This is a genomic window from Flavobacterium esculini (assembly GCF_048284325.1).
In the GTDB taxonomy this organism is placed as follows: Bacteria; Bacteroidota; Bacteroidia; order Flavobacteriales; family Flavobacteriaceae; genus Flavobacterium.
Map to the genome: position 1 here is coordinate 1 of NZ_JBLVPI010000001.1, position 57,671 is coordinate 57,671.

51 protein-coding genes, 2 tRNA genes and 3 pseudogenes (1 of these 56 running past the window's edge) are annotated in these 57,671 nt (G+C 35.9%); 23 read left to right on the forward strand and 33 right to left on the reverse strand.

Annotation, left to right across the window (positions count from 1 at the left end; genetic code table 11):
• A pseudogene (locus tag ACNQGG_RS17285) lies at nucleotides 1–122 on the forward strand (IS91 family transposase); the annotation flags it as partial.
• 225 nt (nucleotides 123–347) lie between these two features.
• On the opposite strand, the gene ACNQGG_RS00005 reads toward ACNQGG_RS17285, so the two are convergent.
• Complete coding sequence (locus ACNQGG_RS00005) at nucleotides 348–1,496, reverse strand: hypothetical protein (protein ID WP_417960340.1); 1,149 nt, start codon at nucleotides 1,494–1,496, stop codon at nucleotides 348–350.
• A gap of 394 nt (nucleotides 1,497–1,890) precedes the next feature.
• Nucleotides 1,891–3,261 (reverse strand): saccharopine dehydrogenase family protein, encoded by a 1,371-nt coding sequence (locus ACNQGG_RS00010; protein WP_417960342.1) that lies wholly within the window; start codon nucleotides 3,259–3,261, stop codon nucleotides 1,891–1,893.
• 208 nt (nucleotides 3,262–3,469) lie between these two features.
• Here ACNQGG_RS00010 and ACNQGG_RS00015 point away from each other — a divergent pair, with 208 nt between their 5' ends.
• The 3 genes from ACNQGG_RS00015 to ACNQGG_RS00025 all read left to right on the forward strand — a co-directional run bounded on the left by ACNQGG_RS00015 (nucleotide 3,470) and on the right by ACNQGG_RS00025 (nucleotide 6,791).
• A complete protein-coding gene (locus ACNQGG_RS00015) occupies nucleotides 3,470–3,856 on the forward strand; it encodes a DUF423 domain-containing protein (protein ID WP_417960344.1) in 387 nt (128 codons plus the stop codon).
• 81 nt (nucleotides 3,857–3,937) lie between these two features.
• Nucleotides 3,938–5,539 carry a phosphoenolpyruvate carboxykinase (ATP) gene (pckA, locus tag ACNQGG_RS00020; protein ID WP_417960346.1) on the forward strand — a complete coding sequence of 534 codons (1,602 nt, stop codon included), beginning with the start codon at nucleotides 3,938–3,940 and terminating at the stop codon, nucleotides 5,537–5,539.
• Between the two features lie 151 nt (nucleotides 5,540–5,690).
• Nucleotides 5,691–6,791, forward strand: coding sequence for a DUF4407 domain-containing protein (locus ACNQGG_RS00025; protein ID WP_417960348.1), 1,101 nt, complete (start codon nucleotides 5,691–5,693; stop codon nucleotides 6,789–6,791).
• A 74-nt stretch (nucleotides 6,792–6,865) separates the two neighbouring features.
• Here ACNQGG_RS00025 and ACNQGG_RS00030 read toward each other — a convergent pair whose 3' ends face one another.
• The 7 genes from ACNQGG_RS00030 to ruvC form a co-directional block, all read right to left on the reverse strand.
• Nucleotides 6,866–7,576, reverse strand: a complete 711-nt coding sequence (locus tag ACNQGG_RS00030; protein WP_417960350.1) for a PH domain-containing protein — start codon at nucleotides 7,574–7,576, stop codon at nucleotides 6,866–6,868.
• 68 nt (nucleotides 7,577–7,644) lie between these two features.
• Nucleotides 7,645–8,016: an MmcQ/YjbR family DNA-binding protein gene (locus tag ACNQGG_RS00035; RefSeq protein WP_417960352.1), complete on the reverse strand. Its 372-nt coding sequence runs from the start codon at nucleotides 8,014–8,016 to the stop codon at nucleotides 7,645–7,647.
• 20 nt (nucleotides 8,017–8,036) lie between these two features.
• Nucleotides 8,037–8,468 carry a GNAT family N-acetyltransferase gene (locus ACNQGG_RS00040; protein ID WP_417960354.1) on the reverse strand — a complete coding sequence of 144 codons (432 nt, stop codon included), beginning with the start codon at nucleotides 8,466–8,468 and terminating at the stop codon, nucleotides 8,037–8,039.
• Nucleotides 8,465–9,232, reverse strand: coding sequence for a cyclase family protein (locus ACNQGG_RS00045; RefSeq protein WP_417960356.1), 768 nt, complete (start codon nucleotides 9,230–9,232; stop codon nucleotides 8,465–8,467). Before ACNQGG_RS00045 ends, ACNQGG_RS00040 begins: the two co-directional genes overlap by 4 nt.
• A 39-nt stretch (nucleotides 9,233–9,271) precedes the next feature.
• A complete protein-coding gene (locus ACNQGG_RS00050) occupies nucleotides 9,272–9,520 on the reverse strand; it encodes a GIY-YIG nuclease family protein (RefSeq protein WP_417960358.1) in 249 nt (82 codons plus the stop codon).
• A gap of 71 nt (nucleotides 9,521–9,591) precedes the next feature.
• Entirely contained in the window at nucleotides 9,592–10,719 is a 1,128-nt protein-coding gene (gene hemW / locus ACNQGG_RS00055) for a radical SAM family heme chaperone HemW (protein WP_417960360.1), read from the reverse strand.
• A gap of 63 nt (nucleotides 10,720–10,782) precedes the next feature.
• A complete protein-coding gene (ruvC, locus tag ACNQGG_RS00060; RefSeq protein WP_416837275.1) occupies nucleotides 10,783–11,337 on the reverse strand; it encodes a crossover junction endodeoxyribonuclease RuvC in 555 nt (184 codons plus the stop codon).
• A 23-nt stretch (nucleotides 11,338–11,360) separates the two neighbouring features.
• Here ruvC and ACNQGG_RS00065 point away from each other — a divergent pair, with 23 nt between their 5' ends.
• Together ACNQGG_RS00065 and ACNQGG_RS00070 are read left to right on the forward strand one after the other, a co-directional pair.
• On the forward strand, nucleotides 11,361–12,305 hold the full coding sequence (locus ACNQGG_RS00065; RefSeq protein ID WP_417960362.1) for a hypothetical protein: 945 nt from the start codon (nucleotides 11,361–11,363) through the stop codon (nucleotides 12,303–12,305).
• A complete protein-coding gene (locus tag ACNQGG_RS00070) occupies nucleotides 12,302–13,408 on the forward strand; it encodes a glycosyltransferase family 2 protein (protein ID WP_417960364.1) in 1,107 nt (368 codons plus the stop codon). The genes ACNQGG_RS00065 and ACNQGG_RS00070 overlap by 4 nt, the downstream gene beginning before the upstream one ends.
• A gap of 165 nt (nucleotides 13,409–13,573) precedes the next feature.
• Here the strand turns inward: ACNQGG_RS00070 and ACNQGG_RS00075 are convergent, their stop codons facing one another.
• Both ACNQGG_RS00075 and ACNQGG_RS00080 read right to left on the reverse strand, forming a co-directional pair.
• The gene (locus ACNQGG_RS00075) at nucleotides 13,574–14,050 is read right to left on the reverse strand and encodes a hypothetical protein (protein ID WP_417960933.1); all 477 of its coding nucleotides are present in this window, start codon (nucleotides 14,048–14,050) and stop codon (nucleotides 13,574–13,576) included.
• Nucleotides 14,051–14,092: 42 nt separating this feature from the next.
• Nucleotides 14,093–14,476 carry a hypothetical protein gene (locus ACNQGG_RS00080; RefSeq protein ID WP_417960366.1) on the reverse strand — a complete coding sequence of 128 codons (384 nt, stop codon included), beginning with the start codon at nucleotides 14,474–14,476 and terminating at the stop codon, nucleotides 14,093–14,095.
• Between the two features lie 56 nt (nucleotides 14,477–14,532).
• Between ACNQGG_RS00080 and ACNQGG_RS00085 the strand changes: the two genes are divergently transcribed.
• Nucleotides 14,533–15,033 (forward strand): DUF456 domain-containing protein, encoded by a 501-nt coding sequence (locus ACNQGG_RS00085; protein ID WP_417960368.1) that lies wholly within the window; start codon nucleotides 14,533–14,535, stop codon nucleotides 15,031–15,033.
• 60 nt (nucleotides 15,034–15,093) lie between these two features.
• Here the strand turns inward: ACNQGG_RS00085 and ACNQGG_RS00090 are convergent.
• From ACNQGG_RS00090 to dnaE, 5 genes and pseudogenes are all read right to left on the reverse strand, one after another.
• Nucleotides 15,094–15,167: transfer RNA gene (locus tag ACNQGG_RS00090), tRNA-Asp, on the reverse strand.
• A 170-nt stretch (nucleotides 15,168–15,337) separates the two neighbouring features.
• Nucleotides 15,338–15,411: transfer RNA gene (locus tag ACNQGG_RS00095), tRNA-Asp, on the reverse strand.
• Between the two features lie 87 nt (nucleotides 15,412–15,498).
• The gene (locus ACNQGG_RS00100) at nucleotides 15,499–16,437 is read right to left on the reverse strand and encodes a DUF58 domain-containing protein (RefSeq protein ID WP_417960370.1); all 939 of its coding nucleotides are present in this window, start codon (nucleotides 16,435–16,437) and stop codon (nucleotides 15,499–15,501) included.
• 136 nt (nucleotides 16,438–16,573) lie between these two features.
• Nucleotides 16,574–16,894 (reverse strand): annotated as a pseudogene (trxA, locus tag ACNQGG_RS00105) (thioredoxin); the annotation flags it as partial.
• A gap of 219 nt (nucleotides 16,895–17,113) precedes the next feature.
• Entirely contained in the window at nucleotides 17,114–21,658 is a 4,545-nt protein-coding gene (dnaE, locus tag ACNQGG_RS00110; protein ID WP_417960372.1) for a DNA polymerase III subunit alpha, read from the reverse strand.
• A 665-nt stretch (nucleotides 21,659–22,323) separates the two neighbouring features.
• Between dnaE and leuC the strand changes: the two genes are divergently transcribed.
• The 4 genes from leuC to leuB all read left to right on the forward strand — a co-directional run bounded on the left by leuC (nucleotide 22,324) and on the right by leuB (nucleotide 27,208).
• Nucleotides 22,324–23,718, forward strand: a complete 1,395-nt coding sequence (leuC, locus tag ACNQGG_RS00115; protein ID WP_417960374.1) for a 3-isopropylmalate dehydratase large subunit — start codon at nucleotides 22,324–22,326, stop codon at nucleotides 23,716–23,718.
• A 129-nt stretch (nucleotides 23,719–23,847) separates the two neighbouring features.
• Nucleotides 23,848–24,444, forward strand: a complete 597-nt coding sequence (gene leuD, locus ACNQGG_RS00120) for a 3-isopropylmalate dehydratase small subunit (RefSeq protein WP_416841991.1) — start codon at nucleotides 23,848–23,850, stop codon at nucleotides 24,442–24,444.
• Nucleotides 24,445–24,581: 137 nt separating this feature from the next.
• Entirely contained in the window at nucleotides 24,582–26,108 is a 1,527-nt protein-coding gene (locus tag ACNQGG_RS00125) for an alpha-isopropylmalate synthase regulatory domain-containing protein (RefSeq protein WP_417960376.1), read from the forward strand.
• 38 nt (nucleotides 26,109–26,146) lie between these two features.
• A complete protein-coding gene (leuB, locus tag ACNQGG_RS00130; protein ID WP_416855563.1) occupies nucleotides 26,147–27,208 on the forward strand; it encodes a 3-isopropylmalate dehydrogenase in 1,062 nt (353 codons plus the stop codon).
• 112 nt (nucleotides 27,209–27,320) lie between these two features.
• On the opposite strand, the gene ACNQGG_RS00135 is transcribed toward leuB, so the two are convergent.
• On the reverse strand, nucleotides 27,321–27,683 hold the full coding sequence (locus ACNQGG_RS00135; protein ID WP_035668600.1) for an RNA recognition motif domain-containing protein: 363 nt from the start codon (nucleotides 27,681–27,683) through the stop codon (nucleotides 27,321–27,323).
• Nucleotides 27,684–27,838: 155 nt separating this feature from the next.
• Nucleotides 27,839–28,321, reverse strand: coding sequence for a DUF6252 domain-containing protein (locus ACNQGG_RS00140; RefSeq protein ID WP_417960378.1), 483 nt, complete (start codon nucleotides 28,319–28,321; stop codon nucleotides 27,839–27,841).
• A gap of 200 nt (nucleotides 28,322–28,521) precedes the next feature.
• Here ACNQGG_RS00140 and ACNQGG_RS00145 point away from each other — a divergent pair, with 200 nt between their 5' ends.
• The 6 genes from ACNQGG_RS00145 (at nucleotide 28,522) to ACNQGG_RS00170 (ending at nucleotide 33,584) form a co-directional block, all read left to right on the forward strand.
• Entirely contained in the window at nucleotides 28,522–29,082 is a 561-nt protein-coding gene (locus ACNQGG_RS00145) for a 30S ribosomal protein S16 (RefSeq protein WP_417960380.1), read from the forward strand.
• A 15-nt stretch (nucleotides 29,083–29,097) separates the two neighbouring features.
• Nucleotides 29,098–29,622, forward strand: coding sequence for a ribosome maturation factor RimM (rimM, locus tag ACNQGG_RS00150; RefSeq protein WP_416855566.1), 525 nt, complete (start codon nucleotides 29,098–29,100; stop codon nucleotides 29,620–29,622).
• A gap of 127 nt (nucleotides 29,623–29,749) precedes the next feature.
• Nucleotides 29,750–30,457 (forward strand): tRNA1(Val) (adenine(37)-N6)-methyltransferase, encoded by a 708-nt coding sequence (locus ACNQGG_RS00155; protein WP_417960383.1) that lies wholly within the window; start codon nucleotides 29,750–29,752, stop codon nucleotides 30,455–30,457.
• A 234-nt stretch (nucleotides 30,458–30,691) separates the two neighbouring features.
• Nucleotides 30,692–31,870, forward strand: a complete 1,179-nt coding sequence (locus ACNQGG_RS00160; RefSeq protein ID WP_417960385.1) for an acyl-CoA dehydrogenase family protein — start codon at nucleotides 30,692–30,694, stop codon at nucleotides 31,868–31,870.
• A gap of 91 nt (nucleotides 31,871–31,961) precedes the next feature.
• On the forward strand, nucleotides 31,962–32,744 hold the full coding sequence (locus tag ACNQGG_RS00165) for a DUF3050 domain-containing protein (protein WP_417960387.1): 783 nt from the start codon (nucleotides 31,962–31,964) through the stop codon (nucleotides 32,742–32,744).
• A 69-nt stretch (nucleotides 32,745–32,813) separates the two neighbouring features.
• Nucleotides 32,814–33,584, forward strand: a complete 771-nt coding sequence (locus ACNQGG_RS00170) for an SGNH/GDSL hydrolase family protein (RefSeq protein WP_417960389.1) — start codon at nucleotides 32,814–32,816, stop codon at nucleotides 33,582–33,584.
• A gap of 33 nt (nucleotides 33,585–33,617) precedes the next feature.
• Here ACNQGG_RS00170 and ACNQGG_RS00175 read toward each other — a convergent pair whose 3' ends face one another.
• The 3 genes from ACNQGG_RS00175 to ACNQGG_RS00185 form a co-directional block, all read right to left on the reverse strand.
• Nucleotides 33,618–33,935, reverse strand: a complete 318-nt coding sequence (locus tag ACNQGG_RS00175) for a 2Fe-2S iron-sulfur cluster-binding family protein (RefSeq protein ID WP_035668621.1) — start codon at nucleotides 33,933–33,935, stop codon at nucleotides 33,618–33,620.
• A 172-nt stretch (nucleotides 33,936–34,107) separates the two neighbouring features.
• A complete protein-coding gene (locus tag ACNQGG_RS00180) occupies nucleotides 34,108–34,347 on the reverse strand; it encodes a NifU family protein (RefSeq protein WP_035668624.1) in 240 nt (79 codons plus the stop codon).
• A gap of 58 nt (nucleotides 34,348–34,405) precedes the next feature.
• Nucleotides 34,406–35,533 carry an Mrp/NBP35 family ATP-binding protein gene (locus ACNQGG_RS00185; RefSeq protein ID WP_417960391.1) on the reverse strand — a complete coding sequence of 376 codons (1,128 nt, stop codon included), beginning with the start codon at nucleotides 35,531–35,533 and terminating at the stop codon, nucleotides 34,406–34,408.
• Between the two features lie 338 nt (nucleotides 35,534–35,871).
• Here ACNQGG_RS00185 and ACNQGG_RS00190 point away from each other — a divergent pair, with 338 nt between their 5' ends.
• A complete protein-coding gene (locus ACNQGG_RS00190; protein WP_417960393.1) occupies nucleotides 35,872–36,402 on the forward strand; it encodes a hypothetical protein in 531 nt (176 codons plus the stop codon).
• Between the two features lie 41 nt (nucleotides 36,403–36,443).
• Here the strand turns inward: ACNQGG_RS00190 and ACNQGG_RS00195 are convergent, their stop codons facing one another.
• From ACNQGG_RS00195 to trmB, 3 genes are read right to left on the reverse strand one after another with little or no spacing between them, the layout of a single operon-like run.
• Nucleotides 36,444–36,773, reverse strand: a complete 330-nt coding sequence (locus ACNQGG_RS00195) for an MGMT family protein (RefSeq protein WP_417960395.1) — start codon at nucleotides 36,771–36,773, stop codon at nucleotides 36,444–36,446.
• A 45-nt stretch (nucleotides 36,774–36,818) separates the two neighbouring features.
• Entirely contained in the window at nucleotides 36,819–37,454 is a 636-nt protein-coding gene (locus ACNQGG_RS00200; protein WP_417960397.1) for a LysE family transporter, read from the reverse strand.
• Nucleotides 37,455–37,508: 54 nt separating this feature from the next.
• Complete coding sequence (gene trmB / locus ACNQGG_RS00205; protein WP_417960935.1) at nucleotides 37,509–38,186, reverse strand: tRNA (guanosine(46)-N7)-methyltransferase TrmB; 678 nt, start codon at nucleotides 38,184–38,186, stop codon at nucleotides 37,509–37,511.
• Between the two features lie 234 nt (nucleotides 38,187–38,420).
• On the opposite strand from trmB, the gene ACNQGG_RS00210 reads away from it, so the two are divergent.
• Entirely contained in the window at nucleotides 38,421–40,031 is a 1,611-nt protein-coding gene (locus tag ACNQGG_RS00210; protein ID WP_417960399.1) for a L,D-transpeptidase family protein, read from the forward strand.
• Nucleotides 40,032–40,051: 20 nt separating this feature from the next.
• Here the strand turns inward: ACNQGG_RS00210 and ACNQGG_RS00215 are convergent, their stop codons facing one another.
• The 3 genes and pseudogenes from ACNQGG_RS00215 to ACNQGG_RS00225 form a co-directional block, all read right to left on the reverse strand.
• On the reverse strand, nucleotides 40,052–42,511 hold the full coding sequence (locus ACNQGG_RS00215) for an AsmA-like C-terminal region-containing protein (protein ID WP_417960401.1): 2,460 nt from the start codon (nucleotides 42,509–42,511) through the stop codon (nucleotides 40,052–40,054).
• Between the two features lie 137 nt (nucleotides 42,512–42,648).
• Nucleotides 42,649–44,076: an ammonium transporter gene (locus ACNQGG_RS00220; protein ID WP_416855579.1), complete on the reverse strand. Its 1,428-nt coding sequence runs from the start codon at nucleotides 44,074–44,076 to the stop codon at nucleotides 42,649–42,651.
• Between the two features lie 224 nt (nucleotides 44,077–44,300).
• Nucleotides 44,301–44,705 (reverse strand): annotated as a pseudogene (locus tag ACNQGG_RS00225) (nuclear transport factor 2 family protein); the annotation flags it as partial.
• A gap of 345 nt (nucleotides 44,706–45,050) precedes the next feature.
• Between ACNQGG_RS00225 and ACNQGG_RS00230 the strand changes: the two are divergent.
• Nucleotides 45,051–46,634, forward strand: coding sequence for a L,D-transpeptidase family protein (locus ACNQGG_RS00230; protein ID WP_417960403.1), 1,584 nt, complete (start codon nucleotides 45,051–45,053; stop codon nucleotides 46,632–46,634).
• 240 nt (nucleotides 46,635–46,874) lie between these two features.
• Here the strand turns inward: ACNQGG_RS00230 and ACNQGG_RS00235 are convergent, their stop codons facing one another.
• Nucleotides 46,875–47,192: an HPF/RaiA family ribosome-associated protein gene (locus ACNQGG_RS00235; RefSeq protein WP_417960405.1), complete on the reverse strand. Its 318-nt coding sequence runs from the start codon at nucleotides 47,190–47,192 to the stop codon at nucleotides 46,875–46,877.
• Between the two features lie 462 nt (nucleotides 47,193–47,654).
• Here ACNQGG_RS00235 and ACNQGG_RS00240 point away from each other — a divergent pair, with 462 nt between their 5' ends.
• The gene (locus tag ACNQGG_RS00240; RefSeq protein WP_417960407.1) at nucleotides 47,655–49,220 is read left to right on the forward strand and encodes a glycerol-3-phosphate dehydrogenase/oxidase; all 1,566 of its coding nucleotides are present in this window, start codon (nucleotides 47,655–47,657) and stop codon (nucleotides 49,218–49,220) included.
• A gap of 27 nt (nucleotides 49,221–49,247) precedes the next feature.
• On the opposite strand, the gene ACNQGG_RS00245 is transcribed toward ACNQGG_RS00240, so the two are convergent.
• The 3 genes from ACNQGG_RS00245 to ACNQGG_RS00255 all read right to left on the reverse strand — a co-directional run bounded on the left by ACNQGG_RS00245 (nucleotide 49,248) and on the right by ACNQGG_RS00255 (nucleotide 50,148).
• Nucleotides 49,248–49,403, reverse strand: coding sequence for a DUF559 domain-containing protein (locus ACNQGG_RS00245; protein ID WP_417960409.1), 156 nt, complete (start codon nucleotides 49,401–49,403; stop codon nucleotides 49,248–49,250).
• Between the two features lie 151 nt (nucleotides 49,404–49,554).
• Complete coding sequence (locus ACNQGG_RS00250; protein WP_417960411.1) at nucleotides 49,555–49,857, reverse strand: hypothetical protein; 303 nt, start codon at nucleotides 49,855–49,857, stop codon at nucleotides 49,555–49,557.
• A gap of 57 nt (nucleotides 49,858–49,914) precedes the next feature.
• The gene (locus ACNQGG_RS00255) at nucleotides 49,915–50,148 is read right to left on the reverse strand and encodes a hypothetical protein (RefSeq protein WP_417960413.1); all 234 of its coding nucleotides are present in this window, start codon (nucleotides 50,146–50,148) and stop codon (nucleotides 49,915–49,917) included.
• A gap of 82 nt (nucleotides 50,149–50,230) precedes the next feature.
• Between ACNQGG_RS00255 and ACNQGG_RS00260 the strand changes: the two genes are divergently transcribed.
• Together ACNQGG_RS00260 and ACNQGG_RS00265 are read left to right on the forward strand one after the other, a co-directional pair.
• Entirely contained in the window at nucleotides 50,231–50,437 is a 207-nt protein-coding gene (locus tag ACNQGG_RS00260; RefSeq protein ID WP_282717628.1) for a helix-turn-helix domain-containing protein, read from the forward strand.
• The gene (locus ACNQGG_RS00265; protein ID WP_417960415.1) at nucleotides 50,430–52,409 is read left to right on the forward strand and encodes a DUF2075 domain-containing protein; all 1,980 of its coding nucleotides are present in this window, start codon (nucleotides 50,430–50,432) and stop codon (nucleotides 52,407–52,409) included. Before ACNQGG_RS00260 ends, ACNQGG_RS00265 begins: the two co-directional genes overlap by 8 nt.
• 558 nt (nucleotides 52,410–52,967) lie before the next feature.
• Here ACNQGG_RS00265 and ACNQGG_RS00270 read toward each other — a convergent pair.
• Together ACNQGG_RS00270 and ACNQGG_RS00275 are read right to left on the reverse strand one after the other, a co-directional pair.
• Nucleotides 52,968–55,079, reverse strand: a complete 2,112-nt coding sequence (locus tag ACNQGG_RS00270) for a prolyl oligopeptidase family serine peptidase (RefSeq protein ID WP_417960417.1) — start codon at nucleotides 55,077–55,079, stop codon at nucleotides 52,968–52,970.
• A gap of 421 nt (nucleotides 55,080–55,500) precedes the next feature.
• Nucleotides 55,501–57,671, reverse strand: partial view of a TonB-dependent receptor gene (locus ACNQGG_RS00275; RefSeq protein WP_417960419.1) — the 3' portion only. It continues 49 nt past the right edge of the window; the window shows 2,171 of its 2,220 coding nt (coding positions 50–2,220); its start codon lies off the right edge, out of view — the gene reads right to left on this strand; it ends in the stop codon at nucleotides 55,501–55,503.

Genomic DNA, 57,671 nt, shown 5'->3' on the forward strand with positions numbered 1-57,671 from the left:
TTATGCCTAAATGTCCGTGTTGCAAAACGGGCAATTTACACCGGATAGCAGTCTTCGATCAGCGTGGCCCGCCTGCTTGGTATCTTGGCGGTAGCCAAATTACGAATTCCTCTAAAAGTTAATTTTATGGGTAAGGGCGCTTGTGCCCAAAAGTGAAGAAAAACACTCAAAAAACTAAATTAAAACTACTGCAAAAAAAAGAGGACACTAAATCCTCTTGATATTCTCTCTCTAGACTTTACGATAACTCCATAGTTCCTGCCAGTGACCGGTTCCGTTCAACACGGTTTTCATTGTTCGTGCTGCGCACGCAACGAAAACCTAGCTGTTGGCAGTAGTGCGTTGTTTTAGTAATATTCGATTTCTCTAACCCATTTAAAAAGATCAACACCATTAACTGTCTTTATAATTTCAACCCAATTTTTGTTATTATCAAATTTGTAAGAATAAGAAATGTTATAATTATCATTTTTTTGACTATTAAATGATTCTTCACTATAATTTAATGTGACAATTTTATCATTTTTGTAAAAGTATTTCTCAATTATTTTAGCTTTGGAAATATCTTCATCACAACAATATTTTTCAGTTAAATTACCTTTTTCATCATATTTATAATGAACATAAGTTAAAGGTTGATAACCTCTAGAACTATTTATTTGAGTCATCAAATTATTACCATCATATTTAAATATAGTTTCGCTAGTTTTCACAGGATTTTTATAATTTTCATCAGAATATAAATCAAATTTTTGAATTTTTATAAGTTTGTTGTTTTTGTCATATTCATTGATTAAACTTTTATAAGTTACTCCAATAGAATCCTGCACACCATATCCCCAACTATTTTCCCCGGACTTTTTCCAACTATTGGGATTTTTAAAAGTTACGTATGATAGTTTTCCGTTATCATTATAATTATTCACGTACTCATATAAAGTTCCTTCATTATCAAAGTTTTTTTGAATTATGATTTTTCTATTTTTATATTTCTTATAGTCGTGACTAAATAAATTGAGTCTTAAATTCTCATAAAGAATACTTTCATCCACATATTCGCCATATTCCTTAAAATAATGATTTTCAATATCTACAGAATATTTTAGAGAATCTATTTTACTTATTAATCTATCTTTTTCATCATATAAATACCTATAAGATTCCATAAAATCATTGTTTTTTCCGTACCATATATCTTTGACAATTTTTCTTTTTGTGTTAAAATGGCGCTCATAATTTAAATAATAACAGAAGTTTGTAGAATACCACGTATCATAAAATCTTTTGATTGTTGATTCGGGTCCCATAAACCCTGAATGTCCATAATCAGCATCATCATAAAATAATTTTGGATTTTCTGTTTTGGTCAAAAAAAGTACTTTTTCTTTTACTTTTTTTACATTTCCGTAAAGAGAATCTTTAGGTAATTCTTGAGAAAAAGCTAAAGAACAAATGGAGAATAATATTAGTATTAAAAATATATTTTTATTTTTCATTTGTTGTGTTAGGTTATTTAATTCTCTTCGGTTTTTTCGCATTACTGCCAACTAGTATATAGGCGAAACAAAACTTCGTATATACACCCAAATCCGGGTAGATTGGCGAAGGTTTCTTTCGTTTTATGTTTATTCAAATATAATTAAATTTTCTTACAATTAACCAAAACGACTTCGAAGCAATTAGATGCTTTGCGTGAGGGATGGCAGCGAAAATCCTTTATGTTTTTCTTTAAAAACATAAAGATTGCAGCGTACAGCCCGACCCGAAGTTTTTACGCAGGGTCACGCCCAAAGAATACGTATTCGATAGATAATATTCATAAAAAAATCCGTAACTCTCTTGATTATCGAGAACTGCGGATTAAACAAATTAAAAAAATCTAAAAAACCACTAATTAAAATCTTTATCAGGGTTATACCCCAAATAAGGCATTGACTGTTCCTTGAAAACAACACCGTATTCTTCCAGCTCTTTCAAAATAGGCAAATACACTTCTTTACGAATAGGAAGCTGCACACCCGGAGTGGTGATTTTACCATTCAGTATTAATAAGGTTGCCATGGCAACTGGCAAACCAACGGTTTTTGCCATTGCGGTATAGGTCTGGTCTTCGCCAATGCAGACCATTTTTGAATCTATTTGTTCTTTTTTGCTCTCTAGTTCATACCCAAATTTATGGTACATGACAATCATATCTTTATCTTTAGGCTGAAGCGTCCAGCTTTCACTTAGTATTTTCTCCAGAATTTGTGCTGGACTGGCATTTTTTAAACCTACTTTTTTATTGCGATTGAACAAATCCAGTTCCAAAAGTTTGTCCCACATGATATCATCTTGGTCGATTTTAAGGATTAGTCGCATTTTGCTTTCGACAGAATCCGTTGGATGATACGGCAGAAAAGAATTCACAAATTCTCTATAACTCATGTTTTCCGAATCTTCCATACTATAACTGTCATCCGTCATGCCCAATTGCACAAACATGTTCCATGCTTTGGAAAATCCTACTTTACGAATGGTTCCTCTGTATAAGGTAAGGACATCATCGAGTCCATAAACACTGCGATACTTCAGCGAATCTCTGTTGGAATAAGCTTCAAATCGACCGTATCCTTCAACTTCCAGAAATTCAGTTCTACGAAATAAATTACAATACGGAATGTATTTATATGTTCCTTCTTGAATAAACTTAGCTGCTCCGCCCTGTCCTGCCAAAACCACATTCCGTGGTGCCCAAGTGAATTTATAATTCCAAAGATTGGTATCGGATTCTGGCGCTACCAGTCCGCCGCAGAAAGATTCAAACAAAAGCATATTGCCTCCTTTATCCTTAATTTCATCTATTACTTTCATGGCGCTCATGTGATCTATTCCCGGATCAAGACCAATTTCGTTCATGAAAATCAAGTTATTTTCTTTTACTAAAGCATCCAATTCCTGCATGGCATCGCTGATATAAGAGGCGGTAACTAAGTGTTTTTTATAAACAACACAATCTCTTGCCACTTCTATATGTAAATGCGCGGGCAACATAGAGATAACAATATTGGCTTTTTGAATGGCTCCTTTTCTTTGATTTTCATCAAAAATATCTAAGGCTATTGGCGTCGCATTAGGGTGATTATTCGTTTTCTTTTGAGCCAAATCCAATGATAAATCTCCAATAATCAGATGAAGTTGCTCTTTCTCTGATTTATTCAATAGATATTGTATCAACGACGATGCTGATCTTCCTGCTCCAATGATTAAAATTATTCTCATAATTACATAAATATAACACAAATATACAATATTGTTGTATTTATAACAAATAGTATTTTACTAAAACATTCAAATATTTTTACAAGGCGCCATAAAAATCGCTAAAACCTACCATTTATAAAAAAACGAACCTCAAAAAAGAATCTTGAGAATTTCTTTTACAGTGTCTCGATAAGAGATACTTTTGTATCGCAAATAAATTAAAAAAATGGACAAGAAAATAATTTCAACAGGAGCAATATTTGGGATGATAGCGATAATTTTAGGAGCTTTTGGCGCACATGCCCTAAAAAAAGTACTGTCTCTGGAACAACTTTCCACTTTTGAAACTGGAGTACGCTACCAAATGTACCATGCAGTCTTTTTATTATTCATTGGAGCATCAAATCACCTGTCTCAAAAAGCAAAAAAAACAATCTATTTTTTAGTTCTTTTTGGGGTACTTTTATTTTCAGGATCCATTTATTTATTGGCAACAAATAATCTCACCTCTTTTGATTTTAAGGCCATCGGATTTGTGACACCTATCGGCGGACTCCTATTAATACTGGCCTGGGGAGCTTTACTACTGAATATTATTAATAAAAAATCATAAAATTAAGATAATCAAATCCTATCTGAAATATAATTTCTACTTTTGCAGTCTATAAAAACAAACACACACAACATCAAATTTATGGACAACAACATCCTTATCTCGCAATCGATTTCGTTAAAAGACTTAGGAATTGAAAATGCAAAAATTAACTACCAATTATCCCCAGATGAATTGCATGAAATTACAATAAAATCTGGTCAAGGAGTGGAGAGCTCTACAGGAGCATTGGCAATTAATACAGGTGAATTTACCGGACGGTCGCCACTAGATCGTTTTATTGTAAAAGACAGCATAACTGAAGACAAAGTTTGGTGGGGAAAAGTAAACATTCCTTTCGAATCAGATGCTTTTGACGCTTTATACAAAAAAGTTACTGCTTATTTATCCCATAAAGAAGTTTTCGTTAGAGATTCCTATGTATGTGCAGATCCTAATTACAGATTAAATGTGAGAGTTGTCACGGAAACGGCTTGGGCAAATTTATTTTGCTACAATATGTTTTTGAGACCCGAAATAGAAGAACTTGCGCACTTTTCTCCGGAATGGACCTTACTTTGTGTACCAAGTTTCCTTGCAGTTCCAGCAGTTGACAGTACACGTCAAAGCAATTTTGCCATATTAGACTTTACCAAAAAAGTAGTTCTAATAGGTGGAACAGGATATACAGGTGAAATGAAAAAAGGAATTTTTTCCGCTTTGAACTTCATTATGCCTGTTTTCAAAAACACGTTACCAATGCATTGCAGCGCTAATGTGGGTGATGAAGGAGATACAGCTATTTTCTTTGGTTTATCTGGAACTGGCAAAACTACTTTATCAGCCGATCCGAAAAGAAAACTTATTGGAGATGATGAGCATGGCTGGACGAACGAAAACACTGTTTTCAATTTTGAAGGAGGCTGCTATGCCAAAGTAGTAAACCTTTCCGAAGAAAATGAACCCGATATTTTTAGAGCCATTAAAAAAGGAGCCATTTTAGAAAATGTAATTTTCAAAGACGGCACTAATGAAGTAGATTTTCAAGATGTTTCCATAACTCCAAATACCAGAGTTAGTTATCCAATTTATCATATAGATAACATTCAGCCCGGTTCTATTGGAAAAAATCCAAAAAATATCTTCTTCTTAACTGCCGATTCTTTTGGTATTTTACCTCCAATTTCTAAATTGACACCAGGTCAGGCTGCGTACCACTTTATTTCTGGATATACCGCAAAAGTTGCCGGAACTGAAGCTGGTGTAACAGAGCCACAACCTAATTTTTCTGCTTGTTTTGGTGCGCCTTTTATGCCGCTACACCCAACAAAATATGCTGAAATGCTAAGCAAAAAAATGAAAGATTCGAATGTAAAAGTTTGGTTGATCAATACGGGTTGGACAGGCGGACCTTACGGAATAGGAAGCAGAATGAAACTGAAATACACTCGTGCTATGATTACCGCTGCTTTAAACGGAGAATTAGATACTGTAGCGTATGAAAATCACGCAGTATTTGGAATTGCAAAACCACAATCTTGCCCTAATGTTCCCAGCGAAATATTGAATCCTAGAAATACATGGGAAGATCCAGAACTATACGATAAAAAAGCGGTTGAATTAGCACAGAAATTCAAAGCTAACTTCTCCAAATTTGAAGAATTTGCAAATGCCGAAATTATGGCAGGAGCTCCTTTAGCATAAGTTATTATTAATTCAAAAACCAAAAAGTCGTTCGTCATGAACGGCTTTTTTTATGCATAAAAAATGCTAAACAAAAACAAACCAACTATTTATACCATTATTTAAAATTTGGCGTTAAATTTGTAATCATCAATCAATCAAAAAATCAATCATGTTAAAACAATTTTTTATCCTCTGTTCAGGGGCTGACAAAAACCTTCTTGAAGGTTGCTCTGAAGGGGAACAAACTAAATATGTTGGCATTGGCGCCACCGTTTTCTTTACCGCTGTCATGGCTTTTATCGCCAGCGCTTATGCACTTTTTACTGTTTTCGATAATGTGTATCCCGCTTTACTCTTTGGATTAGTTTGGAGTTTACTTATTTTCAATTTGGATCGTTTTATTGTTTCTACCATTCGAAAAAGAGACCAATTTGGAAGTGAATTTCTACAAGCAACACACCGAATTATTTTGGCGGTAATCATTGCGATAGTAATTTCAAAACCATTGGAAATTAAAATTTTCGAAAAAGAGATTAATACCGTTTTATTGAAAGAGAAAAACGCTATGGCCTTAAACAACAAAAAGGAAGTGGCTAATTATTTCAAATCGGATTTAGACAAAAATAAAGCTGACATAGCCAGTTTAAAATCAGAAATCAGCAAGAAAGAAAAAGAAGTAAACACACTCTACGAAACTTATATTACTGAGGCTGAAGGAACCGCTGGGACCAAAAAATTAGGCAAAGGCCCCGTTTTTAAAGAAAAAATAGCCAAACATGATTTGGTTAAGAAAGAACTGGATACTTTACAAAAAACCAACTTAGCCAAAATTGCTGAAATGGAAAAAAAATCCAAAACACTTCAAGCAGATTTAGACAAAAAAGTAACGGAAACCCAACCTATAATTGATAGATTTGATGGTTTAATGGCGCGTATCAATGCCTTGAATAAATTACCTTGGGTGCCTTCCTTTTTTATCATGCTGTTATTTCTGGCAATCGAAACTTCCCCAATTATTGCCAAATTATTATCTCCAAAAGGAGAATATGATTTTAAACTGGAAGATTTGGAAACAGCTTTAAAAGCTACTTTGGACCAAGACAAATACCAACGAAGTTTGCTAGTAAAAAACAGTGCTTCCATGCACGATAAAGTCTATGAAGATATAGCCCAAGATAAAAATCTATACGACTTACAACGCAAGAAAGCGACAGAATTACTGGAATTACAAGCCCATAATTTTGTAGAAAAACAGAAAAGCACTTTATAATAAAAACAAACCCGACATGCTTTAAACAGGTCGGGTTTTCTATTTTTTTTAAGTTTTAAATTCTGATTCCTAAACTACATATAACTCAAAATTTCTTTTTTGAAAGCATCATATTCGCCTTGCAAAATCAGTCCGTTATCCAGTAATTTTTTATAATTCTGCAGTTTTTCAAAAAGTTCATCTTGCGACAATCCGCTTAGTCCATTTTCCTTTGGAGTATCAGCTGGAGCATTAAATTGCTCTTTTTCCATAGTATAAACTGGTGGCGTAACGGGCATTATTTCAGCAAAACTGGTTACTTCTTCCGTTTCCATTTCTTCGATAATTTCCACTTCTTCAATTGGTGCAACGGGAACTTCATCAACTATTGATGTATTTGAAACAGCGCCACCTTTTAAAATATCCAATTGTTCTTTGGCGTACGTAAATATTTTTCGAGCTTGAATTTTAGGAATATAATCAATCGAAACCTCCATATTGGTTCTGGTCGTAAAAGAAAATTCAGATCCTAGAATATTTTCTTTTACAAAAGTTCCTTCTATCTCGTCCCAAGTGTAATCAATAAAATTCATGGAAAGTCCCAGATTTTTTGGCTGACAAATGATGATTCTTTTATTGGTCATCACAATACTATCTGGTAAAACAGTAATAGCTGGTTTTTTTTGAACAGCAATATAACCGATTTCTTCATTCTTCATCAATAAATCACTCAATTTTGAAGCGATTTTTTCGATGGCTTTAGGATCTTGTTCTTCGTTTAAAAACTTCTTAAATTGTTCTTTCATATTATATGCTGAATTTATTCAGTATGTATTTATAATTTTTATTCTGATTTTCTTCGCAAAAGTAATGCCTAATTTTCTAATTCTTGAATTTCGCTCTGCATTTTCTTTGTTAAACTTTTGAAAACCAATTCGTAGGAATGATCTATCAATTCTTTAATAAGTGAATCTGGCACGCCTTCATTCACAGCAATGGTATTCCAATGCATTTTATTCATGTGAAATCCCGGTTGGATACTATCGTATTCCGAACGCAATTCCTGAGCTCGTTCTGGATCACATTTCAAATTCATTGCCGGTTGTCCTTTTTCCCATTGGCTTAAAGAGGATAACGCAAATATTTTTCCTCCCACTTTAAACACCAAGGTATCTTCATCAAAAGGGAAATGTTCCGTTACTGCTTTTTTAGAAAGACAATATTCATAATATGTTTCTAAATTCATGGTTTAAAATTATTTCTAAATCAAATTATTTTCTTTTCCATCATTTTCTCGGGATTTTCCAATGCTGTAAAACCAAATTTCTCATATAAAAAATGAGCATCTGATGTCGCTAATCTCCAAATTTTAACCTCTTTTAATTTAGGCTCCGTCATCATTTTTTTTATTAAAATAGAGGAATATCCCTTACCTCGATGCTCTTCCGTAATAAAAACATCCATTAAATAGGCAAAAACGACATAGTCTGTAATAACTCGTGCGAAACCAATTTGTTTGTCATTTAAATAAATTCCGAAACAAAATGAATTATCAATTGTAATTTGAACTTCGGCCATTGTTCGTCCTGCAGCCCAATAAATATCTTTCAGAAAGTGCTGAATAAATGGAACGTCTAACTTATTTTTATCGGTTGAAACGGACACGAGCCCATAAGGCGAACTGGCGGAGCATATCATATTTTATATAGTATCGGTTTACTTGGACTCGCATCATTTTCGAATGGCGCCATTTGCAAATTCAACAAATAACTCCCGTCTTTTACTTCATTTGGAACAAAAATCATCTCGGTAATCGTGCAATCCAATCGTGCATCTGCATTCAAATTATTCACATCTGTTACATTCCAAAACGCTTTGTGTGCCAATAATTTCCCTTCGTCATGTTCTTTATCAACACTTGGCAAATCAATCAATAAATGCTTAATACCGCTTTCGCAAATGAAACGCGCAGCAGCCTCATCAAGATAAGGCGGATTTGTATTCGAATATTTTAACTGTTTTTTTGATTCTAAATTGGGAATTGTTCGAATGATAATCGCTTCTCTTGGAATACCTAACTTCAATGTCACATCGAGCGCAGTCGAGATGCTATCCAAAGTAATCACTAAATCTTCTCCTTGTCTTTCTGGCACAACCGAAACCAATTCAGCCAAAAAGAAAAACTGTTTCAACGACTGATTAACACTGTAAAATTCCCGTGTAATATGGCCCAAACATTCCGTGTGAGTTCCGTGTCCGTGTGGATTGAAAAAAATGTTATTGAAATTGGTAGATGACTTTCCTTCCGATACTTTCCCTATCCATTCCCCAAAAACGACGGGCTCAATGACTGGTTTCTCTATATACCACGCAATAGGATTTTCATCGGTATTCGTCAACGGAATCGAAATATCAATAGGTTTTGATAGATCGATTTGGAAATTATCAATAGTTGCAATCATTTATGCTGAATTTATTTCAGCATCTCATCTGGAGATACTTTATAAGTTCAAATATAAATCTTTTAATTCAGGATTTGAAAGTTTTGCGATATTCCATTTCCAGTCTTTATGCCAATTTTTAAGTTGTTTTTCTCTTTTAAAAGCATCACTCAAATCATCAAACTCTTCAAAATATATTAAAATAGTAGCATTATATTTTTTTGTAAAATCTGCGCCAGTCCCATTTCTATGACAATTAACTCTATTTTTAAGATTTTTGGTTGCTCCAACATATAAAAACAGTAGCATTTTTATTAGTCAAAATATATGTAAAACCTTTTTCAATACAAAAATCAATTAAAAATCAACAGATCCTGAAACTAGTTCAGGATAAACAAATCACTTGCAATTCCGTCCGTCAAAAACTTTCCTTTTCGAGTCGGTTTTAGAATGCTGTTTTCTATAGAAAGTAAATTATCCTCAAGGAATTTTTGAGCTTGTTTATTCAAATATTTTAAATAATCAACTCCAAATTCGCTTTCGATTCTGTCCAAAGAAACCCCCCAAATCGTTCGCAAACCCGTCATAATATATTCATTGTAACGATCAGCTGTCGAAAGGATTTCTGTTTCATTCGGCACTTTATTTTCTTGAATGGATTTTAAATACTTCGAATTATTCGAAACATTCCAGCTTCGGGAAATTCCGTCATAACTATGCGCCGAAGGACCAATTCCCAGATATTTTTTCCCCAACCAATACGCGGAATTGTTCTTGGAAAAGTAATTAGCCTTTCCAAAATTCGACAATTCATAATGAATAAATTCATTGGCTTCGAGCGTTTCGACCAAAATAGCAAAATGTTCTTGGGCAACTTCATCATTAGGCGCGGCAATTTTTCCCGTTTGAATCAACTTGTTCAATGCCGTCTTTGGTTCCACCGTCAAAGCGTAACTGGAAATATGCGGAATCCCAAATGACAACGCTATTTCAATGTTTTGCTTCCATTTCTCATTGCTCATTCCCGGAATTCCGTAAATCAAATCAACGGAAATATTGTCGAAATACTGGGTAGCTTCCGCCAAACATTTTTTGGCTTCCGCCGAATTATGAGCTCGATTCATCAGCTGTAAATCATCTTCAAAAAACGACTGAATACCGATACTCAACCTATTGATTTTGCTTTTGGATAATTCGACAATTCGTTCACTTGACAAATCATCCGGATTGGCTTCAAGCGTGATTTCAGGATTTTCTGAAACTTTATAATTCTTATACACTTCGGCAATCAGGAAATTAATTTCCTCGGTGGTTAAAACGGAAGGTGTTCCTCCACCTAAATAAATAGTTTCAATAATTTGATTCTCGAATTCCTTTTTACGCATTTGCAATTCTTTGGCAATAGCCAATACCATCTCTGCTGCCTTCTTCATCGAAGTCGAAAAATGGAAGTCGCAATAGTGACACGCTTGCTTGCAAAAAGGGATATGGATGTAGATTCCGCTCATTAATTTAGTGTACAGTCGCAGTCGCAGTTTCCAGTTACTGAGACTGAAAACTGCGACTGAAAACTATTTTTTTACTCGTTCTTCATTTTGTTTCACAAAAGCATCCCAACCGGTATAACTTTTCTCCCCCACCACTTTTCCGGAATTAAAAAAATGACAGACCGCTGCTGCTAATCCATCGGTGCTATCGAGATTTTTAGGCAATTCCTTCAATCCTAAAAGTTGCTGGAGCATTTTGGCCACTTGCTCCTTACTGGCGTTTCCGTTTCCAGTAATTGCCATTTTTATTTTCTTGGGTTCGTATTCAGTAATGGGAATATCTCTTGAAAGTCCTGCTGCCATGGCCACGCCTTGTGCGCGTCCTAACTTCAACATTGATTGCACATTTTTACCAAAGAAAGGCGCTTCAATCGCAATTTCATCTGGATTGTGGGTATCGATTAACTCAATGGTCCGTTCGAAAATGATTTTCAGTTTCTGGTAATGATTGTCGTATTTAGACAATTGCAATTCGTTCAATTGCAAGAATACCATTTTTTTATTGACAATTTTTATCAATCCAAAACCCATAATCGTAGTCCCTGGGTCAATTCCCAATATGATGCGCTCGTTTGCCAATTTAAATTTGTTATTTTGCAGTAATGATTACAATTCCTCACAAAGCTAAGCAATTCCTCGTTCTTATAATCAAAGTTTTGATTGTGGGTGGCGCATTCTATTTTATTTACAATCAATTGGCGAATAACGACAAACTGGATTGGCAAAAGTTCCTTGTTTTATTCCAGAAAAATCAGTCGGTTAGTGGAATCGCTTTTATTTTGTTATTGAGTGTTTTGAATCGGTTTTTTGAAATTTTGAAATGGCAGAATTTGGTCGGATTTATACATAAAATATCGCTAGGCGAGGCAACAAAACAAGTTCTTGGCGCACTGACGGCCGGACTGTTTACTCCAAATGGTGTAGGCGAATATGCCGGAAAAGCACTATTTTTCGAGAAAAAACACACTAAAAACGTCCTTTTTTTAAACCTGATTTGCAACGGAATCCAAATGATTTTGACCGTTATTTTTGGGATTTTTGGCTTATTGTATTTTAATGCACGATACAATGTGATTACCACAAAAACCGTTACGCTACTTTTTGGAGTGCTAATACTAGTATTTCTTGTTTCTTTTCTCTTGAAAAAATTCACGATTAAAGGCTATTCCATCGAAAGATTGATTCATAAGATTAACGAAATTCCAAAACCCATTCATCAAAAAAACATCTTTTTAGCGCTTTGTCGTTTTATAGTTTTTTCACACCAATATTATTTTTTATTTCTGGCTTTTGATGTTGATTTACCATACCTCACCGTTATAGCCACAATCACAAGTGTGTATTTTTTAGCTTCCTCCTTGCCTACTTTCCAATTTTTGGATTTTGCCGTAAAAGGAAGTGTAGCGGTGTATTTCTTTGGAATTCTTGGTGTAAACGAATGGATCGTGATTTTTGTGACCACGCTCATGTGGTTCCTCAATGTGGTTTTACCGGTAGTTATTGGTAGTTACTATGTATTGAATTTTAAAACTAAAAATCCAATATGATTTTTGTGTTATACTTCATTATAATCCTCTATTGCTCAGCAATTGTCTTCCTAATTTATGGTTTCAACAAAGTAAGTGTTATTGATTATATTGGTCTAGAGCCAAAAATAAAATTCTCAATTATAGTTCCTTTTCGGAATGAAGCGGAGAATCTGCCTGTTTTATTAGACAGTTTATCCAAATTGAATTACCCGATGGAATTGTTTGAAGTGATTTTGGTCGATGACGAATCCGACAAAAAATTTCAGGTTTCAGACTTCCGGTTTCAGGTCTCCATTATAAAGAATATTCGGGTTTCGAATTCACCCAAAAAAGATGCGATTCTAACCGCGATGCAAATCGTAAATACGACTTGGATTATCACTACCGATGCGGATTGCACAGTCAATAAAAACTGGTTATTGGCATTGGATAATTACATTCAGCTCCATGATGTCGCGATGATTGCCGGAGCTGTGACGTATGCTTGTGGTGATTCGTTTCTGGATCATTTCCAGCAATTGGATTTGGCTAGTTTACAAGGAGCCACAATAGGAAGTTTTGGAATTAAAAAAGGATTTATGTGTAATGGCGCTAATTTTGCTTATACCAAATCGTTTTTTCAAGAATTGGATGGATTTAATGGAAACGAGGGGATTGCAAGTGGCGACGATGTTTTCCTGTTACAAAAAGCGATGCTCTCCCGAAACTTCGGGACCGAAAAAGTCCATTATTTGAAATCAGAAAACAATATTATCATCACAAAACCATTGAACGATTGGAAAGCGTTATTCTATCAAAGAGTGCGTTGGGCATCTAAAACAAGTTCGTATCAAAGTACTTTCGGAAAAGGATTAGGAGTATTGGTTTTCGGGGGGAATTTGTGTTTTGTTTTGGGTCTTGGCTTTTGGGCATTCGGTTTGGTTTCGTTTCCAAATATCTTTTTGTTATTGGTATTTAAATTTACTGTTGATGCTGTTTTGATTTACAAAGCCAATCAATTTTTGAATAAAAGTAAAACACGCTATTTGATTTTGAGCAGTTTGTTGTATCCGTTTTTTAGTGTGAGTGTCGCTTTGTATTCGTTGTTTGGTAAATACGAATGGAAAGGAAGAACGTTTTAGTCCCGACTCTTCGGGAGCAGATTTTTGATTAACGATTTTTGATTTCTGAAACGATACTTCTTGTTTTACACTAAAGCCCTAGCCCAGATGGAAACGGCATCCTTTTTCTTTTTTCTTTAAAAAGAAAAACATATAGTGAACAGCTGGAAATAGCTCCTAGAAAAACTACTCTACTTTAAGAATAACCGGAAGAATAAATTGTGTTTTTACAGGAATTCCGCGTTTGATGGCTGGATTCACTTTTGGAAAATCAACCAGACGCGCTTTGAGGATGCTGTCAATTTTTATTCTGTCGTATGCCACGGAATCTTTTGGAAATTGTGGCTCAAATTGCATCGTGGCGTTAGGAAAAATAGTTACTTTTACTTCAATCGTGTCCAATTCCGGATAAAGAACCGAAAGGGTATCAATGCTCAATTTTTCCTGAATCAACTGCGTTAAAACTTCAAAAAAGCATTGTTGACGTTGTTTTTTATCCTCTATTTTTTCACAATCTACAACCGACGGGTATTCATCGACTTCTTTCCAGTTGATGGATTTCAGTTCCTTTTGCAACAATTCCTTTTCCGAAGGCACTTGCTTTTCGAAATACTGGCAGGAATTAAAAAGTATAATTACTAAAAAAAGGTAATAGTGCTTCAAGATTTTGTTTTTCAATTGAACTAATATTTTATAAAAATACAATTATTTTTTTTGAGTTGCTTTAGAAAGCAAATAATCTTCGTAGGTTTCAGCAAACCATTTCTTTTTGTTTTCGGCAGCAATTTCTTTTTGGTCTGGATATAATGCTGCCAATCGATCTGAAAAAATAGCAATCTGAATGGTGTATTTATAGAATTCTTCTTTTGATAATACTAAATTGGGATTAGTTTTTTTATCGAAAAATTCAAAAAAAAGGGTATCAAACTGTTTCAACGAAAAATTTGATACTTTTACTTTATTGGCATTGTATAACGTTTCTTTCAAAAGGGCATCAGCAGTATTCACCGTTTTCTCTTGGGCTTGTAAGCACTCCGGAGAAACCATGAAAAATAGCCCAATGGAAAATACTAAAATTATTTTTCTCATATTCGTTCAGAAATAGACATTGCTTCTTTATTTTTCAAAATTACTAAAATAATTCTATGGATATAGTACTTTTAATTCTTGGTTTTTCATGCATGATTACAGGCATTTTTGGGAGCTTTTTGCCGGTTTTACCTGGCCCAAGTATCAGCTGGATTGGTTTACTGTTGCTTTATTTCACGAATGCTGTTCCAGCTAATTATTGGATTCTTGGAATTGCTTTATTGATTACTGTCGTTATTTCTATTTTGGATTATGTCATCCCTTCCAGAGGAACCAAAAAATTTGGTGGCAGCACGTATGGTATTTGGGGAACGAATATCGGTTTGATTATCGGAATACTGGCTCCTATTCCTTTTGGGTTTCTTTTAGGACCTTTTGTTGGCGCATTCCTTGGAGAACTTATTTTCGATTCTAAAGATCACAAACGGGCTTGGAAAGCAGCCACAGGGTCATTTATTGGCTTACTGGCTTCCAGTTTTATGAAATTTGTAGTTTGCGTGATATATTTAGGATTGTTTCTTACGATTCTCTGGCAGTATAAATCAGAGCTGTTTTAATTTATAAACTTCCTGAAATCAAAAAAGCCTTTCAGTTACGAAAGGCTTTCTTAAATCTAGCGGTCTGGACGGGACTCGAACCCGCGACCCCATGCGTGACAGGCATGTATTCTAACCAACTGAACTACCAAACCTGCTTTATTTTTAATCAAAAAAGCTATCCACAAAAGTGGAAAGCTTTTCATTGGTCTAACTACTAAACCCGCTACGAGTTACAAATTCGCAGCAAACAACACAACTAGCTTTAGATACCTTATTGGGGCAAAAAAGCCTTTCAGTTATGAAAGGCTTTCCCCAATATTAGCGGTCTGGACGGGACTCGAACCCGCGACCCCATGCGTGACAGGCATGTATTCTAACCAACTGAACTACCAAACCTGCTGCTTTATTGCGGTGGCAAAGATACAATAGATTTCCATTTACGCAAGCGTTTTTTGAAAAAATATTTGATAAAAATTCGCCGTATCACCCAAAGTTTTGTTTTTCAACTAAGTATGTCATTAAAATTTTTTCGAAACTTTCATCAACCCCTACCGGAATGTACTTTATTCGGTTTTGTACGCAGGTTAACGCCAGCTTCTTGAAGTAACGTTCTACCTGTTTTTCGTATTCTTCTTTTACATTATCTGCAAAAACTGCTACTTCTTCACCCGATTCCACATCAATAAACTTCCTTGGCACATTATCAAAGTCAAAATTCAGCTCGGTTTTGTTATCCACAACATGAAATAAAACCACTTTGTGCTTGTTGTGTTTCAAATGTTGCAGCGCATTAAACAGCGCTTCTTCTCCAGATGCATCTGAACCGGACTGAAACATATCCGTAAATAGGATAATCATGGAACGACGGTGAATTTTCTCTGCTATTTGATGCAAGAATGTAACCGTGTCGGTGCTTTTTTTGATTGTAGGCTTTTCCAGCAGCCCTTCAAGTGCATTCAAAATCATTCTGTGATGGCGATCACTGCCTTTTTCAGGCGCGTAATACTCGTATTTGTCCGAAAACACACTTAGCCCCACAGCATCGCGTTGCTTCTTTAAAAGATTCATTAAAACCGCCGAAGCCAAAACCGAGAAGCCAATTTTGTTTTCATAGAATTGCTGACTGTCTTTTAATTTAGGATAATGCATCGAAGAGGAATTATCGATGATGATGTGGCAGCGTAAATTCGTTTCTTCCTCAAATCGTTTCGTGTACAAACGATCTGTTTTGGCAAATAATTTCCAATCGATGTGTTTGGTACTTTCGCCCACATTATAGACTTTATGCTCCGCAAATTCGGCTGAAAAGCCATGAAACGGACTTTTATGCATGCCCGAAATAAAACCCTCCACAACCTGATTGGCCAGCAATTCAAGATGTTGAAAACTGGATATTTTCTCTATTTGCGATTCGATCTTCATATCTCAAAGATAATTTGAAAATTTGGAAATTTAGCTGATTTGAAAATACAATTTCAGCGCATAAAAAAAAGGCCTGACTTTCGCCAAACCTTTTATCTGAATCCGTACAGATTCTATGTAAATCATAATCTACCGATTACAACAAAGCGTCTAAACTATCTGCGTAGGTTTGTTTCGGAGCAACCCCTACTTGTTTTCCTACTACTTCTCCGTTATGAAAAACCAACACAGTTGGAATATTTCTCACTCCGTATTTTGCAGCAAATTCTTGGTTTGCGTCAACATCAACCTTTCCTACTACTACTTTTCCGGCGTATTCTTCGCTGATTTCGTCAATGATTGGCCCAACCATTCTACAAGGCCCACACCATGCTGCCCAAAAATCCACCATTACCGGTTTGTCTGATTTCAAAACTACTTCTTCAAAAGTAGCATCTGTTATTGCTAAAGCCATATTTTTTTTATTTAAATGTTTAAGGTTTCAAAACCTGAGTACAAATTTAGAAATTAAAAACCAATCAAACGCCATTCATAAATTAGTTTTGGTTATAAGTGTATTGCCAATTGTTATTTTCAGTAAATGTCAGGAGCTATTTCCTGCTGTACGCTGTATCTTTCCTTGCCTAAAGAAGGCAAGAAAAGGATGCCGCTTCCATCAGGGCTAGGACATAGTGCTCTAATTCAGCTTAAAGTTAATCTGCATTTTCTCCAGCTCCACCAACAATTCATTTGAGATTTTGATTTTCAATTTTCTGCTCGGCATCGTTAATTTGGTTACAACCTTAATTTCTTCTACTTCTTCCACTTTTGCTACAATATTTATCTCTGGAATTTCGAGAGCTTCCATTTCAGAATCTTCATTCTCGTCGACAAAAGCAACCTCTTCATTTTCTATTTCAACAGGAGCAACAGCAACCAGTCGTTTCGTTTTTTCCAATTCCATGATTTCAAAAGACACTGTGTTGTCCCCTTTATTCTCTTGAAAAAGGTGGCTTAACTTATGGATAAAATCATTTTCTAAATCTGATATGTTCAGAAGCAAGATTAATTTCTTAGCAAAAATATCCAATACATCCTGTAATTGTTTCGCATCAGTAAACTGCATTCTTGGTTCCGATTTTTTACCCGTTTCCCTATTAACCCATCCGTCTTTAATCAGGATTTTAAAATAAACAAAATTATTAGGCAGCAAGTATCGATGAAAATTCAAATACTCTTCGTTAAATATTTTAAATTCAAAACTTTCCTCAAAACCTTCTAAGTTAAAAATCGCCCATTCCTTACCGTTTTTGGCGATTCTTCTTTGCACATTAGAAACAATACCTCCAAAAGCAAGGGTTTTACCCACGTAAAGCTCCATATTTTTAAGCATTTCCAATTTCGAATTGCAAAAATGCTTCATTTCAAATTTAAAATCATCCAACGGATGCCCCGAAATATAAATCCCAACAACCTCTTTTTCTTTGGCGAGTTTTTCCATCGTACTCCAATCCTCGCAAGGCGGCACGACAGGTTCTGCAATTTGCACTTCGCTGGTATCGCCAAACAAACTCACTTGCGACGAATTTTCATTCTCCTGAAACTTCGACCCATACCGAATCGCTTTTTCATAAAAGGTAATTCCATCGCCATCATCATGAAAATATTGCGCTCTCGTTGTTCCTAAAAACGAATCGAAACCTCCAGCCAAAACCAGATTTTCCAATGCTTTTTTATTGGCTGCACGCAAATCAATACGTTTAGTCAAATCAAAAATCGATTTGTATCTTCCATCTTTTCTATTCTCCACAATTGTTGCCACAGCTCCAGATCCCACACCTTTTACGGCACCCATCCCAAAACGCACCGCATAATCATCGTTCACCGTAAATTTATAAAATGACTCATTTACATCAGGTCCCAAAACCTGTAATCCCATGCGCTTGCATTCCTCCATAAAGAACGAAACCTGCTTAATATCACTCATATTATTAGACAAAACCGCGGCCATATATTCGGCAGGATAATTGGCTTTTAAAAATGCCGTTTGGTACGCAATCCAAGCGTAACAAGTCGAGTGCGATTTATTGAAGGCATATTCCGCAAAAGCTTCCCAGTCTTTCCAGATTTTCTCCAGCTTATCTTCGGCATGCCCTTTGGCGGCAGCCTGACTGATAAATTTGGGTTTCATTTTATCCAAAACGTCTTTTTGCTTTTTCCCCATCGCTTTACGCAAAACGTCGGCATCACCTTTAGAGAAATCCGCCAGTTTTTGGGACAAAAGCATTACTTGTTCTTGGTAAACGGTAATTCCGTAGGTATCTTTTAGCAATTCTTCGCAGGCATCAAGGTCATAAACAATTTCTTCCTCGCCGTTTTTCCGCTTGACGAAACTCGGAATATAAGCAATCGGTCCCGGACGATACAACGCATTCATCGCAATCAAATCGGGAAAAACCGTTGGCTTCAATTCCTTCATGTATTTCTGCATTCCCGGACTCTCATACTGGAAAATCCCTACCGTTTCACCCCGTTGAAAAAGCTCATAGGTTTTTAAATCATCAATTGGGAATTCATCGGGATTCAGGTCAATTCCGGTTCTGTATTTTACTAATTTGACCGTGTCTTTTATCAGTGTCAGGGTTTTCAAACCCAAGAAATCCATCTTCAACAAACCGGCGCTTTCCACGACCGAGTTGTCAAATTGCGTCACATACAAATCGGAATCTTTGGCGGTAGCCACAGGAACAAAATTCGTAATATCGCTTGGCGTAATAATTACTCCACAAGCGTGAATTCCTGTATTTCTAAGATTCCCTTCTAAAACTTTGGCTTGCTGAATGGTTTCTCCACCCAAATCACTTCCATTGGCAAGACCTATTAATTCTTTTATTTTATCAAATTCTTCCGGACGAACCACCTTCTTAATGACATCTTCTTTTTCATTCAAAAATCGCGCTAAATTCCACTTGGACGGCATCATCCCCGGAATCAATTTTGCTATTTTATCGGCTTCAAATAAAGGCAAATCCAAAACACGAGCGGTATCTCTAATCGCCGATTTCGTTGCCATTTTACCATACGTGATAATCTGCGCCACTTGTTTCGAGCCGTATTTCCTGATCACATAATCCATAACGCTGCTGCGTCCTTCGTCATCAAAATCGATATCAATATCGGGTAGTGACACACGATCCGGATTCAGGAAACGCTCAAAAAGCAGGTTGTACATTAAAGGGTCGATATTGGTGATTTTCAAACAATACGCCACCACCGAACCTGCCGCAGATCCCCGACCAGGACCTACTGAAACGCCCATGCTTCTCGCCTCGGCAATTAAATCCTGTACAATCAGGAAATATCCCGGATAACCCGAATTGGATATCGTCAATAATTCAAAATCCAGTCGTTCCTGAATTTCTTCTGTGATTTCAGGATATCTTCGATTGGCTCCTTCAAAAGTCAAATGCCTTAAATACGCATTTTCACCTCGTACTCCACCATCAACGGCATCTTCTGGATTATTAAATTCAACCGGAATTTCAAATTTTGGCAATAAAACTTCACGAGCCAAATCGAAAATTTCGATTTTATCCACAATCTCCGAAATATTCGAAATCGCTTCCGGCAGATTTGCAAAAAGCTGTTTCATTTCGTCCCCCGACTTGAAATAATACTCCTGATTGGGCAATCCGTAACGATAGCCTCGCCCACGGCCTATAGGCGTAGTTTGTTTTTCACCGTCACGCACACAAAGCAAAATATCATGTGCATTCGAATTTTCTTTGTCTATATAAAAGGTATTGTTCGTTGCAACAATCTTAACATCATGCTTTCTCGCTAGTGAAATCAAAGATGCATTCACCCGATTCTCATCTTCTTGATTGTGACGCATCACCTCAATATAAAAATCTTCCTTGAACTCGTCTTTCCACCAAAGCAACGCATCTTCAGCTTGGTTTTCACCAATATTTAAAATCTTGTTTGGGATTTCGCCATAGAGATTTCCAGACAAAACAATAATATCTTCTTTGAATTCCTGAATGACTTTCCTGTCTATTCTTGGCACATAATAAAATCCTTCGGTATACGCGATGGAAGACATTTTAGCCAAATTATGATAGCCTTTTTTGGTCTTCGCCAAAAGCACTATTTGGTATCCGTTGTCTTTTACCGACTTGTTTTTATGATCTTCACAAACAAAGAACTCGCAACCTACAATTGGTTTAATCGTAACTTCGGTAGGTTCTTCACCATTTGCGACAGCGGCTTTATTCTTGGCTTCAGCGGCTTTATTATGGTATAAAATATCGCGAACAAAATGAAAAGCACCCATCAAATTCGCATGATCCGTCATGGCAACCGCAGGCATTTTTTGTTGTGCCGCCGCTTTTACCAATGCCGCAATACTAATGGTAGACTGCAACACCGAAAATTGGGTATGATTGTGCAAATGCACGAAAGGCGTATCAACAAGTACCTTTTTATTCTCTGAAATCTCTTCTCTGGAAACTGCCGGCGCTTGTTTTTCTCCAAATTGCTGACGAATTTTATCAGATGCTTCTTTGAGATTAATATGTTTTAAACCAATCAGCTGAATCTCATATGGATTCTTATTTTGGAAATCTTTAAAATAGCCAATTTCAACATCGAGTTCTTCTTTAGTGAAAACATCCCGACGAATTAATTCCAAGAAACAACGCGTAGTTGCCTCCACATCGGCAGTGGCGTTGTGCGCTTCACCGAAGGGCTTATTAAAAAGATAACTATGTAATTCGGTTAAAGTTGGCAATTTGAATTTTCCTCCTCGTCCACCAGGCAACCGCAATAAGGAAGCGGTAACTTCAGTACATGTATCCAAAATAGGCATCGAACTCATTTGGCTTTCAACCCCCATTCTATAAAACTCGCAACCCATGATATTGATATCAAAACCTAAATTCTGACCAACAATAAATTTGGCTTTGCCTAAAGCTATATTGAATTTTTCTAAAACTTCCGCCAAGGAGATTCCATCGGCTTCCGCCAATTCCGTAGAAATACCGTGAATTCGTTCCGCATCATACGGAATATTAAAACCTTCGGGCTTCACCAAATAATCCTGATGCTCAAGAAGTTTTCCCATATCGTCGTGCAACTGCCAAGCGATTTGGATACACCGCGGCCAGTTATCCGTATCTGAAATGGGAGCGCCCCAACGCTTTGGTAATCCTGTAGTTTCGGTATCGAATATTAAGTACATAGCTGGAATTGAAGTGTTTGTAATTCTTTAAAATCACAAAAAATGAATTTCAAATTTAGGATTTTTTTAGATAGAATAACCCCTAAATCAGAACAAAAAAATTCATAATAATCGTTAAGAATCACCCTACTAATTATCCTGTGGTTTAGTGCAAAATCATCCCAAAACAACCTATTAAAAGAACAAATAAACTCTCCATGCATTTTTTGGATGTCGTAGTATTTCACCAAAAAAAATTGAAATAAAAGCCCAAAAAAAATACTGCATTAGTTATGTAAAAAGCCCGAAAAAGGCATTCTATAGGAAATAAAACACGACGCTAATTTTGTTAATTATTACTATTTCAATTCGTTTTGTTACATTTTTTGAATCAAAAACACCTCATTTACACCAAAATAGCGATAAATTTGCAAATTATCAAATTGGACCTATTTAAAATAAAAATAGCTTTAAAAAGAAATTTAATATCAAAATAAAAAGATGGTATTCAAACTACAAACCTATAACTGAAGAGGTAAGGTGTTGTAAAAACAGTTTGGGTATCGTATATAATGAAATATTAAAATTGACAACCTTATTTCTTTTTTTAAATTTGTTCCCATTGTTACAACTTTATGCAAACAATTTGGTTGTAAAAGAAGAAATACACTTAAAAAATATTTAAAATGAGTACTACATTATTTGACAAAGTATGGGATTCGCATGTTGTGCGTAAAATTGAAGATGGACCAGATGTGTTTTTTATTGACCGTCATTTCATCCATGAAGTTACTAGTCCTGTAGCTTTTTTAGGTTTAAAAGAAAGAGGTATTACGGTTTTATACCCAGAACGCACTTTTGCAACTGCCGATCACAATACACCAACAATAAATCAACACTTGCCTGTTGCAGACGCATTATCTGCTAATCAATTAAAAGCATTGGAAGACAACGCAGCAGAATATGGTATTTCTCACTGGGGATTAGGTCACCAAAAAAATGGAATCGTTCACGTAGTAGGTCCTGAAAACGGAATTACTTTACCGGGCGCAACTATTGTTTGTGGAGATTCTCATACTTCTACGCATGGTGCTTTTGGTGCTATTGCTTTTGGTATCGGAACTTCTGAGGTTGAAATGGTGATGGCTACACAATGTATCATGCAACCGAAACCAAAGAAAATGCGTATCAACGTAAATGGTGAATTAAGCAAAGGTGTTGGTCCAAAAGACGTTGCACTTTATATTATTGCACAATTAACTACTTCCGGAGGTACAGGATATTTCGCAGAATATGCAGGAGATGTTTTTGAAAACATGTCTATGGAAGGTCGTATGACCGTTTGTAACTTGAGTATCGAAATGGGTGCTCGTGGTGGTATGATTGCTCCTGACCAAAAAACATTTGATTTCTTAGAAGGAAGGTTATACGCTCCAAAAGGCGAAGCTTGGGATAAAGCGGTAGCGTATTGGAAAACGTTAAAAACAGATGCTGATGCAATTTTTGATGCAGAATTAAACATCAATGCAGCAGACATTGAACCAATGATTACGTATGGTACGAATCCTGGAATGGGAATTGGTATCTCAAAAAATATTCCAAACGCCAACCAAGTAGAAGGTGGTGAGGAAACATATAAAAAATCTTTAGCCTACATGGGCTTTGAAGAAAATGACGTAATGATTGGCAAACCAATTGATTTTGTTTTCTTGGGAAGTTGTACCAATGGTAGAATTGAAGATTTTAGAGCTTTTACAGAAATTGTAAAAGGAAGAAAAAAAGCAGATAATGTTACCGCTTGGTTAGTTCCAGGTTCTCACGTAGTAGAAGCTCAGATTAAAGAAGAAGGTCTTTTGGACATTCTTACTGAAGCTGGTTTTGTATTGCGTCAGCCAGGTTGTTCTGCTTGTTTAGCGATGAATGATGACAAAGTACCTGCAGGAAAATATGCAGTAAGTACTTCAAACAGAAACTTCGAAGGTCGTCAAGGTCCAGGTTCAAGAACATTATTGGCAAGTCCAATTATGGCCGCTGCAGCTGCAGTTACCGGAAAACTAACAGACCCTAGAGATTTGATGTAAACGATTTCTGAACATTCCGTTTACAATAGTACAATTTAGATTACACAAAATAATATTAACGATTACGATTACATTTTCCTCACGGTAAATTAAAAATCAGCAATCGTTAATCAAAAATCAAAAATCACAATGGCATACGATAAATTTAACATCCTTACGAGTAGTGCAGTGCCACTACCAATAGAAAATGTGGATACCGATCAAATTATCCCAGCACGTTTCTTAAAAGCTACCAAACGTGAAGCTTTTGGAGACAATCTTTTCAGAGACTGGAGATACAACGGAGATGATACTCCAAAAGCAGATTTCGTATTGAATGACGCCACTTACAGCGGAAAAATATTAGTAGGCGGAAAAAACTTTGGTTCGGGTTCATCAAGAGAACACGCAGCATGGGCAGTTTACGATTATGGATTCCGTGCAGTTGTTTCAAGTTTCTTTGCAGACATCTTCAAAGGAAACTGCTTAAACATTGGTGTTTTGCCAGTACAAGTTAGTCCGGAATTTGCTGAAACAATCTTCAATGCTATTGAAGCTGATCCAAAAACAGAATTGGAAATCAATCTCCCTGAACAAACCATTACGCTAAAAGCAACTGGTCAAAAAGAATCTTTTGATATCTCTGGATACAAAAAAGACAATATGGTTAACGGTTTTGATGATATTGATTATTTACAAAATATCAAAGAAGAAATTGTTGGGTTTGCCAACAAGCTTCCTTACTAAAAAACAAACAATAAAAATGCAGTTACTGTAAGCTCAACTTTATTGTTAGCTTAGTAACTGCTTTTTACAATTTTACAAAATACAACAACAAGATTTCAAATTACTGAAATCGAAACCGCTTTAGCATCAAATTCATAATGGAAAAAAGAAAAATTGAAATAATGGATACGACGCTCCGTGATGGCGAACAAACCTCGGGAGTATCATTTTCTGCTGCAGAAAAACTAACCATTGCACAATTGTTGCTGGAAGAATTAAATATTGATAGAATTGAAATTGCTTCAGCACGCGTAAGTGAAGGCGAATTTCAAGGTGTAAAAGGGATAATGACCTGGGCAAATGAGAAAGAATATGCTAACCGAATCGAAGTTTTAACATTTGTTGACGGTGGACTTTCGATAGATTGGATGAAAAAGACTGGAGCCAAAGTCCAAAATTTACTGACCAAAGGATCTCTCAACCATTTAACGCACCAACTAAAGAAAACGCCTGAACAACATTTTACTGAAATTGCTCAAGCCATTGCATTGGCTCAAGAAAACAATATCGAAACTAATGTCTATCTTGAAGATTGGAGTAACGGAATGCGCAATTCACCTGAATATGTGTTTCAATATTTAGATTTTTTGACCAAACAACCGATTAAAAGAGTCTTACTACCAGATACTTTGGGCGTTTTAATCCCTTCTGAAACATTTGAATTTATTTCGAAAATTATAGCGCGATACCCAAATACCCATTTTGATTTCCATGCACATAACGACTACGATTTAAGTATCGCTAATGTAATGGAAGCTGTAAAAGCAGGTATTCAAGGGCTTCACGTAACCGTAAACGGAATGGGAGAACGTGCTGGAAATGCACCGCTTGAAAGCACCGTTGCCGTAATCAATGACTTTTTACCAGAAATAAAAATCAGTGTAAAAGAATCTTCATTGTACTCTGTGAGTAAATTGGTAGAAACTTTCACAGGATATAGAATCCCTGCTAACAAACCTATTGTTGGAGATAATGTGTTCACCCAAACAGCAGGTATACACGCCGATGGAGACAACAAAAATAATTTATATTTTAATGATTTACTTCCGGAACGCTTTGGAAGAAAACGAAAATATGCATTAGGAAAAACTTCTGGTAAAGCCAATATTGAAAAAAACCTTCAGGAATTAGGGTTGAAATTAAACCCCGAAGATCTAAAATTAGTTACGCAACGTATCATTGAATTAGGCGACAAAAAAGAAACCGTTACCAAAGAAGACTTACCTTATATTATTTCTGATGTTTTAGACAGTCAGACTTACGAAGAGAAAATTGTAGTTGAATCCTATGTATTGGTTCACGCCAAAGGAATGCGACCTTCTACCACAATCTGTTTAAAAATAGATGGTGAAGTAATCGAAGAGCATGCTCAAGGTGATGGACAATTTGATGCTTTTATGAATGCTCTAGCAAAAATTTATAAAAGTAAAAAAATGGAATTACCTAAATTGATTGACTATGCTGTGCGAATCCCTCCAGGAAGTAGCTCTGATGCATTGTGCGAAACCATAATTACCTGGACGAATCATGGAAAAGAATTTAAAACGAGAGGATTAGATTCAGACCAAACAGTTGCTGCTATCATTGCTACGCAAAAGATGTTGAATGTGGTTACTGCCCAATAACAATAAACAAAAAACAATATTAATATAAAACTTACCTAATGAAATTTAACATAGCCCTTTTAGCCGGAGACGGAATTGGACCAGAAGTAATCAATGAAGCAGTAAAAGTTTCTGATGCTATTGCAAAGAAATTTAACCACGAAATCAACTGGACTCCAGCTCTTACAGGAGCTTGTGCCATTGATGCTGTTGGCGTTCCTTATCCTGATGAAACGCATGAAATTTGTATGGCTGCTGATGCAGTTCTATTCGGAGCTATTGGACACCCAAAATACGATAACGACCCAAGTGCACCTGTAAGACCAGAACAAGGTTTATTGTTGATGCGTAAAAAATTAGGCTTATTTGCTAATGTACGTCCTACATTTACATTCCCATCTTTGATTGACAACTCTCCTTTGAAAAGAGAACGTATTGAAGGTACAGATTTGATCTTTTTAAGAGAACTTACCGGAGGAATTTATTTTGGTGAAAAAGGAAGAAAAGACGGTGGCGAAACCGCTTTTGACACTTGTACGTACACAAGAGTCGAAGTACAACGTTTAGCTAAAAAAGGTTTTGAACTGGCTATGACCCGTTCAAAGAAATTATGTTGTGTTGATAAAGCAAACGTATTGGAAACTTCCCGTTTATGGAGAGAAACAGTACAAGCTATGGAAAAAGAGTATCCTGAAGTAACGGTGAGTTATGAATTCGTAGATGCCGTAGCAATGCGTTTGGTTCAATGGCCAAATTCGTACGACGTCTTGATTACTGAAAACTTATTTGGAGACATATTAACCGATGAAGCTTCTGTAATTTCTGGTTCTATGGGATTAATGCCATCTGCATCAGTAGGAGAGCATACTTCATTGTACGAACCTATTCATGGTTCTTATCCACAAGCGACAGGATTAAATATTGCCAATCCATTAGCTACAGTATTATCTGCAGCAATGATGTTTGAAGATGCTTTTGGATTAAAAGAAGAAGCAGAAGCGATTAGAGCAGTAGTAAACAAATCATTGGAACAAGGAATTGTAACAGAGGATTTAGCCGGAAAAGATGCTAAAGCGTATAAAACTAGTGAAGTTGGTGACTGGTTAGTTGCAAATTTGTAAAACAATTATATAATTCTGTAGAAATGCAACGTATTGCATTTCTACAGGATATCTAGCAAACAAAAAAGGTGTCAATAAATTGACACCTTTTTTTATATTGTAGAAAAAAATATTAATATCCTCCTCTGTTTCCACCACCACGGTTATCTCCACCACGGCTGTTTCCACCACCATAACCACCGCGTGAATCTCCACCACGACTGTTATTGTTAAAACTTCTTCTTTCACCTTCTGGTTTTGGCTCAGATTTGTTTACTACAATTGCACGTCCTTGAACAGTAGCTCCGTTCAATTCATCAATTGCTTTTTGAGCTTCGTCATCATTTGTCATTTCAACAAAACCGAAACCTTTACTTCTTCCAGTAAATTTATCAGTAATGATTTTAACTGAATCAACTGCTCCATAAGCCTCGAAAGACTCTCTTAAATCTGCTTCCTCAATACTGAATGGAAGACTTCCAACAAAAATATTCATATGTACTTATTTAAATAATAGAACAAATGTACTGTTATTTTTTTTCTAATCTACTATAGATTAGCTTATTTATAATTTTTATTTTAAATCAAAAAAGAAAAAGAATAGTATAAACCACCTAATTGAAGTCTTTTAAGAAGACAACCCGCCATAATTTATTGAACAAATGAACTCACAGGAACTTTATAAAAAAATCCTTGTTGAAAATTTAGAACTGGTCCAGCTAACGGATTATTGTAAGTATTTTCCGCATTAAACTTAAACGTACCAGTAACTGTGTTGTTGACAGCGTCATATTCCGTAATCACAATTTGACCATCACCAACACCAAATCCTGTTGAAAAAGTAATTAAACCACCCGTGACATCAGTTACAACGTAAGTCACTTTTTTAGAATCACTCGTTCCTAGCAAATAAGTTTGGGCTATAGTAGCATTAACTTTTAAAGATAAAATTTCATTTCTCGTATAGGCTTCAATAAGCAAAGATCCGTCAGGATATTTTATGGCGTTTGACTGAACAGCTCTCCAAAACACATTATCTTTCAAGCCTTGCAAAGAAGGATTATTAAAGCTAACATCTTCCTGACAAGAAACTAAAGAAAAAATCACAGCAAAAAACAAAAAATATTTTTTCATAAAAAAGCATCTTTTAAACAAACAAAAGTATGAATATAATAGCTAAAAAAATAAAATAGAGCTGAAAATACGCCTTTAATCAACTCTAATTCATTACCATTTATTAAAATACTATTCGAATTAGCAATTATAAATAAAAAATGTATCTTTGCACCCTTAATTAATAGAGGTCGAGAACCTCAAAATTTAATCACAAGATTATGTCAGTAAAAATTAGATTACAAAGACACGGTAAAAAACAAAAACCTTTTTACTGGGTTGTAGCGGCAGATGCTCGCTCAAAAAGAGATGGTAAATACTTAGAGAAAATCGGTACTTACAATCCAAACACTAACCCAGCAACTATCGAATTAAACCTTGATAGCGCAGTAAAATGGTTGCACAATGGTGCTCAACCTACTGATACTGCTAAAGCAATTCTTTCTTACAAAGGTGCTTTATTGAAACACCACCTTGATGGAGGTATTCGTAAAGGAGCTTTAACTCAAGAACAAGCTGATGCAAAATTAGCTACTTGGTTAGAAGCTAAAGCCGGAAAAGTGGATGCTAAAAAAGAAGGTTTGACTAAAGCTCAAGCTGCTGATAAAGCAAAAGCTTTCAAAGCAGAACAAGAAGTAAACGCAAAACGTTTAGCTGCTGCCGCACAAGCAGAAGCTGATGCTATTGCTGCTGCAACCCCTGCTGTTGAAGAAGAAATTGCTGAAGTTGAAGCTGAAGAAGCTCCAGCTGCAGAAGAAAATAACGAAACAACTGAAGCATAATTTTAGAAGGCGAACATGCGTAAAGAAGATTGTTTCTATTTAGGTAAAATCGCTAAAAAATTTAGTTTCAAAGGGGAAGTTCTTGCCTATTTAGACACGGACGAACCTGAGTTATACGAAAACTTGGAATCAGTGTTTGTTGAATGCAACAAACACTTGGTTCCTTTTTTTATTGAAAGCAGTTCACTGCATAAAAACGACTTTCTTCGCATTCGTTTTGAAGATATGAACACCGAAGAAGATGCCGATGCCATTATAGGTAACGCCATTTATCTACCCTTAAATATGTTGCCAAAACTTACCGGCAATAAATTCTACTTCCATGAAGTAATTGGTTTCGAAGTTGAAGACAAACGCTTAGGCGTTGTTGGAAAAATTCAATCCATTAATGACACCACTGCCCAACCCCTTTTTGAAGTTTTAAATGGTGATGTAGAAATCCTCATTCCTATGATTGACCATTTCCTTGTAAAAATTGACAGAGGAAATAAAAAAGTCATCATGGATTTACCTGACGGACTGATCGAAATGTATCTTTAGAAAGCTTAATCGGTTATTTCTTTATTCGGTTAATCAATAAAATCAAAGACTTCATTTTACTATACACTTATTGAATCCGGTAAATCCGCATTTACAAAAAATCTTAAATCAACAATCTTAAATCATCATGTTTTCATTCAAGCAATTCACAATCCAACAAGATCGTTGTGCCATGAAAATTGGGACCGACGGTGTTTTACTTGGCGCTTGGACACCAATTGAAAACAATCCATTTAGCATTTTAGATATTGGAGCTGGAACAGGTGTTATCGCTTTAATGCTTGCGCAAAGAAGCAACGCAGAACAAATTGACGCTTTAGAAATCGACGAAGAAGCCTACGAACAATCCGTAGACAATTTTGAGAACTCCCCTTGGAATGATCGCTTATTTTGTTTTCATGCTGGTCTGGATGAATTTGTAGAAGAACCAGAAGACGAGTACGATTTAATCATTTCCAATCCTCCATTTTACACTGAAGATTACAAATCCGAAAACGAACAACGCGATTTAGCTCGTTTTACTGATGCGATGCCTTTTGAAGACTTAATTGAAGCGGCGGCTTTGCTACTTTCTGAAAACGGTATTTTTTCTGTCATAATTCCTTTCAAAGAAGAAACACTTTTTTTGGCGCTTGCCAAAGAATATGAATTACATCCTTTGAAAATTACCCGGGTAAAAGGAACCCCAACTACCGAAATCAAGCGCAGTTTATTGGCTTTTAGCCGAAATGAAAATGCCATCATTACTATTGACGAATTGATTATCGAAACTTCGAGACATCAATACACTCCAGAATATATCGAATTGACAAAAGATTTTTACTTGAAAATGTAATTTGGAATTTCATCCAAATAAGTCAACTCCCTTATTTAAAATAAATTTCGAACGGATTAGCTATTTTATTGTAAATTAGTAGTCCATGATTTTTTCATTAAAATCACGTATTACTAAACACCCAATTTGATTGTACAATTTTGTTATTTTTAATAAAATTAAAAAAATATAACATTTATTAATACTTTTGTTATATTTCTTTGTGTAAATTTGTCGCATAAAAATTACCAAACCATGAAACCAGACTTATTTCAAGCTCCAGATTACTACAACCTAGACGATTTACTAACAGAAGAACACAAATTAGTGCGTGATTCTGCCCGTGCCTGGGTAAAACGTGAAGTCTCGCCAATTATAGAAGAATATGCTCAAAAAGCTGAATTTCCAAAACAAATTATAAAAGGTTTGGGCGAAATTGGTGGTTTTGGCCCTTACATACCTGAAGAATATGGTGGTGCAGGTCTAGATCAAATATCGTATGGTTTAATCATGCAAGAAATTGAACGTGGAGATTCTGGTGTTCGTTCTACTTCATCCGTACAATCTTCTTTAGTGATGTATCCAATTTGGAAATACGGAAACGAAGAACAGCGTATGAAATACTTACCAAAACTGGCCACCGGGGAATTCATGGGCTGTTTTGGACTGACAGAACCTAATTACGGTTCTGACCCAGGAAGCATGATTACGAATTTTAAAGATATGGGCGATCATTATCTATTGAATGGTGCCAAAATGTGGATTTCGAATGCACCGTTTGCAGATATCGCCATTGTGTGGGCAAAAAATGAAGAAGGCAGAATTCACGGTTTAATTGTGGAAAGAGGAATGGAAGGTTTTACCACTCCGGAAACACATAACAAATGGTCCCTTCGTGCCTCTTCTACTGGAGAGCTAATTTTTGACAATGTGAAAGTGCCTAAAGAAAATTTATTGCCAAATAAATCTGGATTAGGAGCTCCGCTTGGTTGTCTTGATTCAGCACGTTACGGAATTGCTTGGGGAGCGATCGGTGCTGCAATGGACTGTTACGATACGGCGTTGCGTTATGCCAAAGAAAGAATCCAGTTTGACAAACCTATTGCAGGAACTCAATTGCAGCAAAAGAAATTGGCTGAAATGATTACTGAAATCACCAAAGCGCAACTATTGACCTGGAGATTAGGTATTTTAAGAAATGAAGGCCGCGCAACAACAGCTCAAATCTCTATGGCCAAAAGAAATAATGTAGATATGGCAATTCACATTGCTCGCGAAGCCAGACAAATGCTAGGCGGAATGGGAATTACCGGTGAATATTCTATTATGCGCCACATGATGAATTTGGAATCCGTTATAACATATGAAGGAACCCACGACATTCATTTACTAATTACAGGAATGGATATTACCGGAATTTCAGCTTTTAAATAGTATTAAACGATTATTAAACTATTTATAAAATTGATAGTAAAAGCTTCTTGGAAACAAGAAGCTTTTTTATCTTTACATAAAAATACCACCGATGAATATTGAAACTATCAACAATAGGATACAGCCCCAAAAAGAACTATTGTTACAACATCCCTTATACAAAAAGGTGAAGACCATTGAAGACTTACAGTGTTTTCTAGAGAGTCATGTGTATGCAGTTTGGGATTTTATGTCCTTATTAAAAGCATTACAATCCAAGTTAACCTGCACAACAACTCCTTGGTTCGCCACTGAAAATCCTGAAACTAGATATCTCATTAACGAAATAGTCCTTGCTGAAGAATCAGATTTGACGATTGACGGTCGTCGCCAAAGTCATTATGAAATGTATATTGAAGCGATGATAGCCTGTGGTGCGAATACAGCAGGGATTTTACAATTTATATCAGAGGTTAATTCGCTTAAAAACATATTTGTAGCTATTAAAAAAAGTAATTTACACCCTAATATCAAAGCCTTTTTAGATTTTACTTTCCGAGTTATTGAAGAAGGAAAATCGCATGAAATAGCTGCTGCTTTTACTTTTGGAAGAGAAGATTTGATTCCGAGTATGTTTACAGCAATTTTAAAAAACTTTCAAGCTAATTTTCCTCAAAAAGATTTGAGTACCCTAATTTATTATTTTGAAAGACATATTGAATTAGATGCTGATGATCATGGTCCTATGGCAATGAAAATGATAACGGAACTTTGTGGAACTGATGAACAAAAATGGTCAGATGTAGCAGAAATTTCGATTTTAGCTTTAGAAAAACGCATCGGACTTTGGGATGCCATCGAAGAAACTATAATGATGAATGTGGAATTAGCTTAAACTCAAAACCAATACCATCAAATAAACGTAACTATTATTTAGAAATGACCTTTTCCAAATTTCAAAATAATGAAAAACCAATTCAAAATAATAGTTGCGTACTTTTTACTACTTTTTATCGTGAGTTGCAGCAGTGAAAGTCCAATCACCAAAACCAATGCAACACCAATAGTTACCAATCCTACGACTACTAATCCTGTTGTCGTTACAGTACCACAAACACAAAATCAAACTTTCAGCTATTTAGCCCTTGGAGACAGTTATACTATTGGACAAAGCGTTTGTGAAACGTGTAGATTTCCGGAACAACTCAAGAAAAGACTGAGTCGTTTAAATCCAAACAACACCTATCCTTTGCAGCTTATTGCTCAAACTGGCTGGACCACCACTAACTTAATCTCGGTGATTGATTTACAAAATCCAGCATCCGATTATGATATGGTAACACTATTAATTGGCGTAAATAACCAATATCAAAACAGATCTTTTTCTTTATATGAAAAAGAGTTTCCTGAATTAGTGACTAAAGCTATTACTCTTGCAAAAGGGGATAAGGCGAATGTAATTGTAGTTTCTATTCCGGATTATGCCTATACTCCATATGGACAAGGATCAGGAATTCAATCGAAGATTTCAATGGAGATTGATGCGTATAATGCTTTTGCAAAAAAGTATTGCACCGATAACACTATTGAATTTATAAACATTACTGATATCACCAGACAAGGTTTAACAAATAGCAATCTTGTAGCTCAAGACGGACTGCATCCTTCGGAATTAGCCTATTCTTTATTTGTAGAACGAATTTTGCCTAAAGCAGCTATAGCCATACAAAAATAAAAAAAAGCGTTCACCAAGATGAACGCTTTTTTATTAATTTTCCGGAGCCAATTCCAGTTCTAATCCTTCGAGGCTTTCGGTGATTGGGATTTGGCAACCCAAACGACTGTTAGATTTCACGTAGAATGCTTCAGAGAGCATCGCTTCTTCATCGTCTCCCATTTCAGGCAATGCAACATCATTCAGAACATAACATTGACAAGAAGCACACATGGCCATCCCACCACACGTTCCTTCTACAGGAAGTTCATACGCTTTACATAATTCCATGATGTTCATGGCCATATCTGTAGGAGCCTGTAATTCATGCACTACTCCTTCTCTGTCTTTAATTTTTATTAATACATCCATTTTTACTATTTGGAATTGGTTGGTTAATCAATTGTATCTTTTTGGATTTATTGCGTAAGGGATAAAAGCCAGCTACCGAAGTAGCGCGGATAGCCCGACCATTTTAATAAAAAAGGCTACCACCCATTATGTCGAGTAGCCTTTTTTATTAAAAGGGGCACGCCCTAATCATTTATAGGATATTTACAACAGTTTCTATTTGGGGAGCAAACTTTTTGATGGTGGTTTCCACGCCGGCTCTCAATGTCATTTGGTTTACACTGCAACTGGTACATGCTCCTTCGAGACGCACTTTTACGTGTTTGTCGTCCTCAATGGAAATAAGGGTGATGTCTCCGCCATCAGAGTTCAAGAAAGGTCTGATTTCTTCGAGTGCTTTTTGAACTTCTAGTGTTAATTCTTCTGTTGTCATAATTATATTATTGGATTTTTAGGCTGTTGTTGTTTTTCCAAACAGACTAAATTTCAATTTATTTTTTTACTGCCGAACAACCTGCCATAGTTGTAATTTTTACCGCTTCGGTAGCAGGCAAACTTTCGTTTCTCCTTACTACTTCCTGTACCACATTTCTCGTGATTTCTTCAAAAACAGTTTCGATAATTGAACCGGTTTGCATAGCTGCTGGACGACCGTAATCTCCCGCTTCACGAATTGATTGCACAATTGGCACTTCTCCAAGGAATGGCACTTCTAAATCTTCTGCAAGATTTCTGGCTCCTTCTTTTCCAAAGATATAATATTTATTTTCAGGCAATTCTTCTGGTGTAAAATAGGCCATATTTTCAATAATTCCCAATACAGGAACATTTATTGCTTCAGACATAAACATAGAAACTCCTTTTTTAGCATCGGCCAAAGCTACTGCTTGTGGCGTACTTACAATTACAACACCTGTGATAGGTAATGATTGCACGATTGAAAGGTGAATATCACCTGTTCCTGGTGGCAAATCGACTAACATGAAATCTAATTCTCCCCAATCTGCATCAAAAATCATTTGGTTTAGCGCTTTAGAAGCCATGGGCCCTCTCCAAATTACCGCTTGACTTGGCGCTGTAAAAAATCCTATCGAAAGAATTTTTACTTCATAACTCTCCACCGGTTTCATTTTTGATTTCCCATCCACCATTACAGAGACTGGCTTTTCATTTTCTACGTCAAACATGATAGGCATAGACGGCCCGTAAATATCAGCGTCAAGAATTCCTACCGAGAAACCCATTTTAGCCAATGACACCGCTAGATTTGCAGTAACAGTAGATTTCCCTACTCCCCCTTTACCAGAGGCAACACCGATAATATTTTTTATTCCAGGTATTGATTTCCCTTTAATTTCTGGTTTGTCCGGTACGTCAACTTTACTATTGATTTTGATTTTAGCATCCGGAGAAACTAATTCAAGAATTGTTTTTTTGATATCGTCTTCAGCACGTTTTTTAATATGCATTGCCGGTGTGTGTAATACTAAATCTACTACAACCTCATCGCCAAAAGTAATCACATTTGCTATTGCGCCACTTTCAACCATATTTTTTCCTTCGCCAGCTATAGTAATCGTTTCTAAAGCTTTAAGAATGTCTTTCCTATCTAATTTCATTTTTAGTTTATTGTTTTCAATTGGCATTTTAGCGCCAGAATATTATCTTTATTTAAACTGATTTCAGATTACAAAGATACTATGAAAAGTTCTTAATATAAAGGATTTGCATTGCATTTATTGATGTGGAAATTAAGGACGGTTATTGGCGATTTTTTAAAGTTATAATTTCCAATACCAATCCATCGAAAGGATCCTATTATCTTCCTGATTTAATTGAAAAAGAACATAATTAAACCCAATAAACTAAAATTTATAATCTAAATTTATAAGAAAAAATTATGGGATTAAGTTTTCATTATAAGGGAGCACTGAGAAACCCCACCCTTTTAAAAAAAATGATTGAAGAGGTGGCTGACATCTCACAGGCAAACCAATGGAAATTTCATATTTTTGAAGAAGCATTCCCAAGCCATACTTTTACTCATGATTGCTATACTGATTCCATTTACGGCATCAGTTTTAGTCCACCCAATTGCGAAGTTGTCTGCTTGACTTTTCTATCGAACGGAAAAATGTGTGCTTTCTATAATTTCGAACCTTCGAAGGTTTCCATAAATGAGTTGGACGACAATTATTTATCGGTAAAAACCCAATTTTCCGGACCTGAAATCCACAAACAGCTGATCAACATCTTCGATTATTTAAACAAAAAATATTTTGAAAATTTTGACCTTACCGATGAGGGAAATTATTGGGAAACAAAAAACGACCAATTACTCGAAGATACATTTGAGAAATACACCAATTTAATTAATGGATTTGACAGTTTACTGGACAATATTCCAATTGGAGAGGGTGAAACCATCGAAGCCTATTTAATTCGAATAGCCGAAATAAACAATAAAAACAACAATAAAAATGAATAAAGCATAAACAACGGCGAAAGTGACGTCCGAAATTGTAAAAACTATTCCTGCCTAACTTCTGGCTGCCAAAAATGTTTTTCGAAATCCAAAATTTGATTATCTACAACTTCTATCCCTTCATTTTCCAATAATTGTTGCATGAGATTCGTTCCGTCAAAATGAAGTTTTCCGGTAAGCAATCCTTTTCTATTCACCACTCGATGTGCCGGAACATCTTCCATATTGTGTGAAGCATTCATCGCCCAACCTACCATCCTAGCAGAGCGCGCAGCTCCTAAAGCTTTTGCAATAGCGCCATAAGAAGTGACTTTCCCATACGGAATTTGTCTGGCGATAGTGTACACTCGTTCGAAAAAATTATCGTTTGACATGATTGTGAATCTAATAAAACAGCATTCCTAATTTAGACTTTAAAACTACCTCAAATAATATCGTATGATATTAATTAAACTGACTAATGCAATCAATCCGGTTATAGTTCCTATAATCGTATTCATATTTTTAATGAGAAAATCCGTCTTGTTTTGTATTTTTTGAAAGAACGTGATATAACAATAAAAAACCAAAGAGGAGCCCAGTACCACACCCGTAACAAAAACAAAAATATAGATCATGGAATAAGAAAACAGGCTGTAAGACGACAAAGTGACACTTACAAAAACATAATAAGGAATAGGAAAAAAATTAAGTGCAGAAAGCAACATTCCAAGAAAAAATCTTTTTGTGCTGCTGTATTTTTTTATTTTACCCTTTTTAATCTTTGGTTTTTTGGCAATCCAAAGAAAATAAATGGTTAACAATGTAAAAACACCAAATCCTGCTTCACGCAGCAAAATTAAAACATGAGGACGATCAGCAATATAGTTAGAAAACAATATAGCGAGATAGGCTTGAAAAAATATTATAAATACAGCACCAGAAATGAACCACAAGGCACTTCTTTTTCCTTCTTTCAGATTTACTTTAGCAGCTGTCATATTGAGTAAACCTGGTGGTGTAATCCCAATAAAAGCCGTAGCAAAACCCAAAAACAACGATGTGATTAAATTCATAAGGAAAATTTTTGCATTCAAAAAAGAGAAACTATTTGAGTTGTAAACGCAATGTTAGTCTTTAATTCTAAATCTAATATACGTAATTGCCTTGTTAATTTCCAAATATTGTTTTTCATAGAAAGTCTGAAAGGCAGTAACTTCCTCTGGACTTCCTTCGTTTACATACACATTATGGTTTGCATACAAAACTTCATGTCCTTCACCATGCAGCAATCCTAAAGTATACCCGTGCATGAATTCACTGTCGGTTTTTAAGTTTACAACACCGTCTTTTTTGAGGATTTTTTTATACAACTGCAAAAACTCCGAATTCGTCATTCTGTGTTTTGTGCGTTTGTATTTTATTTGCGGATCCGGAAAAGTAATCCAAATTTCATCCACTTCGTTTTCCGCAAAAATATGATTGATTAATTCGATTTGAGTTCTGATAAAAGCTACATTATGAAGTCCCGTATCCACCGCAGTTTTGGCACCACGCCAGAAACGCGCTCCTTTGATATCGATTCCTATAAAATTTTTATTTGGGTATCTTTCAGCAAGACCTACTGAATATTCTCCTTTGCCACAGCCTAATTCCAGCACCAACGGATTTTCATTTTTGAAAAATTCCGAGTTCCATTTCCCCTTGAGCGGAAATAAATCGCCTACTACATCTTCCCTTGTTGGTTGAAAAACGTTGATGAATGTCTCGTTTTCCTTGAACCTCTTTAATTTATTTTTGCTTCCCACTTTTTCAGAATATTTCGGCAAAATTAAGGAAATATATAAGACCGAATGATTTGCTGGCAAAAAAATCATGTCAAGAACATTCAGAATCATTGAATTACCATTCCATTCCATGGAACAAAACCAAGTAACACCCTGATTTACAAATCAATAAACTTCTTACCCCAAGCCTAATTCCCCTTAGATTTTCACAAAAAAAGCTGTTTTTTTTGTACCTTTGTGTAAAATAATCATGCCATGAGAAACTTTGTTTTATCAATCGCAATTATTTTATTTGGCTTTTCACTTGCCTCCGTTTACCGTAATAGAAATGAAAATCGTACGGTTACAGCAACTTCTCTTGTCCAACTTCTTCCAGAATCTTCAGCCGGAAAATCCAAAATTCATATTGACAGCGTAACGGTTTCCAGTTTTTTTAAGAAATATTCTAATTTAAAAAAATACAAATCAGACGTTAAAGCTTTATACAAAAAACGAAATTATAATTCCATTTGGTTTGATGACAAAGGCCTCATTGAGTTTGCCCATTTGTTATATTCTAAAGTAAACCAATTGGAGGAAGAAGGTTTAAAGTCCAAAGTAGCCTATAAAGATAAAATCGACGGTATTTTCAATGAGAATGCTGCCGATGATTTATCATCAACCGATACCGAAATAATGCTGTCTTCCATGTATGTTTTTTATGCTAAAAAAGTATTTCAGGGAATTGACACTGAAAAAATCAAGGAAATGGGATGGTTTTTACCCCGGAAAAATCTCTCTTATGAGAATCTTTTGGACTCTTTATTAGTCGACCCTAAATTATTAATCAAAAATGAAAACCAGCTGTTTGGACAATATTACAAACTGCGTGAGGTTTTAAAAAAATACCGCCAGATAGAAAAAAACGGCGAATGGAACAGGATAACAATGGATTCTTTGGAAGCAGCATACAAACCAAACGACAGCTCAAAAACCATTGGTCAAATTAGACAGCGACTTGTTGTTACCGGAGACTTAAAACAGGATTCAAAAAGCAATCGGTACGATGCCGAATTAATGGCTAGTGTATTGAATTACAAAAAAAGACATGGCTATAAAACGGATTATGTCCTTACATCCAAGCATATTAACCGTATGAACATTCCCATTGAAAATTATATCAAAAGCATTATAGTCAACATGGAACGCTGCCGATGGATTGCTCCAGAATTGACAAAAGCCGATGAATACATCATTATAAATATCCCCTCCTACAAACTCATTTTTAAAAAAAATGGTAAAAATGAATTGGAGTCGAAAGTGCTTGTCGGTAAAAACATGACTGAAACCGTAGTTTTCAGCAGCAACATAACTAAAATAATATTCAGCCCTTATTGGAACATCCCCAAAAGCATCATCAGAAATGAATTAATCGATGCTATCGCACGAGACGAAAATTATCTGGAAAAACATAATATTGAATGGGACAAAGGGAATGCCAGACAACGACCCGGACCAAAAAACTCCTTGGGACTGGTTAAGTTTGTCTTTCCTAATACTAATGACATCTATTTACACGATACGCCTTCTCAAGATTTATTTCAATACGAATACCGAGCGTATAGCCACGGTTGCATCAATATAAACAAAGCCAAAGAATTGGCGCTGCTAATTTTAAAAGATGATCCGGACTGGCCAATAGAACGCATCAACGAGGCCATGAAAGGTGAAGTGGAGACCCCATGCATCCTGAAAAAGAAAATTCCGGTTCACATTGGTTATTTCACGACTTGGGTAAACGATAACGGGGAAATTAGTTTTTACAATGACATTTACATCAGGGACGATCGCTTAGCTGAACTAATAATTGCTGATGATTCCAAATAACTTATATCTTTTATAAGCAATTATTTTTCATGGTTTTTATTCCATTTAATTTTTATTTTTCCATTTTCGTCAACAGCTAATAAATACAGTACGATTCCTTTATTTCGGCGGTCGGCTATTTCTATTTTATCCGTGATATTTTCATCTCTTTTTGGGTTTCTCAGCGGAATCGTCAATGCTAAATTTGTTCCTCTGTTAAAGGAATACACTCCGTTTATATCCAAATTCAAAACGCTGGAACTGACTTTTAAAGTATTGACATTCACCAAATCTCCATCTATCATAAAATCTCCGGATAAATCACTAAAAACGATATTGTTGACATCTCTGAAAGGGAAAGCAAGCTTCCCTACTTTTTTTATTGGTTCAAAATCGACTAAAGCCCCTTTATTTACATCAAATTTGGCCACGCCCGCAAGAGAATTTGTCTTTAATTGACCTCCAGAAAGCAGCATGCCTTTAACAGAAGCCGAAGCAGAAAGATATCCTTTAATATTTTTTGGTTTAAACGATTGAATCCCAAAATTATTCAACGAAGTCAAAAATTGTGTAATATTCACCCGGTCAATTTTTACGTTGGATTCTAAAAAGAAAAGATTGTTTTTTGGCATTAACGCTCCATCAAAAGCAATTGTTCCTCCCGAGCTTTGTACCCATCCATTCTTTACGATTAATTTATTATTGACCAATAAAACTGTAGCCTTAACCTTCGTTGCTTCCAATTTACTATAGACCATTTTATCGGCTTTTAAATTCAGGACCACTTGGCATTTATCAATAACCGAAGACAGTTTATTAGAAAAATCATCCGTTTTATTCTTCTTTTTAACCGCTTTTTGATGGGAACGTGTAACAACTCCCAAAAACTGTTTAACATCCAGAAAAGGACAATAAACAGCCCAATTAACAACCATTTTTTCTGGATTGTCGTAATATAAAGTAAGGAAGTTGTCTACTTTTCCTTCCATAAAAACAGTGTTCTTGCGGTCTTTGAACTTGATTTTTTTGATCAACAACGCTTTCTCGGTAAAATCAAGCTGAACATCCGTTTTTTGAAAAGTTACATTCCGAGGCCCATAGTTTATGGTAGTATTTGTAACAGAAACATTTCCGGTAAACATTGGTTTTTGTATTTCTAAATTGACAATATCAAATTCATACTCCAAATTCACTTTGGCTTGACCGCCAGAAAAACGCATAAAATCTTTATTAACGATTCCATTCAATCGGGAAATATCAAAATCGGATTTAAAACTTCCGGCTGCAGTCGTTTTTTCAAAATTTGTAATGATTCCAATTGGAATTGAAAAAGGAATCGTTTTATAAGCACCTGAAAAGTTCCTTAGTGTAATCGTGGAATTGACATCATTGCAGCCGTTTCCTTTTTTATAATTGTTAGTAAAGCTAGCATCAAAACTACAATTAGAGATAAGCCCGTCCGGTATTTGGAGTTCATTATCGTTAGTTTTAGTTTTCACGGTAATCTGAGGATCGCCAACAGCATTCATATCGCCAATAATCGTGCAACCAACTTGTATTGGCTTTTTTAAATCAAATCGACTGATTCTGGATTTGATATTCTCACTCATTAAATTGGAAGCATCTTGCCATAAAATGTTAGTTTTGATAGCAATATCGAAGGGTGATTTATTTTTATCCAAACTAAAATGAGCGTTGATATCAAACCAATCTTTTCCAATTTTAAGATTCTCAGCAGTGGCCTTAATTTGATTTTTTTCATTGAAAAAATCAACCACTATCACACCTTCCACCTTTTTATCCTTAATAAAACTACCTCTTTTTGTATTGAAGGCCATACTTTTGGCAAGCGTTTTAAGATATAGCTCCGTATGCCAATTGTCGTTGTCGTGTTTTATTTTACTTTTTAAAGCAATAATATCAAAATCAAATAACTTATTACCTAATTGATTTTCTGAGATCAAACGGACTTGATTTAATACGATTTCATCAATAGAAGATGTAGTGGAACTTTTTGATTTAGCGTCGTTTGGTTTGGATCTGAAAACATCCGTATTTACAATTCCATTTTTACCCTTAAACAAGTATAGGGTTGCTTCCTTAATCTCTATTTTATCTATATCAATCTCGTTTGCCAGCAAGCTCCAAAGACCCAAACGAATTTCAATTTGGGCAGCTTTGAGCAACGTATGTTTATGGATGGCCCACAAACTATCTTTTAATTCCACTTGGCTCAAGGCCAAAGTCACATTGGGGAAACCCGTTAATAACTTGTATTTAATATCGCCAATGTGGATTGTTCCCTTTATATTTTCGTTGATTTTGGTATTAATTTGAGCAACGATTTTCGTTTTATTAGTATCAAAATAAATCGCTAAAATTCCGGAACACAACAAAACAAAGGCAATACTACCGATAAAGAAAAAACCAACTCTTTTGATTGTTTTTCTAAAGTTTGTAGTTTTTAAATATGCTTTAGTGCTTTCCCAAAATTGATTCATTCGTATTTCGTTATCGATTAAAATAAAGATAACCTAAAATACTCTTTTATGGAACTATTTAACACAAAAACCAGATTCAATACTCCTTTGAAAAGTTAAAACAGTATTGGTAAACTAAAAAAATAAAACTCCTATTCCTAAATCGTCCGTTCTTCTAAATGTTTTTGGGAAGCAAAAATAGTATCATATTCTTCTTCAGCTACATCTGAACACTCAATAGGAAATAGTGTTTCGTCATGCTGCGACAGGTCTAATCCCATAATTTCAGCTTCTTCAGAAACACGCATTGGAATAATCCTATTGGTGATTTTGAATAAAAGAAAAGCGCCAAAAAAAGTATAAATAGAAACAAGAACCAATGCCATCATGTGATGTCCAAAAACATTCCAGCCACCATGAAGCAAGCTGGCATCTTCACCGTGCGCAAAAATTGCCGTCAGAATCATTCCCATAATTCCACCCACACCGTGACAGGCAAAAACATCTAGCGTATCATCGATCCCTTTTAAAAATTTAGCATTAACAACCCAATTTGAAACTAGGGCGGCGATAAAACCAAAGAACATACTTTCAGGAACGGATACGAAACCAGCCGCCGGTGTAATAGAAACCAGCCCGACTACTGCTCCAATACAAGCTCCTAGTGCCGATACTTTTCTGCCGTTTATTCGATCGAAGAAAATCCAAGTCAGCATTGCTGCTGCCGATGCAGTTGTTGTCGTAGCAAAAGCCATTGCCGCAACTCCATTGGCTTCCAAAGAAGAACCCGCATTAAAGCCAATCCAACCAAACCAAAGCATTCCGGTTCCCAATAAAACAAAAGGAATATTGGTGGGAACGTGTCTGCTATTTTTTCTTTTTCCTAAAACGATAACGCCCGCCAAAGCGGCAAACCCGGCACTCATGTGTACTACAGTTCCTCCGGCAAAATCTTTAACCCCAAAATAAGAGCCCAAAATTCCCGTAGGGTACCAAACGGCATGGCACAAAGGCGCATATATGAACAATGTAAACAAACAGATAAAAAGCAAATAAGATATAAAACGAACGCGTTCCGCAAAAGATCCGGTGATAATCGCTGGCGCAATAACAGCAAATTTCATTTGAAACAAAGCAAACAACATAAATGGAACAGTGCTCGCTATTTTTTTATGTGGCAACACGCCTACATAGTCCATAAAGGTGAACGAAGTGGGATCCCCCACAAAACTATAAAAACCAGAACCAATATGAATTCCTAATGGTTCTCCAAAAGCTAAACTAAAACCAACTACAACCCATAATAAAGTGACTACACCCAAACAAACAAAACTTTGCAACATGGTTGAAATCACATTTTTCTTCCCTACCATACCGCCATAAAAGAAAGACAATCCTGGCGTCATTATTAACACTAGACAACAGGAAGTTAGCATCCACGCAACATCGGCAGGAATAATTTGATCGATAGTTCCAAATTGTGAAAGAACAGCATCAGTTGTTGTTACTGCTGGCCACAATACACCGGTGATGCAAACTAAACTTATAATTACAAAGGATATGATCCAGCGTTTCTCTATTTTCATTTTATTTACTTAACCCCATTTTATTAGGGGGCAAAGTTAAAAAAAATTTAATTTCGGACCATAAAACAATTTAAAATAGGCACCTGCCAAACAATTATCGCCGAATTAATAATTTTTAAGGCAATTTGTTAGATTTATTCAATTTAGCAACTATAATTTAAGGCATTTATTGAGGAATATATTATAACGAATTCTTTAGCGAAATTAAAAATGGAATATAAGTACTACTTATTTTGCAAGTTCTTTAGGAGTGCCTCTTCTATGGGTGCTTTTATTTTGACAACCTCAGGAACATTATCCTTAGGAACGGTCATTGACAAAACATAATTTTTTATTTTCCACTCCTTACCTATTTTTACAAGCACTACCGAGCCTCGGCAAATTTTCATTTGGGTATTCAACAACTCATCAAACCAAGCCGTTTTCCCTGTTTTATCAAAATAAATGTGCCGTTCAAATGCGGTAAAATTCCAAGCTTTACCTTTATCAAAAAAAGGTTTTGCCTAAACTTTGAAGGCAGTTTTATTCCAATTCTCGGTGGCATCCGTGCCTATGAAAATAGCATCTTCAGTCATTACATTAAAATACGCATTGTAGTTTGCTTCGGCGGCAGCTTTATGCCAAGCATCAGGTGTGGCTCAGATTCTTTCTTGCTCTTTATCAGTGTCTTAATCTGTTGTCGTAAAGGCCAAAAGCAGTAAAATACTTAAAGAAAATGATACTATTTTTTTCATAATTTTTGGATTTTCAGAAAATTATTGGATAGAAAATTTCGAATTAAAAAATAAATTAAATATATAAAATATTGACAAACAAATACTTAACAACGTTTTTTCTTTGGTTTATACCTCAAAAAGTAACGATAGGATTTAAACCTTAAAAAACGCTGCTTTTCAAAATAGGTATTACACTACTCGATTTGACGTATTTTTGTAATGCCTTGAAATGAATTATTACGCATTAAAGTTCAACCTATGAAAAAGTTACTATTCCCAATTATAGCTATTGTTTTTACAATAGTTTTCACCACCATTTCCTGTAAAAAGAAAAGCGAAAATAATCCTGCAGGAAATCAGGAAAACACAAGCAGTCCAGAAGACATTGCTTTTGACAGTACTCAAGTCGAAACATTTTTCGCGAAGTATCCAAAACTGGAAAAATACAAGCCCGAAGTGGAATCGTTATATCGCAAACACCAATTTCATTATGTATGGTTTGATAAAAACGGAATCAATGAATTTGGGAATTTGCTACACAACAAAATCAGTAATTTAGCACAAGAAGGCGTTCAGACCGTTATTCCTTACAAAGAAAAATTAGACGAAATTTACGATGATTCTGATGACAATCAAAAACCAAATATTGATATCGAACTGTTAAATTCTGCACTGTACTTTTTTTATGCTGACAAAGTATATCATGGTTTAGACGCGCAAAAAACAAAGGATATTGGATGGTATTTGCCTCGAAAAAAACAATCCTATGTCAGTTATTTAGATTCACTGTTAATAAATCCTTCTTTAATCAATAAAGATGAAAAAGGGGTATTAGGACAATATTACTTACTGAAAGACGTCTTGCAAAAATACCGCCAAATAGAGAAAAAAGGCGGCTGGAAAGCCATAACTGTTGACCCAAACATAAAGTCCTACAAACCTGGAGACAGCGCTGCAGCAATTGCTCAAATCAGACAACGGTTATTCGTCACTGGAGATATTACTTCCGATTCAAAGAGTGCTGTATATGATAGCGCATTGGCCACAGGAATTTTGAAATACAAAAAAAGAAGTGGTAATACGCTCAACAAAACTATTTTGCCGGAACACATCAAAGACATGAATGTGACTGTAGCCGAACGTATTAAAACCATCACGGTCAATATGGAACGATGTCGTTGGATTTCAAATGACATTACCAAAGCCAAAGAATTAATCGTAATCAACATTCCCGCTTACGAATTAACATTTCTTAGAGATGGAAAATCAGTATTAAAGTCTAAAGTGGTCGTGGGAAAAGCCCTGAATAAAACGGTTATTTTCAGCGCTCCAATGAAATACATTGTATTTAGACCGTACTGGAATGTCCCAACGAGTATTTTAAAGAAAGAAATCCTTCCGGCAATCGAGAAGAATCCAAATTACTTGGAAGAACACGATATGGAGTGGAAAGACGATTACGTAAGACAAAAACCGGGGCCTGAAAATTCACTGGGACTAGTGAAATTTTTATTTCCCAATTCGAATGCTATTTATTTGCATGATACGCCATCAAAAAGTTTGTTCAGTCAAGAAGACCGCGCTTTCAGTCACGGATGTATTCGTGTGGCCAAGCCGAAAGAACTTGCAGCCATGATCATGAAAAACGACAAAAAATGGAATCTTGAAAAGATAGAAACTGCTATGAACAGCGGAGAAGAATATTGGTACACCCTCAAAAATAAAATTCCGGTTTACATTGGCTATTTTACCGCTTGGGTGGATACTGACGGAGTGGTTCATTTCTATGAAGATGTATATGACAGGGACGAAACATTAGCGCGATTGCTATACAACAGATAAATTTTATTGGTTTTCAAATAATCATAAATAATTTAGTTTCAAATTAGAGTAATGAGATTGCGCAAATGATTGGGATGATTTTGTCATTACGACGAAGGAGAAATCTCATTGACCTTTACAAAATAATGGTTCAAAAACTCAAAATTTTTTAAAAAAATTACAACTAACAAAAATGACACTTTCTTATTTAAAAGATAGTGTCATTTTTAGTTTTATGAATGTTTGCCCAAAGGCAACTATTTAATAGGTCTTCTGTTTTTCGAAAGTAGTTTCCAACACTTTTTTGATTTTATCCAGCGCTCCTTGAAATGCTTTTTCGATAGTATCGGCATGATTCGTCACCGCTACCGGCTGCATATTTACAGGACGTGCTTCAATCAGGCACCGTTTGTCATTACCACCACCTGATTTCTCACTGTTCTCGTCTCCAAGATGCACTTCTAAACGGGTTACTTTTTCTTCAAAACGTGCCAAAGCGGTTCCCAATTCATCTGAAATATACGATTTCAAACGGGCGTGTCCTTCTACATTATTGTCTGTGTTGATTTGTATTGTCATAGCATTATTTATTTATGATTGTTTCTCAAACTTACCGATTGTTATATGAAAAACCGAGTGAATTAGTAAAAGATTGTGATAAAAAAATACTCATCTAGAATTAAAACAAGTAATCAAATCGTAATTGAGTTATGGATTGGTTGGGTAATTGATATCGCTTCCCCAGTACTCGTTTTGCATTGCTTCGCCAATTCGGGCATAGCCCTCGTGTCCGACGAAGGAGGAATCTCATTGACCTTTACAAAATGATGGTTCAATTATTCAAATTCTATAAAATCTGCCGAATCTGCTAAAATCTGCATGCCTATTTTTCACGCAGATTTACGCGGATTCTAAATTAAAAATTTTATTGTTATTATATATTAAACACTGTTAGTTTTAAAAGCGAGTACCTTCCTTTTTGCATTTATCTTTCCATTTAAAATCTTTTTCCTATATTTCTCCGACCATTCAATTCCTTTTATGAACAGAGACACGAGTATTGATTTTCTCAACCACAACAACACAACCTGGGATGTAATTATCATTGGCGGTGGCGCCACGGGATTGGGCATTGCATTAGACGCCGTGTTGAGAGGGTACAAAACGCTATTGCTGGAACAGTCCGATTTCACCAAAGGGACTTCAAGCCGGAGCACAAAACTGGTCCATGGAGGCGTGCGGTATTTAACCCAAGGCAATATCCGATTAGTGCTGGAAGCATTGCACGAACGGGGATTGCTCTTTAAAAACGCCCCGCATCTCACCCAAAATCAATCTTTTATAATACCCTCTTTCAGTAGTTTTGGAGGCTATTTATATACTTTAGGCTTGAAAATCTATGATTTAATGGCAGGCAGATGGAGTCTGGGCAATTCGACTTTTATCAATGCGCGGCAGGTACAGGAATATCTACCCGGAATAAAGTCAAAGCACCTGAAAAACGGGACACTATACCACGACGGACAATTTGACGATGCCCGTTTGGGGATAAACCTTGCGCAAACCAGTGTCGAAAATGGAGCGCATTTGCTCAATTACATGCAAGTAACCGGTTTAGGAAAAGATGAAAATGGAAAACTAAATCAAGTGCAGGCCACCGATTTAGAAACAGGAAAATTTTATTCCCTAAAAACCAAAGCGGTAATCAATGCCACTGGCGTTTTTGCCGATGCCATTCTTGGCATGGATGACGTGAAAAAAAAGCCCATTATAATGGCCAGTCAAGGGACGCACCTCGTTTTAGACCAATCTTTCCTCCCAACCGATTATGCCATGATGATTCCTGAAACCAGTGACGGAAGGGTATTGTTTGCCATTCCGTGGTACAATAAAGTAGTGGTAGGAACAACAGATATCGTCATAGACATCGAAAGCCTGGAACCTAGGGCACTAAAAAAAGAAGTCGATTTTATATTAAGCACCCTCAACCAATATCTTGTAAAGACCGTGACCAGAGCCGATGTTTTATCCGTATTCAGCGGCTTACGCCCTTTGGCCAGACCACAAAAGAAGCATGAAAAAACCAAAGAAATTTCAAGAGGCCATAAAATAATTGTATCCAAAAGCGGCTTAGTCTCCATCATAGGCGGCAAATGGACCACCTACAGACGCATGGCCGAAGACACACTGGACCGTGTTATAACAAAAGGAAACTTAAAACCCAGCAAATGCATCACCAAAGATTTTAAAATACATGGTTACACCCTAAACCAAGACCTTGAAGATCCGCTGCATCAGTATGGATCGGATGCGGAGGGAATTCGGGTATTAGCGCTCGAAAATCCAAAATGGGCAGAAAAACTACATCCCGATTATCCTTTTATAAAAGCCGAAGTCATCTGGGCCGTACGCCATGAAATGGCACGCAAAGTCGAGGATGTACTCGCACGAAGACTCCGTATTCTATTTCTGGATGCCAGAGCAGCCCTGAAAATGGCTCCCGAAACCGCACAACTCATCGCCACCGAAAGAGAAAAACCGAATTCTTGGGTACAGGAACAAATCAAAGATTTTGAGGTTTTGGCAAAAGGATATTGGTTGGAGTAAAAACAGAATTTTCCTGTTTTTGGGTAATTAGATTTGGCTTTTTTGATTTTGTCTTGAAATAATTTCTGACTGGATTTTAGCGATACAATCCTCCAGATTTTTTTCTATTTCCGCACTCCAGAAACGAAGCACTTTCCAGTTTTGTGATTCCAGATAGTTGTTGACTTCAATGTATCGTTGCATATTTCTTTCTATTTTCTTTTGCCAAAACTCCGTATTGGTTTTTACACGGTCTTTTTGGGTTTCCCAATCTTTCCCGTGAAAGAATTCGCTGTCAACAAAAATGGCGATTTTAAGTTTTTTGAACGTTAAATCCGGTGTACCGAAAATAGTTTTATTGTTTTAAAAATGCTTCTATAGTTCGTTTATCTGTTGGATTTTCATCTGTTATTTCAATATTTTTATATTCATGCCAATTATGATCATCAACATTTCTATTTTTGAAAAACAATGATGGAACACCGAATTTTGTGTGGTCAAAGTATTCTTCGTCGATTAATCGAATACGAAGAATACTATCCACTTCTTCAATAGATAGATTATTCGGATTAGTAAAAATTACTGAACCAAATTGCTTAAAGTTGCTAGCATCACGATATAAATAATTGAAATTTATATTAGATTTTGAATCTTTCATTATTATGATATTTTTAAATTCGATGTGAGAAGAAATCTTGAAGACAAAATAATATTTTTATTTCAAAAAATTGCTTAATGCTTTTAGAAATATCTTTTTATCGAGTTCTACCAACTCTGCTTTCACGTCCCAATCTTTAATCATTTCCTCGTCTTCTTCGCAGACTTCTTCACCCTGTAGTTTTCTATTGAGAATATCACTCAACAAAATATTATCACAGGAATAATACTTTGGATAATATTTTTCAATAAAAGTCCAATAACAAAAGTTATCTCTTTTCGGAGCTTCCATAATTAGCAATTTATTTCAAAGGTATAAAAAACCGGACTATACTCCGTTGCTTTATAAGCCACATTTTGTAATATTTGTTAACATGAATATTAAGCAAAAACTCGGTCTAAAAATAAAAGAGCTAAGAAAAGCAAAAGGTCTTTCGCAAGAAAAACTTGCAAATCTTGCGGAAATTGACAGGACTTACTTACCAACAATCGAAAAAGGAGAAAGAAACGTTTCCATTGAAGTTGTTGAAAAATTAGCAAAAGCTCTTGATGTAAAAATTAAAGACTTGTTTGATGAATAGAGCTTACTATTCCAATTTCATTAATGATTTTATTAATGAAGATTCCCAAACTATTTACGGCAAAATTTCTGGACAATACGATTTGAATAAATTAAATATTCAACAGTCTAATGCATGGAAAAGTCAAATAGAAATTCTAAAAGAAACTATCTCAATTTTTAGCGGCAAAATATATTTTGAATTTACTATTCCTAGAATGGGAAAACGAGTTGATAATATATTAATTATCGACAACTGCATTTTTGTTTTAGAATTTAAAATTGGGTCGAATGTCTATGACAAATATGCAACCAATCAAGCTTTTGATTATGGTTTAGATTTGAATAATTTTCACGAAGGAAGCCATGACAAAATAATTATTCCAATTTTGGTTGCGGATAAAGCGCCATCTTTAGAAAATATTTACAATCCCAGTTTTGACAATTTGCACGAAACAATTTATGCGAATTCTGATAATTTATCAGCTGTAATCAATGCTGCATTATTGCATTTTGAAGAAACCGATAAAATTGACATTGAATATTGGGAAAATTCAATTTACAAACCAACTCCAACTATTATTGAAGCTGCTACAGCATTGTATAAAAAACATAATGTTGATGAAATTTCAAGAAGCGATTCGGGAGCAGAAAACTTATCTGTAACATCTAATTGTATTTCTCAAATCATTGATTTTTCAAAAGATAATAATAGAAAATCGATTTGTTTTATTACAGGAGTTCCTGGTGCTGGAAAAACTTTAGCAGGATTAAACATCGCTAATCTTCGTTCAAATTACAAAGAAGAAGAACATGCGGTTTTTCTTTCTGGAAATGGACCATTAGTAGATGTTTTACGTGAAGCATTAGCCAGAGACAAAGTAAAAACCGCTAAGGAAGAAAATGAAACGATGACAAAATCTTTAGCGTCTTCTCAAGTAAAATCATTTATACAAAATATCCATCATTTTAGAGACGCTTCTATAAAAGATGAAAAAGCACCGATTGAAAAAGTAACTATTTTTGATGAAGCACAAAGAGCTTGGACAAAAGAACAAGCTTCTAACTTTATGAAACGAAATAAAGGAATTACTGATTTTGATAAATCAGAACCTGAATTCCTTATTGAAGTAATGGACAGACACGAAGATTGGTGTACTGTAGTTTGTTTAATTGGCGGTGGACAAGAAATCAATACTGGCGAAGCTGGATTGGAAGAATGGATTAGACCCTTTTCAGACAAGTTTAATGATTGGGATATTTATTACTCCTCAAAAATCATTGAAGATGTAAACTACATTAAAGACCAAAATGCTTTAACAATTCTAAAAGATAGAAAGGCTACAAAAAAAGATGAATTACATTTATCTGTTTCTTTAAGATCTTTTAGAAGCGCCCAATTATCAAATTTCATTCAAGAAATTATTAATAATGATATTGAAAAAGCTAAAAGTATTTATCTTGATTTTATCAAACAAGATTATCCAATTAAAATAACTCGGGACTTAGATAAAGCCAGAAATTGGCTAAAAAAATCAGCCAAAGGTTCAGAAAGAACTGGAGTTGTGGCGTCATCAGGCGGAATTCGCTTGAGACCTTTTGGATTAAATGTGAAAGCTAAAATTGATGCGCCAATTTGGTTTTTGAATGACAAAGATGATATTCGTTCTTCTTATTTTTTAGAAGAAGTTGCTACAGAATTTGACATTCAAGGCTTAGAATTAGATTGGACTTGTGTTGCTTGGGATGGAGATTTATTTTACAACAACAACGAATGGAATTACAGAAAATTCAAAGGTACCAAATGGCAAAATATAAATAGCACCGAAATCACTAGTTATTTAATTAACTCTTACCGAGTTTTACTAACAAGAGCAAGACAAGGAATGGTTATCTATATTCCGTGCGGCAATAATGAAGATATCACAAGGCCAAATTTCATGTATGACGGCACTTTTGATTTTTTTAAATCATTGGGAATTGAAGAAATTTAGCTAGAACTACATTACAAAAAAAGTGCCGTTAGGTGTTTAATATTGGTAGAAACCAAGAATGCCCCCACCCATCATAGTCCCGTAGGGACGGAACATATAATCCCTACGGAATATTATTGTGCGGATAAAACAATTTCCTACCAACAGGTATTTGCTCTCGCAAATAATCTACGGGATAAAAACATTCTTGAATCGAATTCTGTTTTCGATTTATTCCACAAAAAAACGCTACTCTTTCGAATAGCGTTTTTTGAACTTGTTGTTGGTTTATATCCGTGATGAGATTGCTTCGTTCCTCGCAATGACAATCGGCCTGAGGGAATCTAATGCCCTAGCCCTGATAGCAGTGAAAATCCTTTTTCTAAACGCTGTCAGGGTTTTGAACCCTGACAGCGTCGAAAAAGATTATAACGGATAGCAGGAAATAGCTTCTGAAATAAATTCAGAATAAATCCTGAAATAAATCCTGAAATAAATCCTGAAATAAATCCAGGATGAATTCAGGATGAATCCTGAAAATATCCCGAAGCCTCGGGACAGGATAAATACTAATTATCGCTACTTTTTCAATTCCGTGATACCCATATTGTACAACGTAAATGCCTGAATATCGACATTTTCCTGAATGGTTGCCGCCACGGATTTTCCTGCGCCGTGTCCTGCATTGATGTCAATTCGGATAAGGGCTGGGTTTGTTCCAGTTTGTTTTTGCTGTAATTCGGCAGCAAATTTAAAACTGTGCGCCGGCACTACTCTATCATCGTGATCGCCCGTGGTGACCATCGTGGCCGGATATTGAATCCCTTTTTTTATGTTGTGTACGGGAGAATAGCCCTTGATGTAGTCAAACATTTCCTTGCTGTCCTGCGCGGTTCCGTAATCATACGCCCAGCCCGCGCCTGAGGTAAAGGTGTGGTAGCGCAACATGTCCATCACGCCTACGGCCGGCAAAGCGACTTTCATCAAGTCCGGTCGTTGGTTCATCGTGGCACCCACAAGCAATCCGCCGTTTGACCCGCCACGAATGGCAAGAAATGGTGAAGATGTGTATTTCTGGGCAATCAGATATTCGGCAGCGGCGATGAAATCATCAAAGACATTTTGCTTTTGCATTTTGGTTCCCGCATCGTGCCATTTTTTCCCGTATTCGCCTCCGCCACGTAAATTTGGCACGGCCAAAATGCCTCCGTTTTCCATCCAAACGGCATTGGCAATACTGAAACTTGGCGTCAAACTTACGTTGAATCCACCATAACCATAAAGCATCGTTGGGTTTTTACCGTCCAGTTTCAATCCTTTTTTATGGGTGATCAGCATCGGGATTTTGGTTCCGTCTTTGGAAGTGTAAAACACTTGTTTGGACTCATATTCTTCGCTGTTGAAATCTACTTTTGGTTTTTGATATACGGCAGAAGTTCCCGATTTTGGTTCAAATGAGAAGATAGAGCCCGGAGTGATGTAGTTCGTGAACGAATAATAGAGTATTTTTTCTTTTTTCTTTCCGCTAAAACCACCGGCAGTTCCTACGCCCGGTAACTGAATTTCCCGAACCAGTTTTCCGGAATAATCGTATTGTTTCACCACCGAAACGGCATCTTTCATGTAATTGGCAAAGAAATAACCGCCGCCAGTTGTTGGTGTCAAAACATTCTCGGTTTCGGGAATGAAATCTTTCCAGTTTTTCGGTTTCGGGTTGTCGAAATCCACGGTGACGATGCGTTTGTTCGGCGCATTCAAGTCGGTTTCTATGAATAACTTCGTGCCTTCGTTGTCGATAATGTTGTTGTCGCTCTTGAAATTATCCACAATGGTAACAATAGGACTGGTGGCCTTGGTCAAGTCTTGGATGTACAATTCGTTCCCATAAGTCGAAGTCGATGCCGTGATGACCAAATAATGATCGTCCTCTGTAACATGCCCGCCTACATAACGTCGTTTTTGGTCTGCGCCAAAAATCACTTTATCTTCTTTTTGTGGCGTTCCTAACTTGTGGAAATACAGTTTGTGTTGGTCCGTTTTTGCCGATAATTCGCTTCCTTTTGGTTTGTCATAACTGGAATAATAGAATCCTTCGTTTCCTCTCCAAGATACGCCGCTGAATTTCACATCGACTATCGTGTCTTCCAATACTTTTTTAGTGATGGCATCCAATATAATGACTTTTCTCCAATCGCTTCCGCCCTCTGAAATGGCATACGCGACTTTGGAACCGTCTTTGGAGAAATCCAGTCCGCCAAGCGATGTGGTTCCCTCTTTAGAAAAAGTATTAGGATCAAGAAAAACAGTTTCCGTTCCTTTGGAATCTTTTCTATACAACACCGATTGGTTTTGCAAGCCGTTATTTTTGTAGTAATACGTATAATTTCCCTCGATAAAAGGCGCGCCTATTTTCTCATAATTCCACAGTTTTTCGAGTCTTGTTTTTAACGCATCGCGAAACGGAATTTTGGATAAGTACTCATAAGTCACTTTGTTTTGGGCTTTTACCCAAGCGCCGGTTTCAGCAGATTTGTCGTCTTCGAGCCAGCGGTACGGATCGGCAACTTTGGTATCGAAATACAAATCCACAGTTTCTCCTTTACGGGTTATGGGATATTTTATAGGATTTTGGTTTTGACCAAAAGAGACTATTGTAGTTGAAACTGCCATTATTAAAAAAGTTTTTTTCATTAAATTCTGATTTAAAGCGTTACAAAAATAGACAAATAGTTCCTGTTCCTTATGTAAGGAATTCTTAAAAAAGGATTATTCATAAATTAAAATCAATCCAATTACGTCCTGAAAAATTTAACCACATACATAGAAAAAAGAAAGGGATAGACCAATTCTTGGTTTCGCATACCTATGATTTACTATAATCAAGTGAAACGTCTTGATAAAATCAAGAAAAACTATGTTTCGAGCCTGCACTGAGCAAAGTCGAAGTGTGGTTAAAAAATAATATAAATTGAATTACACCCAACGGGTTAATTAAAATCAGCTTATGTGCTGAAAAATATAAACCATATAAGGAATATAAGTTCATTTAAGTTAAAACCAAAAAACGCTACTCTTTCGAATAGCGTTTTTGTTTTTTGCTGAAGCAAATGAATTACAAATTAAAATTCACGCCCAAAACCACGTTTCTCCCTATGTTAGGAATTTCATCCGTTTTTAAGCGGGAAAGGTGCGCAATGTATCTTTTGTCTAGTAAATTATTCGCGTTCAGGTTGAGATCAAAAATCGTTTTACCCAATTTTACTTTTCCTCCAAAACCCAGATTCACCAAGGAATAGCCATTGGATTTGGTCTCAAAACCACTCACGTTATTTTGATTGAAAGTCGTGGAAAGGTTCATAGTGGCAAAACCATCTTCGAGCCAGTTTTTGATATTGAATTCGGTTCTAATGGTGTTATTCCAATTGTTTGCAGGAATTAAAGGCAGGAAATCACTCCCGATGCTTCGGGATTGTTTCTTTCCCGTTACGGTTTCAAAACTGGTTTCATAATGCAACCAATCCAAAGGATGCGGGTGAAAATGCAGCCCTATTTCGCCTCCATACAACTTGGCATTGTCCTGAATATAGTCGAAAACCTCATTGTTATCAAGCACCACTCCTGTTGGCGAAGTGTAGATATAGTTGTTGATGTGGTTGTAAAATCCATTGACGAAAAACTCAAAATGGCTGTTTTTGTATTCCAAATTCACATCGGTCTGTACGTTTTGTTCCGTTTTCAAATCGCTGTTTCCTACTTCATAGCGGTTCGTTCCCTCATGAACACCATTGGACGTTAATTCCGCTAGGTTAGGGGCTCTAAATCCGGAAGCCAGATTCAATCGCAGCGTCAAAGCATCGGTCAGATTCGTCTTGTAACCCAACGAAGCATTAAAACTGTCGAATGATTTATCGACGGCTTTAAAATAGCCTTCGGAACCGGCAATTCCATGTTCAATGGTAGTAATTTGTCTGTTATCGAAACGCAATCCGGCTTGAAAAATATTAGTTTTCCATTCATAATTAGCAGTTCCAAAAACACCAAAATCATTGGTAGTCGCATCCGGAATTAAATATTCTTCTCCGGAATTCGTGTTAGTTTGGTGCATTCCTTGCACTCCGACAATGGTTTCTATTCTCCCCATTTTTGGTAAATGGTATTTTGCATTGTAATTGAAAGTCTTCAGCTTCATGTGTAAAGCCGCTACATCACTGTCTACAAACTCGCTTCGGTCATTGGCAACATAACCCAAATCAACATCCAGTTTTGATTTTTGGAAAAAGAAAACATTGTTTAAACTCAACAAATGATTGAAAACGCCTTGTCTTGGAAATCCGGTTTCCTTACTGGTGGTTTGTTTTGTAATGCCAGCTTCCGGGATTCCTAAATCCAGCTTATTATAATTGTAACGCAGCACGCTTGAAAATTTCGCATTGCTATAGCCAATTCCTGTTTTGAAATCGGTTTCATTGTAACGGGTATTCGTTACTCGATCACCATCTGCAATTTTATAATCGGAATGTGTATTGTAACTTCCACGAGCGAGGAATTTCCAGTTATCAGTAGACGTTTTCAATCCCAAAGAGGAATTACTCCCCAGCGTATTCGAGAATATTTTTTGACTGAAATTAGTTTTAAAGGTATTGGCGTCAGCAAATTTTTCAGGATTAAAATACAAAACGCCACCCAAAGCATCTGAACCATACAACAACGAAGCCGGTCCTTTGATCACCTCAACACTTTCTATTCCCGAGTCGTTTAGTCCCAAACCGTGTTCGTCGCCAAACTGCTGATTTTCCATACGAACACCTTGCGAATACACCAAAACCCGATTACCGCTCAATCCTCGAATTACGGGTTTCCCAATGGAAGTTCCTGTAGAAACCTGCGAAACACCAGGAATCGTTGCCAATCCTTCGATTAACGTGGCAGTCCCTTTTCGTTGTAATTCTTTCATGGTTTGGTGTTCCACTTTCATCACGTTTTGCGATTGTATTTTATTGAAAGCGGTGGAAACAATCACTTCATCCATTTGGAATATCGTTTCTTCAAGGATTACATTCAGTGTGTTTTCTTTTTGCAAACCGGTTATGGTTTTATTTTGTGTCCCAAATCCTACGAATGTAAAAGTCAGTTTTAGATTTCCATTGGGCAGATTGGTAAATGAATATTTTCCGTTTTCGTCTGTTGTAGTCCCTTTGTGTAATTCTGATGCGTAAACCGAAACGCCTTTTAAGGGTTGGTTTTTTATATCCGTTACGATTCCCGAAAGGGTATTTTGCGCTT

Bases quoted from the DNA above. Each gene is read 5' to 3' on its own strand.
- ACNQGG_RS00040 (WP_417960354.1), bottom strand. From the start codon at position 8,468: ATGATATGCTCCGCCAGTTCGCCTTATGGGCTCGTGTCCGTTTCAACC.
- ACNQGG_RS00160 (WP_417960385.1), top strand. From the start codon at position 30,692: ATGAAACCAGACTTATTTCAAGCTCCAGATTACTACAACCTAGACGAT.
- pckA (WP_417960346.1), top strand. From the start codon at position 3,938: ATGGACAACAACATCCTTATCTCGCAATCGATTTCGTTAAAAGACTTA.
- ACNQGG_RS00050 (WP_417960358.1), bottom strand. From the start codon at position 9,520: ATGCTACTGTTTTTATATGTTGGAGCAACCAAAAATCTTAAAAATAGA.
- ACNQGG_RS00035 (WP_417960352.1), bottom strand. From the start codon at position 8,016: ATGAATTTAGAAACATATTATGAATATTGTCTTTCTAAAAAAGCAGTA.
- ACNQGG_RS00100 (WP_417960370.1), bottom strand. From the start codon at position 16,437: ATGAAGATCGAATCGCAAATAGAGAAAATATCCAGTTTTCAACATCTT.
- hemW (WP_417960360.1), bottom strand. From the start codon at position 10,719: ATGAGCGGAATCTACATCCATATCCCTTTTTGCAAGCAAGCGTGTCAC.
- ACNQGG_RS00175 (WP_035668621.1), bottom strand. From the start codon at position 33,935: ATGGATGTATTAATAAAAATTAAAGACAGAGAAGGAGTAGTGCATGAA.
- ACNQGG_RS00190 (WP_417960393.1), top strand. From the start codon at position 35,872: ATGATTGAAGAGGTGGCTGACATCTCACAGGCAAACCAATGGAAATTT.
- ACNQGG_RS00180 (WP_035668624.1), bottom strand. From the start codon at position 34,347: ATGACAACAGAAGAATTAACACTAGAAGTTCAAAAAGCACTCGAAGAA.
- ACNQGG_RS00080 (WP_417960366.1), bottom strand. From the start codon at position 14,476: ATGAGAAAAATAATTTTAGTATTTTCCATTGGGCTATTTTTCATGGTT.
- ACNQGG_RS00085 (WP_417960368.1), top strand. From the start codon at position 14,533: ATGGATATAGTACTTTTAATTCTTGGTTTTTCATGCATGATTACAGGC.
- ACNQGG_RS00230 (WP_417960403.1), top strand. From the start codon at position 45,051: ATGAAAAAGTTACTATTCCCAATTATAGCTATTGTTTTTACAATAGTT.
- ACNQGG_RS00260 (WP_282717628.1), top strand. From the start codon at position 50,231: ATGAATATTAAGCAAAAACTCGGTCTAAAAATAAAAGAGCTAAGAAAA.
- ACNQGG_RS00065 (WP_417960362.1), top strand. From the start codon at position 11,361: ATGATTACAATTCCTCACAAAGCTAAGCAATTCCTCGTTCTTATAATC.
- ACNQGG_RS00070 (WP_417960364.1), top strand. From the start codon at position 12,302: ATGATTTTTGTGTTATACTTCATTATAATCCTCTATTGCTCAGCAATT.
- ACNQGG_RS00025 (WP_417960348.1), top strand. From the start codon at position 5,691: ATGTTAAAACAATTTTTTATCCTCTGTTCAGGGGCTGACAAAAACCTT.
- dnaE (WP_417960372.1), bottom strand. From the start codon at position 21,658: ATGTACTTAATATTCGATACCGAAACTACAGGATTACCAAAGCGTTGG.
- ACNQGG_RS00185 (WP_417960391.1), bottom strand. From the start codon at position 35,533: ATGAAATTAGATAGGAAAGACATTCTTAAAGCTTTAGAAACGATTACT.
- ACNQGG_RS00135 (WP_035668600.1), bottom strand. From the start codon at position 27,683: ATGAATATTTTTGTTGGAAGTCTTCCATTCAGTATTGAGGAAGCAGAT.
- ACNQGG_RS00170 (WP_417960389.1), top strand. From the start codon at position 32,814: ATGAAAAACCAATTCAAAATAATAGTTGCGTACTTTTTACTACTTTTT.
- leuD (WP_416841991.1), top strand. From the start codon at position 23,848: ATGGCATACGATAAATTTAACATCCTTACGAGTAGTGCAGTGCCACTA.
- ACNQGG_RS00045 (WP_417960356.1), bottom strand. From the start codon at position 9,232: ATGATTGCAACTATTGATAATTTCCAAATCGATCTATCAAAACCTATT.
- leuC (WP_417960374.1), top strand. From the start codon at position 22,324: ATGAGTACTACATTATTTGACAAAGTATGGGATTCGCATGTTGTGCGT.
- ACNQGG_RS00240 (WP_417960407.1), top strand. From the start codon at position 47,655: ATGAACAGAGACACGAGTATTGATTTTCTCAACCACAACAACACAACC.
- ACNQGG_RS00005 (WP_417960340.1), bottom strand. From the start codon at position 1,496: ATGAAAAATAAAAATATATTTTTAATACTAATATTATTCTCCATTTGT.
- ACNQGG_RS00255 (WP_417960413.1), bottom strand. From the start codon at position 50,148: ATGGAAGCTCCGAAAAGAGATAACTTTTGTTATTGGACTTTTATTGAA.
- ACNQGG_RS00215 (WP_417960401.1), bottom strand. From the start codon at position 42,511: ATGAATCAATTTTGGGAAAGCACTAAAGCATATTTAAAAACTACAAAC.
- leuB (WP_416855563.1), top strand. From the start codon at position 26,147: ATGAAATTTAACATAGCCCTTTTAGCCGGAGACGGAATTGGACCAGAA.
- ACNQGG_RS00250 (WP_417960411.1), bottom strand. From the start codon at position 49,857: ATGAAAGATTCAAAATCTAATATAAATTTCAATTATTTATATCGTGAT.
- ACNQGG_RS00145 (WP_417960380.1), top strand. From the start codon at position 28,522: ATGTCAGTAAAAATTAGATTACAAAGACACGGTAAAAAACAAAAACCT.
- ACNQGG_RS00265 (WP_417960415.1), top strand. From the start codon at position 50,430: ATGAATAGAGCTTACTATTCCAATTTCATTAATGATTTTATTAATGAA.
- ACNQGG_RS00220 (WP_416855579.1), bottom strand. From the start codon at position 44,076: ATGAAAATAGAGAAACGCTGGATCATATCCTTTGTAATTATAAGTTTA.
- ACNQGG_RS00030 (WP_417960350.1), bottom strand. From the start codon at position 7,576: ATGAAAGAACAATTTAAGAAGTTTTTAAACGAAGAACAAGATCCTAAA.
- ACNQGG_RS00015 (WP_417960344.1), top strand. From the start codon at position 3,470: ATGGACAAGAAAATAATTTCAACAGGAGCAATATTTGGGATGATAGCG.
- ACNQGG_RS00200 (WP_417960397.1), bottom strand. From the start codon at position 37,454: ATGAATTTAATCACATCGTTGTTTTTGGGTTTTGCTACGGCTTTTATT.
- ACNQGG_RS00140 (WP_417960378.1), bottom strand. From the start codon at position 28,321: ATGAAAAAATATTTTTTGTTTTTTGCTGTGATTTTTTCTTTAGTTTCT.
- ACNQGG_RS00245 (WP_417960409.1), bottom strand. From the start codon at position 49,403: ATGCAACGATACATTGAAGTCAACAACTATCTGGAATCACAAAACTGG.
- ACNQGG_RS00125 (WP_417960376.1), top strand. From the start codon at position 24,582: ATGGAAAAAAGAAAAATTGAAATAATGGATACGACGCTCCGTGATGGC.
- ACNQGG_RS00210 (WP_417960399.1), top strand. From the start codon at position 38,421: ATGAGAAACTTTGTTTTATCAATCGCAATTATTTTATTTGGCTTTTCA.
- ACNQGG_RS00195 (WP_417960395.1), bottom strand. From the start codon at position 36,773: ATGTCAAACGATAATTTTTTCGAACGAGTGTACACTATCGCCAGACAA.
- ACNQGG_RS00165 (WP_417960387.1), top strand. From the start codon at position 31,962: ATGAATATTGAAACTATCAACAATAGGATACAGCCCCAAAAAGAACTA.
- ACNQGG_RS00010 (WP_417960342.1), bottom strand. From the start codon at position 3,261: ATGAGAATAATTTTAATCATTGGAGCAGGAAGATCAGCATCGTCGTTG.
- ACNQGG_RS00155 (WP_417960383.1), top strand. From the start codon at position 29,750: ATGTTTTCATTCAAGCAATTCACAATCCAACAAGATCGTTGTGCCATG.
- ACNQGG_RS00270 (WP_417960417.1), bottom strand. From the start codon at position 55,079: ATGAAAAAAACTTTTTTAATAATGGCAGTTTCAACTACAATAGTCTCT.
- rimM (WP_416855566.1), top strand. From the start codon at position 29,098: ATGCGTAAAGAAGATTGTTTCTATTTAGGTAAAATCGCTAAAAAATTT.
- ACNQGG_RS00235 (WP_417960405.1), bottom strand. From the start codon at position 47,192: ATGACAATACAAATCAACACAGACAATAATGTAGAAGGACACGCCCGT.